Origin of the sequence: Actinoplanes lutulentus, assembly GCF_003259845.1 — a bacterium.
GTDB classification, from domain to species: Bacteria; Actinomycetota; Actinomycetes; order Mycobacteriales; family Micromonosporaceae; genus Actinoplanes; species Actinoplanes lutulentus.
Window position 1 is genome coordinate 229,086 of the sequence record NZ_QLMJ01000014.1, and the last position, 52,998, is coordinate 282,083.

At 68.9% G+C, this 52,998-nt stretch carries 48 protein-coding genes and 1 rRNA gene (1 of these 49 cut by a window edge); 28 read left to right on the top strand and 21 right to left on the bottom strand.

The window, feature by feature from the left end; genetic code table 11:
- On the bottom strand, positions 1–214 hold the 5' portion of the coding sequence (locus B0I29_RS27900) for a response regulator transcription factor (protein WP_245972778.1). The gene continues 254 nt to the left of window position 1, outside the view; only the first 214 of its 468 coding nucleotides appear in the window; it begins with the start codon at positions 212–214; its stop codon lies off the left edge, out of view.
- A gap of 173 nt (positions 215–387) precedes the next feature.
- Between B0I29_RS27900 and B0I29_RS27905 the strand changes: the two genes are divergently transcribed.
- Genes B0I29_RS27905 through B0I29_RS27915 form a run of 3 tightly spaced genes read left to right on the top strand, consistent with a single transcriptional unit; the run spans position 388 to position 2,968 of the window.
- Positions 388–651: a helix-turn-helix domain-containing protein gene (locus B0I29_RS27905; protein ID WP_111652061.1), complete on the top strand. Its 264-nt coding sequence runs from the start codon at positions 388–390 to the stop codon at positions 649–651.
- Positions 652–665: 14 nt separating this feature from the next.
- Positions 666–1,946: a type II toxin-antitoxin system HipA family toxin gene (locus B0I29_RS27910; RefSeq protein ID WP_220091412.1), complete on the top strand. Its 1,281-nt coding sequence runs from the start codon at positions 666–668 to the stop codon at positions 1,944–1,946.
- 5 nt (positions 1,947–1,951) lie between these two features.
- The gene (locus B0I29_RS27915; RefSeq protein ID WP_111652063.1) at positions 1,952–2,968 is read left to right on the top strand and encodes an NADPH:quinone reductase; all 1,017 of its coding nucleotides are present in this window, start codon (positions 1,952–1,954) and stop codon (positions 2,966–2,968) included.
- Here the strand turns inward: B0I29_RS27915 and B0I29_RS27920 are convergent.
- The 6 genes from B0I29_RS27920 to pseB are packed head-to-tail and all read right to left on the bottom strand — an operon-like array spanning position 2,946 to position 9,034.
- Positions 2,946–3,953 (bottom strand): PseG/SpsG family protein, encoded by a 1,008-nt coding sequence (locus B0I29_RS27920; protein WP_111652064.1) that lies wholly within the window; start codon positions 3,951–3,953, stop codon positions 2,946–2,948. The two genes, B0I29_RS27915 and B0I29_RS27920, sit on opposite strands and share 23 nt — an antisense overlap.
- Positions 3,950–4,675, bottom strand: a complete 726-nt coding sequence (locus B0I29_RS27925) for a cytidylyltransferase domain-containing protein (RefSeq protein ID WP_111652065.1) — start codon at positions 4,673–4,675, stop codon at positions 3,950–3,952. Before B0I29_RS27925 ends, B0I29_RS27920 begins: the two co-directional genes overlap by 4 nt.
- Positions 4,672–6,105, bottom strand: a complete 1,434-nt coding sequence (locus tag B0I29_RS27930; RefSeq protein WP_111652066.1) for a class I SAM-dependent methyltransferase — start codon at positions 6,103–6,105, stop codon at positions 4,672–4,674. The genes B0I29_RS27925 and B0I29_RS27930 overlap by 4 nt, the downstream gene beginning before the upstream one ends.
- Positions 6,102–6,932, bottom strand: a complete 831-nt coding sequence (locus B0I29_RS27935; protein ID WP_111652067.1) for a hypothetical protein — start codon at positions 6,930–6,932, stop codon at positions 6,102–6,104. The genes B0I29_RS27930 and B0I29_RS27935 overlap by 4 nt, the downstream gene beginning before the upstream one ends.
- A 3-nt stretch (positions 6,933–6,935) precedes the next feature.
- Positions 6,936–8,054 (bottom strand): DegT/DnrJ/EryC1/StrS family aminotransferase, encoded by a 1,119-nt coding sequence (locus B0I29_RS27940; RefSeq protein WP_111652068.1) that lies wholly within the window; start codon positions 8,052–8,054, stop codon positions 6,936–6,938.
- Complete coding sequence (gene pseB / locus B0I29_RS27945) at positions 8,054–9,034, bottom strand: UDP-N-acetylglucosamine 4,6-dehydratase (inverting) (protein ID WP_111652069.1); 981 nt, start codon at positions 9,032–9,034, stop codon at positions 8,054–8,056. Before pseB ends, B0I29_RS27940 begins: the two co-directional genes overlap by 1 nt.
- Positions 9,035–9,223: 189 nt before the next feature.
- Between pseB and B0I29_RS27950 the strand changes: the two genes are divergently transcribed.
- The 9 genes from B0I29_RS27950 (at position 9,224) to B0I29_RS27990 (ending at position 20,241) form a co-directional block, all read left to right on the top strand.
- Positions 9,224–9,466 carry an acyl carrier protein gene (locus tag B0I29_RS27950; protein WP_111652070.1) on the top strand — a complete coding sequence of 81 codons (243 nt, stop codon included), beginning with the start codon at positions 9,224–9,226 and terminating at the stop codon, positions 9,464–9,466.
- Positions 9,463–10,194: an SDR family NAD(P)-dependent oxidoreductase gene (locus B0I29_RS27955; RefSeq protein ID WP_111652071.1), complete on the top strand. Its 732-nt coding sequence runs from the start codon at positions 9,463–9,465 to the stop codon at positions 10,192–10,194. The genes B0I29_RS27950 and B0I29_RS27955 overlap by 4 nt, the downstream gene beginning before the upstream one ends.
- Entirely contained in the window at positions 10,191–11,414 is a 1,224-nt protein-coding gene (locus tag B0I29_RS27960; protein WP_111652072.1) for an AMP-binding protein, read from the top strand. The genes B0I29_RS27955 and B0I29_RS27960 overlap by 4 nt, the downstream gene beginning before the upstream one ends.
- Positions 11,411–12,445, top strand: coding sequence for a LuxE/PaaK family acyltransferase (locus tag B0I29_RS27965; protein ID WP_111652073.1), 1,035 nt, complete (start codon positions 11,411–11,413; stop codon positions 12,443–12,445). Before B0I29_RS27960 ends, B0I29_RS27965 begins: the two co-directional genes overlap by 4 nt.
- Positions 12,442–13,632, top strand: a complete 1,191-nt coding sequence (locus B0I29_RS27970) for an acyl-CoA reductase (protein ID WP_111652074.1) — start codon at positions 12,442–12,444, stop codon at positions 13,630–13,632. The genes B0I29_RS27965 and B0I29_RS27970 overlap by 4 nt, the downstream gene beginning before the upstream one ends.
- Positions 13,632–15,935: a hypothetical protein gene (locus B0I29_RS27975; protein WP_146616899.1), complete on the top strand. Its 2,304-nt coding sequence runs from the start codon at positions 13,632–13,634 to the stop codon at positions 15,933–15,935. The genes B0I29_RS27970 and B0I29_RS27975 overlap by 1 nt, the downstream gene beginning before the upstream one ends.
- Positions 15,936–16,012: 77 nt before the next feature.
- The gene (locus B0I29_RS27980; protein WP_245972779.1) at positions 16,013–17,317 is read left to right on the top strand and encodes a sensor histidine kinase; all 1,305 of its coding nucleotides are present in this window, start codon (positions 16,013–16,015) and stop codon (positions 17,315–17,317) included.
- 12 nt (positions 17,318–17,329) lie between these two features.
- On the top strand, positions 17,330–17,974 hold the full coding sequence (locus tag B0I29_RS27985) for a response regulator (RefSeq protein WP_111652076.1): 645 nt from the start codon (positions 17,330–17,332) through the stop codon (positions 17,972–17,974).
- 71 nt (positions 17,975–18,045) lie between these two features.
- A complete protein-coding gene (locus tag B0I29_RS27990) occupies positions 18,046–20,241 on the top strand; it encodes an MMPL family transporter (RefSeq protein WP_111652077.1) in 2,196 nt (731 codons plus the stop codon).
- Between the two features lie 672 nt (positions 20,242–20,913).
- Here the strand turns inward: B0I29_RS27990 and B0I29_RS27995 are convergent.
- On the bottom strand, positions 20,914–22,794 hold the full coding sequence (locus B0I29_RS27995) for a hypothetical protein (RefSeq protein WP_146616900.1): 1,881 nt from the start codon (positions 22,792–22,794) through the stop codon (positions 20,914–20,916).
- Complete coding sequence (locus B0I29_RS28000) at positions 22,794–23,696, bottom strand: hypothetical protein (RefSeq protein WP_245972780.1); 903 nt, start codon at positions 23,694–23,696, stop codon at positions 22,794–22,796. Before B0I29_RS28000 ends, B0I29_RS27995 begins: the two co-directional genes overlap by 1 nt.
- 415 nt (positions 23,697–24,111) lie before the next feature.
- On the opposite strand from B0I29_RS28000, the gene B0I29_RS28005 reads away from it, so the two are divergent.
- Complete coding sequence (locus B0I29_RS28005; protein ID WP_111652079.1) at positions 24,112–24,450, top strand: fluoride efflux transporter FluC; 339 nt, start codon at positions 24,112–24,114, stop codon at positions 24,448–24,450.
- Positions 24,447–24,788 carry a fluoride efflux transporter FluC gene (locus tag B0I29_RS28010; RefSeq protein WP_111652080.1) on the top strand — a complete coding sequence of 114 codons (342 nt, stop codon included), beginning with the start codon at positions 24,447–24,449 and terminating at the stop codon, positions 24,786–24,788. Before B0I29_RS28005 ends, B0I29_RS28010 begins: the two co-directional genes overlap by 4 nt.
- A gap of 549 nt (positions 24,789–25,337) precedes the next feature.
- Here the strand turns inward: B0I29_RS28010 and B0I29_RS28015 are convergent.
- From B0I29_RS28015 to B0I29_RS28045, 7 genes are all read right to left on the bottom strand, one after another.
- Positions 25,338–26,291, bottom strand: a complete 954-nt coding sequence (locus B0I29_RS28015; protein ID WP_111652081.1) for a hypothetical protein — start codon at positions 26,289–26,291, stop codon at positions 25,338–25,340.
- Positions 26,288–27,214, bottom strand: a complete 927-nt coding sequence (locus tag B0I29_RS28020) for a hypothetical protein (RefSeq protein WP_111652082.1) — start codon at positions 27,212–27,214, stop codon at positions 26,288–26,290. Before B0I29_RS28020 ends, B0I29_RS28015 begins: the two co-directional genes overlap by 4 nt.
- Positions 27,211–28,764 (bottom strand): hypothetical protein, encoded by a 1,554-nt coding sequence (locus tag B0I29_RS28025; protein ID WP_111652083.1) that lies wholly within the window; start codon positions 28,762–28,764, stop codon positions 27,211–27,213. The genes B0I29_RS28020 and B0I29_RS28025 overlap by 4 nt, the downstream gene beginning before the upstream one ends.
- 1 nt (position 28,765) lies before the next feature.
- Positions 28,766–29,782, bottom strand: a complete 1,017-nt coding sequence (gene pseI, locus B0I29_RS28030; protein WP_111652084.1) for a pseudaminic acid synthase — start codon at positions 29,780–29,782, stop codon at positions 28,766–28,768.
- Entirely contained in the window at positions 29,779–30,231 is a 453-nt protein-coding gene (locus tag B0I29_RS28035; protein ID WP_111652085.1) for a GNAT family N-acetyltransferase, read from the bottom strand. Before B0I29_RS28035 ends, pseI begins: the two co-directional genes overlap by 4 nt.
- Before the next feature lie 4 nt (positions 30,232–30,235).
- Positions 30,236–31,297, bottom strand: a complete 1,062-nt coding sequence (locus B0I29_RS28040) for a glycosyltransferase family 2 protein (RefSeq protein ID WP_111652086.1) — start codon at positions 31,295–31,297, stop codon at positions 30,236–30,238.
- A 111-nt stretch (positions 31,298–31,408) separates the two neighbouring features.
- Entirely contained in the window at positions 31,409–33,706 is a 2,298-nt protein-coding gene (locus B0I29_RS28045; protein ID WP_111652087.1) for a putative bifunctional diguanylate cyclase/phosphodiesterase, read from the bottom strand.
- A gap of 101 nt (positions 33,707–33,807) precedes the next feature.
- Between B0I29_RS28045 and B0I29_RS28050 the strand changes: the two genes are divergently transcribed.
- Positions 33,808–35,376 (top strand): APC family permease, encoded by a 1,569-nt coding sequence (locus tag B0I29_RS28050; RefSeq protein WP_245972781.1) that lies wholly within the window; start codon positions 33,808–33,810, stop codon positions 35,374–35,376.
- Here B0I29_RS28050 and B0I29_RS28055 read toward each other — a convergent pair.
- Both B0I29_RS28055 and B0I29_RS28060 read right to left on the bottom strand, forming a co-directional pair.
- Positions 35,348–35,848 (bottom strand): hypothetical protein, encoded by a 501-nt coding sequence (locus B0I29_RS28055; RefSeq protein WP_245972782.1) that lies wholly within the window; start codon positions 35,846–35,848, stop codon positions 35,348–35,350. The two genes, B0I29_RS28050 and B0I29_RS28055, sit on opposite strands and share 29 nt — an antisense overlap.
- A gap of 86 nt (positions 35,849–35,934) precedes the next feature.
- Positions 35,935–36,498: a TetR/AcrR family transcriptional regulator gene (locus tag B0I29_RS28060; protein ID WP_111652090.1), complete on the bottom strand. Its 564-nt coding sequence runs from the start codon at positions 36,496–36,498 to the stop codon at positions 35,935–35,937.
- A gap of 76 nt (positions 36,499–36,574) precedes the next feature.
- On the opposite strand from B0I29_RS28060, the gene B0I29_RS28065 reads away from it, so the two are divergent.
- From B0I29_RS28065 to B0I29_RS28090, 7 genes are all read left to right on the top strand, one after another.
- A complete protein-coding gene (locus B0I29_RS28065) occupies positions 36,575–37,798 on the top strand; it encodes an MFS transporter (protein ID WP_111652091.1) in 1,224 nt (407 codons plus the stop codon).
- Between the two features lie 84 nt (positions 37,799–37,882).
- Positions 37,883–39,466 (top strand): alpha/beta hydrolase, encoded by a 1,584-nt coding sequence (locus B0I29_RS28070; RefSeq protein WP_111652092.1) that lies wholly within the window; start codon positions 37,883–37,885, stop codon positions 39,464–39,466.
- A gap of 190 nt (positions 39,467–39,656) precedes the next feature.
- Positions 39,657–40,244: a TMEM165/GDT1 family protein gene (locus tag B0I29_RS28075; protein ID WP_111652093.1), complete on the top strand. Its 588-nt coding sequence runs from the start codon at positions 39,657–39,659 to the stop codon at positions 40,242–40,244.
- An 11-nt stretch (positions 40,245–40,255) separates the two neighbouring features.
- Positions 40,256–41,461, top strand: a complete 1,206-nt coding sequence (locus B0I29_RS28080) for a tetratricopeptide repeat protein (protein WP_111652094.1) — start codon at positions 40,256–40,258, stop codon at positions 41,459–41,461.
- Positions 41,462–41,542: 81 nt separating this feature from the next.
- A complete protein-coding gene (locus B0I29_RS28085) occupies positions 41,543–42,235 on the top strand; it encodes a tetratricopeptide repeat protein (protein WP_111652095.1) in 693 nt (230 codons plus the stop codon).
- A 19-nt stretch (positions 42,236–42,254) separates the two neighbouring features.
- On the top strand, positions 42,255–42,413 hold the full coding sequence (locus B0I29_RS45920; protein ID WP_181558001.1) for a RidA family protein: 159 nt from the start codon (positions 42,255–42,257) through the stop codon (positions 42,411–42,413).
- 50 nt (positions 42,414–42,463) lie between these two features.
- The gene (locus tag B0I29_RS28090; RefSeq protein ID WP_111652096.1) at positions 42,464–43,201 is read left to right on the top strand and encodes a LamG-like jellyroll fold domain-containing protein; all 738 of its coding nucleotides are present in this window, start codon (positions 42,464–42,466) and stop codon (positions 43,199–43,201) included.
- Here the strand turns inward: B0I29_RS28090 and B0I29_RS28095 are convergent.
- Positions 43,188–44,384 (bottom strand): glycoside hydrolase family 18 protein, encoded by a 1,197-nt coding sequence (locus tag B0I29_RS28095; RefSeq protein ID WP_111652097.1) that lies wholly within the window; start codon positions 44,382–44,384, stop codon positions 43,188–43,190. The genes B0I29_RS28090 and B0I29_RS28095 overlap by 14 nt on opposite strands.
- Positions 44,385–44,512: 128 nt before the next feature.
- Between B0I29_RS28095 and B0I29_RS28100 the strand changes: the two genes are divergently transcribed.
- Both B0I29_RS28100 and B0I29_RS28105 read left to right on the top strand, forming a co-directional pair.
- Positions 44,513–46,591 carry an alkaline phosphatase family protein gene (locus tag B0I29_RS28100; RefSeq protein WP_245972783.1) on the top strand — a complete coding sequence of 693 codons (2,079 nt, stop codon included), beginning with the start codon at positions 44,513–44,515 and terminating at the stop codon, positions 46,589–46,591.
- Positions 46,592–46,597: 6 nt separating this feature from the next.
- Positions 46,598–47,725, top strand: a complete 1,128-nt coding sequence (locus B0I29_RS28105) for an NHL repeat-containing protein (RefSeq protein WP_111652098.1) — start codon at positions 46,598–46,600, stop codon at positions 47,723–47,725.
- Here the strand turns inward: B0I29_RS28105 and B0I29_RS28110 are convergent.
- Positions 47,694–48,524 (bottom strand): SDR family NAD(P)-dependent oxidoreductase, encoded by an 831-nt coding sequence (locus B0I29_RS28110; RefSeq protein WP_111652099.1) that lies wholly within the window; start codon positions 48,522–48,524, stop codon positions 47,694–47,696. The two genes, B0I29_RS28105 and B0I29_RS28110, sit on opposite strands and share 32 nt — an antisense overlap.
- Before the next feature lie 135 nt (positions 48,525–48,659).
- Here B0I29_RS28110 and B0I29_RS45305 point away from each other — a divergent pair, with 135 nt between their 5' ends.
- Positions 48,660–49,886 (top strand): hypothetical protein, encoded by a 1,227-nt coding sequence (locus B0I29_RS45305; RefSeq protein ID WP_146616901.1) that lies wholly within the window; start codon positions 48,660–48,662, stop codon positions 49,884–49,886.
- Positions 49,887–49,978: 92 nt separating this feature from the next.
- On the opposite strand, the gene B0I29_RS28125 is transcribed toward B0I29_RS45305, so the two are convergent.
- Positions 49,979–50,644, bottom strand: a complete 666-nt coding sequence (locus B0I29_RS28125; RefSeq protein WP_111652102.1) for a DedA family protein — start codon at positions 50,642–50,644, stop codon at positions 49,979–49,981.
- Positions 50,645–51,022: 378 nt separating this feature from the next.
- On the opposite strand from B0I29_RS28125, the gene B0I29_RS28130 reads away from it, so the two are divergent.
- The 3 genes from B0I29_RS28130 to B0I29_RS28140 all read left to right on the top strand — a co-directional run.
- On the top strand, positions 51,023–51,835 hold the full coding sequence (locus B0I29_RS28130; RefSeq protein ID WP_111652103.1) for an RNA polymerase sigma factor SigF: 813 nt from the start codon (positions 51,023–51,025) through the stop codon (positions 51,833–51,835).
- Between the two features lie 107 nt (positions 51,836–51,942).
- A complete protein-coding gene (locus B0I29_RS28135; protein WP_245972784.1) occupies positions 51,943–52,410 on the top strand; it encodes an ATP-binding protein in 468 nt (155 codons plus the stop codon).
- 524 nt (positions 52,411–52,934) lie between these two features.
- Positions 52,935–52,998: ribosomal RNA gene (locus tag B0I29_RS28140) — 16S ribosomal RNA — on the top strand; the annotation flags it as partial.

Consider the following 52,998-nt stretch of genomic DNA (forward strand, 5'->3'; position numbering starts at 1 on the left):
ATTCGGTACGCGGATCGTCGCGGATCCGCCGGCACAGCTCGACGCCGGACTCGCCGGGCATCCGCACGTCGGTCAGGACGGCGTCGATGCCACCGCCGCACAGAATGGCGAACGCCTCGGCGGCGTTCTCGGCGGCCACCACCTCGTACCCGAGGCGGTGAAGTGCGAGCGTGAGCAACTCCCGATGATCGGCCTCGTCATCTGTGATCAACACGGTGGGCACGGGTGGGACCTCCGGGACGCCTGATTGACCTTGCACCTGATGTTCGGCAGCCCCACCGATCCGCTGAGCCTCAATTTCTTGTGCACGCTCGTGCGCATTTCTGCAATGTGCACGTACGTGCACCAGAGTTAAGATGGGAGCGTACGTGCGCAAGGAGGCGCGGAATGCGAATTTCCCATGCTCGTGACCTTGGTATCTACGTGCGGGAGCAGCGCCGGGCGGCCGGATTGAGCCAGGACGAGCTGGCGACGAGGGCGGGCGTGAGCCGGCGCTGGTTGTCGGCTTTCGAGGGCGGCAAGCCGTCCGCCGAGGTGGGCTTGGTGTTCCACGTGATCGTCGCCCTTGGCATGTTCGTCGACGTGAGCCCGGAGCCACCCCGCGAACTGGACTTGGACGAGTACCTGAAGCGTTTCGACGGTCCCCAGTGAGCAGCCAACTGACCGTGCTCCTGGCCGGCCGGGTTGCGGGAACGCTCGATCAGCAAACCGGTGGACGACTTCGCCTCCGGTACGACGACGACTATCAGCGGTCGCCCGGCCCGCTGCCGATTTCGCTGTCGATGCCGCTGGCACAAGCGGTCCATGAGGGTCCCGTCGTCCGGAACTTCTGCCAAGGTCTGCTGCCGGACAACGAAGCAGTGCTGGAACGGTGGGGGCGGGAATTCGGCGTCTCGGCTGGTAACCCCTTCGCTCTCCTTCGCCACGTGGGAGAGGACTGTGCCGGAGCCGTTCAGTTCGTTCCCGCCGAGCGGGTCGGCAGCCTGCTCAGGGACGAGGGATCTGTCACTCCTCTCAGCGAAGGCGATGTCGCCGATCGGCTGCGAATCCTGCGCCGTGATCCGGCGGCGTGGCATCTCGCCGGGACCGGCCAATTCAGTCTCGCCGGCGCGCAGGCCAAGACCGCGGTGCACTTCGACGCGAGGACCGGTCAATGGGGCGATCCGACAGGTGCTGTGCCGACCACGCACATCATCAAGCCGGCCATTTCCGGGTTCGATGAGCATGATCTCAACGAGCATCTTTGCCTAGCCGCGGCGGACGCGGCCGGGTTGAGGGCTGCTCGGTCCCGGATCGTCGGGTTCGGCGACGAGCGCGCGGTCGTCGTCGAGCGATTCGATCGATTTCCGGGACCGAACGGGACATCGGTGCGGATCCACCAGGAAGACGTGTGTCAGGCGTTGGGTGCTTCGCCGACGATGAAATATCAGGCTGAGGGCGGGCCGTCGCCTGAGCAGATCATCGCGTTGATCCGTGGGTCGGTGGTTCCCGAGCCGGTCGCGGCGATGGAGGTGTGGCGGTTCGTCGACGCGTTGGCGTTCAACTGGCTTGTTGCGGGCACGGATGCTCACGCCAAGAACTACTCACTGCTGGTGCTTCCCGGCCAGATTCGTCTTGCGCCTCTCTACGATCTCGCCAGCAGCCTGCCGTACGACGACATGTACGTGCCTCGTCTGCGCCTCGCCATGCGGATCGGATCCGATTACCGGGTCGCTGCTCTGTCGCGCCGGCACTGGGTCGCCTTTGCCGAGGAAAACGGGCTGCCGGTGCGGCCCACGATCGAACGGGTCGCGGCGCTTGCGGGCCGGCTGCCGGAGGCGTTCCGGGCGGTTGCCTCCTCCTCGGCGGTTGCCGGGCTGGGGTCGGCTCTGCCGGGGATTCTGGTGGAGCGGGTGGCCCGGCACACCGAGCTTTGCCGGGAGGGGCTGGTTCGCGAAATAGAGTGAGGGATATGCGTGCTGCCGTTTTTCTCCAGCCCGGTCCCGCCGCCTCTGTTCTGACGATCGTCGATCGAGATCTGCCGCACGTCGGGGTCGGTGAGGTACGCGTCCGCGTGGTTCTCTCCGCCGTGAATCCGACCGACACCGGGACCAGGGCCGGCCGGGGTGTGCCGGACGGCATCTCGCCACCGCGGGTTCCGAACCAGGACGGCGCCGGGGTGGTGGACGCGCTCGGTGACGGTGTGACCGATCTTGAGCCGGGTGACCGGGTCTGGGTGTGGGACGCCGGGTACGGCCGGGAGAACGGCACCGCCCAGGAATACCTGGTTCTGCCCCGCCACCAGGTCGTCCGGATGAACGACGACGTGCCGTTCGAGATCGGCGCGGCCCTGGGCATCCCGGCGCTCACCGCGCACCGCTGCCTGACCCTGGCCAGCGACGGCCCGGAAAGGCTCGCCCCGGACGCCCTCGCCGGCAAGACCGTGCTGGTGGCCGGTGGCGCTGGAGCGGTCGGCAACGCGGCGATCCAGCTCGCGAAGTGGGCCGGTGCCACCGTGCTGACCACGGTCAGCTCGAAGGAGAAAGCGGAGCTGGCGATCGCGGCCGGCGCCGACGTGGTGATCAACTACCGGGAAGAGGACGTCAAGGCCCGGATCCGCGAGCTCAGCGCGACCGGCCCGCACATCGTCGTCGAGGTGAACACCGACAACCTCGACCTCGATCTTGACGTGATCGCTCCGGGCGGCAACATCGCGATCTACGTGGGCGGCACGGTCAGCGTGCCGAGTTTCAAGGCGATGCTGAAAAACGTCAGCCTCGACTTCGTGCTCACCTACACGACGTCGCCGCAGGAGAAGGAGAACGCGGTCGCGGCAGTCTCCGAAGCGGTCGGCGACGGCGCCTTCACGGTTGGTGAGGACGCCGGTCTGCCGATCATCCGGTTCCCGCTGGAACGGATCGCCGAGGCCCACGAGGCGGTCGAGAACCACGTCGTGGGCAAGGTCGTCATCGAGGTGACGCAGCCCTAGCCAGTAGGGCGTCCGCCACCCTGGAAACGCCGAGGCCATCGACCGCGGACCATCCCCGGGCAGCGACAGCAGTGCGCGCTTCCGGGGAAAGAAGCAGGTCACGCAGCACATCGACGGACGAGGGCCCGAGCGAGCCGAGACGACCGAGCCCTGCGGCGTAACCACGGGCGACCGTCCGTTCGTACCCCTGAATTTGATTGTCGACCACCCAGATCAGGGCCGCGGCGCGGCCCAGGCAGAGCAGTTCCCACGTCGAGGTTCCGCTCGCGCTGATCACCAGGTCGGCGCCGACGAGCAGTTTCGGCAGGTGGTCGGTGGGTCCGATGATCTCGAAACGCTGCCCCGGCCCGGCCTCGACCGCGAGCAACTCGTCGCGCAGGCTCTCATCAGCGGCGATCACGGTCGCGTCAAAACCCACCGCGGTCTCGGTGAGCAGTCGCGCCACCTGCGGCGCCGCGCGGTAAGCGTCGGTCCCTCCGAAAAAGGCCAAGATCTTTGGGGTACGCGTAAAGCCCTGCACCGGCGCCGTAAGAGGCCGAAGCTCGCGAACAGCCGAGCGGAGCAGCGCGTAATCGAGCCCGGCCAGCCGCACGTCCCCGTCGTGCAGGACCGCGTCGAGGTTCTGGTCGACGTAGATGTCGGCGGACTGACCCCGCAGGTCACCGTCCACGATGGCCAGCACCGGAACACCGGCCGACCGCACCGCGGCACTCTGCTGAGGCGGCAACGTGTACGAATCCACCACCAGAGCCGCCAGCTCGAGCCGCTCGACCGCCGCGACCAACCCGACGGTGTCGTACGGCGCCGGATGCCACGGCAGCCCTCGCTGTTCGAGCTGGGACTCGGCCCAGGCCACCCCGCCCAGATCGCTGAGGAAGTGCACGTCGGCACCGCGCGCGGTCAGCTCCTCGGCAAGGGCCACACACCGCACGAGATGCCCCACCCCGGTACGCGGCCCGGCGTCACACCGGATCCCGATATTCACGCCTGGTCCAGCTCCTTCTGCCGCACGTGAGCGTTGAGCGCTGCCAGCTCCGGCTGCTCGTCGAGCCAGGCGGCCACGGCCCGGATCGCGACCGGCTCGTCGCCGAAGTGGTCGATCACCGATTCGATCAGCTTCCAGTCGTCCTCGGTGTCGAGCGTAAGGCGCAGGTACGACAGATCCGGCTGAGCCGTCAGCCCGATCACGTCAAAGTCCGCCGGGTGCGAGTAGATGTACGACGTCACATGCGTCCGGTGATGGTCGTACGCCAGCTTGTCGATCTCCTTGAGCACGCTGGCCCGGACCACCTCGACGTCCAGCCCGCGCGGCAGGGTGCGGGTGATCGAGGTGGTCAGGTAGTCGACGCCGGACGCCTCGAAGACCCGGGCGGCCCGCCTGACCAGGTGCGGGTCGAGCAGCGGGCAGTCCGCGGTGAACCGGAGCACGGTGTCCGGGGAGCGGGTCTCGAGCACACCGAGGAACCGGGTGAGCACGTCGTCGACCGGTCCGCGGTGGCAGGCCACGCCGATCCGCTCGCACTCGGCGACCACGGCGTCGTCGTCGGGTTCGATGGTGGTCGCGACGACCAGGTCGTCGAGGATGCCGCTCTCCCGAGCCGCGTGCACGACCCGGTCGAGGACGCTGCGCCCGCCGAGGCGGCGCAGCACCTTGCCGGGGAGCCGGGTGGAGCCCATCCGGGCCTGAATGATGCCGAGGGTGGTCATGACTGTCCTTTGCGGAGGGAGTTCCGGGCTTTGCGCGCGAGGCCGAGTCCGGCTTTGGCGGCGCGGAAGCCGAGCGAGCCGCTGAACGCGGCGATCTGGACCTTGGCGCGGCCGAGTTCGGCGTCCCGCTTCTCGAGTTCGGCCTCGAAGAAGCGGCTCCGTGCCTCGGCGTCGGCGAGCTGTCGGCGTAGGGCTTCGACCTGCTGTTCCCGCTCGCGGCGGGAGTCGGTGCCCGAAGGAGGGACAACGGCGGGCGTCGAGGAGAGACCGGCCGCCCCGGCGAGGACTTCGAGCAGCCGGGCCACATCGGTGACGGCCGGCCAGGGGTGGTCGTACCCGCCGGTGAACAGGGTGTTCGCGAACCGGGCGAGCGCGTCGGGCTGTTCCGGACGGTTCGGGTCGAGCACTGTGTAACGCTCGCCGTCGACGAGTACGTTCGCGGCGCCGGCCTTCGGCGCGGCTGTCATCCACCCGGTCAGCAGCCGTCGAAGAGCGGGCAGGTCGTGGCCGAGAGCCGCGGTGAGCAGCAACTCCTCCAGCAGCCGCCCGGTCGGGAGAAGATGTCCGGACCCTTCGACGATCGCGCCACCGCTGAGATGGCTGACCGGCGGGATCGGGACGGCGTTCGCCGGGCGGGTGGCGAGCTGGGCGACGGCGATCCAGGCCGGCGCCAGCTCGGCGCCGAGTCCGCGACGAACTGCCGCGGAGGCCAGGCGGCGCGGGTCACTCAGGACCGTTTTCTCTTGGTACGCGTCCGCGACCGCCGCCGAGGCGAGAGCGGCGAGCGCGTCCAGTGGTCCGTAACGCAGGGTCTCCGGGGTGACCAGCAACGTGGGTTCGGTCTGCGACGGCCAAGCGGCGGCGACCCCGGAGACCTGCATTCCTTCGGCGCCGAGCGCGGCGGCGAGCCGGTCCGCGCGGCCCGGTGTCGTGCCGAACTCGCCAAGCGGCCGCCAGTCGGTGGTGCCCGGCGTGGTGGGTGTGCCGGTGTCGACGAGACGGTGCACGCCGAGTTCGTTCTCCACGGTCAGCAGCAGGGTGCCGCCGGGGCGCAGGGCACGCTTCAGGGCGCGGACCGACTCGGTCCAGTCGAGCTGCGGGCCTTCGGGGGAGCAGAGCCGGCCGGTGCCGTCGAGAGCGACCACGGCGTCGAACTGATCCCCGCCGGTCAGCTTCGCGAGCGAGCCGCAGAGGACGGTGATGCCCAAGCCCTGCTCGGCGAGTGCTTCGGCGTCCGGCTGGGAACGGACCAGGCAGGTGACGGTGCGGCCGTCGGCGAGCGCTTCGAGCAGCGCGATGTCGTGCGGGCCGGCCACCAGGATCGCGGCGCCGGCTGGGAGCTTGGTGATCAGGTGCCGGTAGAGGAGCCCTCCGGCCGGTGGGTGCTCCTCGGCGTACTCCGGCATCTCGCCGCCGATCATCCGGATCATGCCGGCACCAGCTTCCGGTCGGCGTTGGTCCAGCCCAGGGTGGCTTTCAACTCGGCAGGGGAGGCCAGGAAGCCCCCGCCGAGCTCGGCCATCGCGGTGGCCCGTGCGGCCGCCAGCTCCGGGTGCGCGCCGTGCAGCTCGGGCCACTCCCGCCGGATGCGTTCGGCGGTCGCCAGGTCTTCCTTGGCGAGACGCATCGGGTTGCCGTAGACAGCGGGCTCACACCCGGCCGCCACCCCGTAGAAGATCGCGCTGCTCAGCCGGTTGGAGGCCACCCGGCGGTGCGCGCGCAGCTCGGCCAGCTGTTTGTGCAGGAACCTGGTGTCGGTCTGGGTTCGCATGTAACCCCGGTAACCGTGGCAGATCACCCGGCCGGCCCGTTCGTAGGACGCCCGGATCCGGGCGTCCTGGTACTCGTGCCAGTACAGGCAGAACGTGATCGGCCCGTCCTCGGTCGACACGATCTCGTCGATCAGCCGCCGATGGTCACCGTCGACGTGCTGTCCCTCCCAGCCGTGGAACGGGTACCAGATGGTCCCTTCCCGTTGCGGTTCCTCTTCAGGCAGTTCAGAGGAGAGCAGATAGAGGAAGGGCGAGCCGATCACCGTGGCGAGCGGACGGCCCATCGAGACGGCCCGGCGCCGGGTGCGCTCGGACCACACGAAGATCGGCCGGCCGGGCGCGTACGGCGTACCGGCGCCCAGCCCGTCCACCACGTTCCAGCCGTGCTGCAGGTACCCGTCGATCCGAGGAGGATCGGCCGGGTCGACACCGCAGTACTCGGCGAGCACGTGGGCGTGACCGTAGAAGTGATTACCGTGGTGCACCCGCTAGCTCCCGAGGATGCCGCGCAGCGTTTCGACCACACGGTCCTGGTCGGCGTCGCTGAGGTCGGCGAAGAGGGGCAGGGAGAGCTCCTCGGCGTAGAAGGCCTCCGCGACCGGGCACATGCCCCGCCGGTAACCGAGGTCTTCGAAGACCGGGTGCCAGTAAACCGGGATGTAGTTCACCTGCACACCGATGCCGGCCGCGCGCAGCCGATCGAAAACCTCGCGGCGCCGGCCGTCGAGGATCCGCACCGGATAGAGGTGCCGCATCGGGTCGGTGTCCGGCCGCTGGGCCGGAAGGCGCAGGCCGGGCACGTCGGCGAGCAGTTCGTCGTAACGCGCCGAGAGGTACGCGCGACGCGCCTTGAACTCCCCGAGTCGGCGCAACTGGGCGCTGCCGAGCGCGCAGAGCACATCCGGCAGGCGGTAGTTCAGGCCGAACTCGGGAACTTCGTACCACCAGGCGCCCTCGTCGGCGTGGCGGAGACCTTCCCGGACCACTCCCACAGTGCGGAAGGATTTCAGGCGCTTGATCAACTCCGGCCGGGTCGATGCGACCGCGCCGCCCTCACCGGTGGTGAAGTTCTTGGTCGGGAAGAACGAGAACGTGGTGAGGTCGGCGAGGGTGCCGACCGGCCGTCCCTTGTAGGTGGATCCGATCGAGTGCGCGGCGTCGCCGACCAGCAGCGCGCCGCTGCTCTCGCCGAGTTTGCGCAGCCGGTCGTAATCGGCCGGAACGCCGGCGTAGTCGACAGCGGCGATCACCTTGGTGCGCTCGGTGAGAGCTGCCTCCACGGCTGCCGGGTCGAGGTTCGCGGTGTCCTCCTCGACGTCGGCGAAGATCACCTTGGCGCCGAGCATCGCCGCGCCGGACGCCGTGGCGACGAACGTCATCGGCGTCGTGATCACCTCGTCGCCACTGGTCACCCCGGCTGCCGCGTACGCCGCGTGCAGCGCCGTGGTGCCGTTGGTGACAGTGACGCAGGGCGCTCCGGCGACCTTCTCCAGGTCGGCTTCGAACTCGGCGACGCGCGGCCCGGTGGTCAGCCAGTCGCTGCCCAGCGCCGCGACGACCGCCTCGACATCGGCGTCGTCGATCGACTGTCTTCCGTAGGGCAGCATCAGTTCTCCGCGAGCAGGGCGCGCATGTCGTCGACCGAGAGCCAGAGGTCGTTGTTGTCGGACCGGTAGTTGAAGCCGTCCGGAACGAGCTCGCCACCCTCGGGCGACTCGTAACCCCAGCTCGCGGCGACCGGCTGGACCACGTAACGGTCCGCGAAGCGCAGCGTGCGACGGCTGTCGTCGGCGGCGATCATCTCTTCGTGCAGCTTCTCGCCGGGACGCATGCCCATCTCGTGGGTGGGTGCGTCCGGCGCGACGGCCTCGACCAGGTCGAGGATGCGCATGCTCGGGATCCGCGGGACGTAGAGCTCGCCGCCGCGCATCACGTCGAACGAGTCGACGACGAACTTCACCGCCTGGTCCAGGCTGATCCAGAAGCGGGTCATCCGCTTGTCGGTGATCGGCAGGCTCTTGCCCTCGGCGGCGAGCTTGCGGAAGAACGGGACGACCGAGCCGCGGCTGCCCATCACGTTGCCGTACCGGACCACGGCGAGCCGGGTCGGGTGGGTGGCGGCGTAGTGGTTGCCCGCGATCACGATCTTGTCGGCGGCCAGTTTGGTGGCGCCGTACAGGTTGATCGGGCTCGACGCCTTGTCGGTGGAGAGCGCGACGAGCTTCTTCACCTCGGCGTTGATGGCGGCGTCGATCACGTTCTGGGTGCCGTTGATGTTGGTGGCGACGAACTCAGAGGGGTTGTACTCCGCGGTGTCGACCTGCTTCAGCGCCGCCGCGTGCACGACGTAGTCGATGCCGTGCATGGCCCGGGCCAGACGGTCCCGGTCACGGATGTCGCCGATGAAGAACCGCAGGCGCGGGTCGTCGCCGAACATCTGGCGGACCTCGTACTGCTTCAGCTCGTCGCGGGAGAACACCACGATGCGAGCCGGGTCGAGGTTGGTCAGCGCGTACTGCAGGAAGGCCTTGCCGAACGAACCGGTTGAGCCGGTGACAAGGATCGAGGAGCCGGCGATTTCAGACACGTTTTTTCTCCGGGGGATTCAGCGATAGGCCGGTACGAGCCGGAAGCATAACCAGAGGATCCCGCATTTCCAGGCGCGCGGAAAAACGCCAATGCGAGTTCATTTTCAGTTAATCCGGGATTGGTCGCGACGTCCGGACTGCTGCGGGAAGGTAGGACTCCTCTAACCATCCCCCATTGGAGACAACCCGTGAGTGAGCTGCAGAGACTACGCGACGCGTTCCGCACCGCGCTTGATCTTCCGGCGGACGCGCCCGTGGACGACCTGCGCTACCAGGACAACGAGAAGTGGGATTCGCTCGCTCACATGTCGTTGGTCGCGGCGATCGAAGATGAATTCTCGGTAATGATTGACACCGACGATGTCATCAATATGTCCAGTTTTGATGAGGCAGTGCGAATCCTTGGTAAATACGGGGTTGACGTCAAGTGAGTGTCGCCCTGGTGACCGGGGCGTCGCGGGGCATCGGGCGGGCCACCGCGCACCGTCTCGCCGAGCAGGGTTACGACCTTGTTCTGCACGGGCACGGCGAAGCGGGAGTGGCCGAGGCGGCCGAGTCGCTGGCCGCCAAGTTCGGTGTCACCGCGGTGTCCGCCGCCGGTGACATCGCCGACCCGCAGACCAGCAAAGCCCTCGTGCGCCTGGCGTTCGAGACCTTCAAGCGCCTCGACGCGCTCGTGATCAACGCGGGTACGCACGCGGCCGGGATGCTCGGCATGACCAGCGACGCCACCATCGAACGGCTCTTCGCGGTGAACGCGGCCGGTGCCGCGTACACGTTGCAGAACGCGGTCCGCCTGCTGGCCCGCGCGCAGAACGCGTCGGTCGTGCTGACCGCCTCGATCACCGGCACGCACGGTGTCGCCGGCCAGGCGGTCTACGCGGCGTCGAAGGCCGCCGTGGTCGGCCTCACCAAGTCGGCGGCCAAGGAGCTCGGTCCCAAGGGCGTACGCGTCAACGCGGTGGCACCCGGCTTCATCGCCACCGACATGCTCGACACCCTGGACGAGGCCGGCCGCACCGAGCGGATCGCCGGCACCGCCCTCGGCCGGCTCGGCACCGCCGAGGACGTCGCCGACGTGATCACCTTCCTCCTCTCCGACCAGGCCCGCTTCGTCACCGGACAGGTGATCGGAGTGGACGGGGGACTGACGCTGTGAACCTGCTGCACCCGGACGCCCGCGTCATCGACGCCGTCACCGGAGAGTCGCTCACGCCTTCGTTGATCGACCGCTTCGGTGAAGAGCTGGCGGACCAGAAACTGGTCTTCCTGCCGATGCCGACGACGATCGAGGCGATCGCGAAATACCTGGCCGCGCTGCGCCTGCACAAGCCGGTCGTGCTGCTCGACCCGGACGCCGACCACGCCGAGCTGATCGCGCGGTACCAGGCCGACGAGGTGCACCCCGACCTGGCGCTGCTGCTCACCACGAGCGGCTCCACCGGCAATCCGAAACTGGTCCGGCTGTCCCGCTCGGCGGTGCTCGCCAACGCCGAGCAGGTCGCCGAGTCGCTCGGTGTGACCAGCGACGACGTGGCGATCACCACGCTGCCGCTGTTCTACTCGTACGGGCTGTCGGTGCTGCACTCGCATCTGCTGCGGGGCGCGACAGTGGTGCTGGAGCGGACCGGGCTGATGCAGCGGGACTTCTGGACGGCCGTCGACGCGTTCGAGGTCACGTCGCTGGCCTTCGTGCCGTACCAGTACGAGATGCTGCGGCGGCTTCGCTTCGATCCGGCCAAGCACCCGTCCGTGCGTACCCTCACCCAAGCCGGCGGCAGGCTGCGCGCCGAGCTGATCACCGAGTTCTCGCAGAAGATGGACGCCGCAGGCGGCCGGTTGTTCGTGATGTACGGACAGACCGAGGCCGCGCCGCGGATGGCCACGCTGCCGCCGGACCGGATCGCCGACAAGATCGGATCGGTCGGTCTCGCGATGCCCGGCGCGAGCTTCGCGATCGAGGACGACGAGGTCGTCTACCGCGGCCCCAACGTCATGATGGGGTACGCGGAAAGCGGCACCGACCTGGCCGCCGGCGACCAGCTCGGTGGGGTTCTCCGCACCGGTGACCTGGGCCGTCTCGACGACGAGGGCTTCCTCTTCATCACCGGCCGGCTCAAGCGGATGGGCAAGGTGTTCGGCGTCCGGATCAACCTGGACGACGTCGAGCGCAACTTCCCGATCACCGCGGTGGCCGGCGACGACAAGCTGCACGTCTTCGCCGAGGACATCTCGGCGGACGATGCCCGGGCGCTGCGCACCAAGATCGCCGAATGGCTCGGCACCCACTTCTCCGGTGTCGACGTGCGGTCGATCGAGGCGCTGCCGCTGCTGCCGAACGGCAAGACCGACTATCGGGCGCTGGAGGCGTCGTTGTGAGTGTCTTCACCCTGTCGCAGGCCGCCAAAGAGGAAGTCCTGCTGAAGGAGCTCTCCTCTCTTACCGCGCATCATCGGCTGAACTGCGAGCCCTATGACCGGATTCTCGCGGCCAGCGGTTACCAGGATGCGGCCTCGGTCGCTGACCTGCCGTGGCTCCCGGTCCGTCTCTTCAAGACTCTCGAGTTGAAGAGCATCCCGGACGACGAGGTCTTCAAAGTCTTGACCTCAAGTGGGACAACAGGCGACGTCAGCCGGATTTATCTGGACAAAGCTGCTGCCGCCGAACAGCAACGACGACTCGCCGCCACCGTGCAGACCATCCTCGGCCCCAAGCGCCTCCCGATGCTGCTCGTCGACACCAAGGCGATGCTGAAGGATCGGCGCTCCTTCAGCGCCCGTGGCGCCGGCGTGCTCGGCATGTCCACTTTCGGTCGTGACCACGTCTGGGCGCTTGATGGCGAAGGCCTCGTCGACCTGGACGCGATCCGCGGCTTCCTGGCCAAGCACGGCGACCAACCGTTCCTGATTTTCGGGTTCACCTTCCTGGTCTGGCTGCACCTGTACGAGGTCGCCCGGGACAACGGGCTCGACCTCAGCAACGGCATCCTGATCCACTCCGGTGGCTGGAAGAAGCTGATCGACCAGGCCGTCTCGCCCGACGAGTTCCGGGCCCGGCTGGCCGGAGTCGGGCTGACCAACGTGCACAACTACTACGGCATGGTCGAACAAATCGGCACGATCTTCCTGGAAGGGCCCTCAGGTGGCTCGCTGTACTGCCCGGACTTCGCGGACGTGGTGGTCCGTGACCCGGAGACCTGGGCGGAGCTTCCGCCCGGCAAACCGGGCCTACTGGAAGTGGTGAGCACGCTGCCGACCTCGTACCCGGGGCACGTGCTGCTCACCGAGGACCTCGGCGTGGTGCACGGCATCGACGACGGGGACTGGCCAGGCAAGCGTTTCTCGGTGCTCGGCCGGCTGCCGCGTGCCGAGGCCCGGGGTTGTTCGGACACGTATCGGAGTGCGGCGTGAGCGTCATCTTCAGGTTCGGCGCGGAGGGCGACCTCACCGCGCCCTCGGAGGACCGGCTGGCCGTCGGCGACCCCCGGGTCGTCGACTTCCTCGGCCGGCTCGCGCGCAAGCTGCTGGCGCCGGCGGTCGCCCGCAAGCACCCTGAGCTGGGTTCGCTCGGCTACTTCCTGCGCCCGGCCGAACTGCACCGGGCGGTGTCCCGGATGCAGCGGGACGACGCGTTGGTCTTCCCCCGGGGCAACGTCTTCCATCTGCCACCGGCCAACGTGGACACCATCTTCGTGTACTCGTGGGCGCTGTCGGCGCTGGCCGGCAACCACAACGTCGTGCGGATCTCCTCGCGGTCGGCGGGTGCTGCCGAGGTCATCCTCGAAGCGCTCAACGCGGTTGCCGCCGAGGCCGATCCGATCATCGCGCGTACCCAGCGGATGGTCACCTACGGTTACGACGACGCGATTACCGGCGCGCTCAGCAAGTGGTGTGACCTGCGGGTCATCTGGGGTGGTGACGCCGCGGTGAACACGATCCGCAAGCTGCCGCTGCGGCCCTCCGCACGGGACCTGACCTTCCCGGACCGCACGTCCTGGGCGATGCTGTCGACCGCCGGCTGGCGGGCCGCCGACCTGGTCGCGCGGCGCAACGCTGTGGTCGGGTTCGCCAACGACGCGTACTGGTTCGACCAGGCCGCCTGCTCCTCGCCGCGGACCGTGTTCCTGGTCGGTGGTGACGGTGACAGCGTGCGCGCCGAGTTCCTGTCGCTGCTGCTGGAAGTCGTCGACGCCCGCGGCTGGACGGTTGATCCGGCGATGGCGGTGGAGAAGCGGGTCAACGCGTACGAGCTGGCCGCGATCGGTGCGGCCGGGGCGCTGGACTTCCCGGACAACCGGGTGACCGCGCTGACCCTGACCGGGACGGATGCCGCACCCCGCCGGTGGATCGGCGCCGGCGCGTTCCCGTTCGCCGAGGCCGGGTCGCTGCTCGACCTGGTGCCGGCGATGAACCGGCAGGACCAGACCGTGAGCCACTTCGGGTTCACCCCGGCCGAGCTGCGGGAGTTCGGCACCGCGCTGGGCGGCCGTGGCGTGGACCGGATCGTGCCGTTCGGGCAGGCGCTGACGTTCGGTGCCATCTGGGACGGGTACGACCTGCCCAGCGAGTTCACCCGCCTGACGGTGCTCCAGCACTGATGACGACTCTGGTGGAACGGGCGCCCACGCCTGCTGTCGCGGCGAAGCCGGACCGGCGCCTCTGGGCGGCCGTGCCCTGGCTGCTGCCGGCGATCTCCGCGTTCTGGGTGCTGCACGTCAACGGCACCCCGGACAAACAGATCCTTCTGTACGCGGTCTACCTTCTGCTCGCGATCGTCGTACCGGGCACGCTGGTGTTCCGTGCGGCGTTCGGCAGCCGGGGAAACCTGCCCGAAGACCTCGGGCTCGGCGCGGCCACCGGTCTGCTGGTCCTGCTCGTCGGCTGGGCGCTCGGTGCCGCCACCGGCCTGCAGCAGCTGCTGCCCGGCTGGCCGGCCCTGGTCATCGTGCTCTTCCTGGCCGTGCCGGGACTGCGCCGGCACTGGCGCACCGGAGTCGGCGAGCCGCTGCCGATCGGCTGGTCCGCCGGGATGGCCGTGGTGCTGTTCCTGGTGACGCTCTGGGGTGCTGTGGTTTTCCGTACCACTCCGCTCCCGCCGTTCACCGTCGAGCTGTATCCGGATCTCTACTACCACCTCGCGCTCGTGCACGAGATGACTCGCACGATGCCGTTCCAGGTGCCGCAGCTGGCCGGCGAGGTGCTGCGCTACCACTACCTGTCGGACGCGGACATCGCGAGCGCCAGCATGATCACCGGAATCGCGCCGCACATGGTGTTCTTCCGGCTCTGGCTCCTGCCGATCGTGGCGATCGGGGTGATGGTCTTCGCGGCTCTCGCTCGGAGCGTCAGCGGCCGGTGGTGGACCGGTCCGGTCGCGGCCACGATCGGATTCGTCGGCCAGTCGGTGACCGTCGGCAACGTCGCCAGCCCGCCGGGCATCGGGCTTCCGATCACGCTGCTCAGCCCGTCGCAGACGTACGCAATGCCGTTGATCGGTCTTTTTGTTGTTGTTGCCGTTGACGCTCTGCGTGGTCGTTCGCTGCGCTGGGGCTGGGCGTTGCTGCCGCTGCTCGCGGTGGCCTGTGCCGGCAGCAAGGCGAGCGTCCTGCCGCCGCTCGCCGCCGGTCTGCTGCTGGCCGGCGTGGTCGCGCTGCTGTTCAAACGGAAGATCCCGTGGACCACCGTCGGTCTGCTCGCCGCTGTCGGTTTCGGCATGGCCGTCGGCCTGAAGCTCTTCGCCGGCGGCGGCGCCGGCACGCTGCAACCCCAGTTCCTCGCCACGCTGCGCTGGTTCCTGCCCTATCAAGAGATCATCGGTACGCCGAACGACGTGCAGTGGGGCGGTCTCGTCCCGGACGGTCTGGAGACGGCCGGCACCGCGGCCCGCTGGTTCGTGGCCTGGTCGCTGATCTGGTGGGTGCTGGTTCAGTCACCCCGGCTGGTCGGGCTGTTCCTGCCACCCGGCATGCGCTGGCACCGCCCGAAACAGTGGGCGGACGACCAGGTCCCGTGGCTGCTCGGCGGCATCGTCGTGGCCGGCGTCCTCGGGATGTGGCTGCTCTGGCACCCGTCGGCCAGCCAGATCTACTTCTTCAACGCGGTCCTTCCGATCTGCGGGGTGCTGACCGCGTGGGCGCTCGCCGATCGGGTCCGCGCCTGGTGGGTGCCGGTGGCCGGCGCGGTCGCCGGGGGGCTGTGGGAATTCTTCGCGCCCGAGGTGACCAAACCGACCGAAACGACCGCCGGTGCCTGGGCGTGGGCCATGGCCGTACCCATGCTGCGCACTGCCGCGCTTGTCGCGGTGGTCTCGCTGATCGCGGTCTTGATCTGGCGAAAGCGCGCGGCGCGAGCTCTGCCGGTCGCGATCATCGCCGCTATCGCCGCCGCGGGTGCGGTGAGCGCGGTGAGCCGGACCGTGGAGACGCTCGCCGAACCGCCGGTGATCAAGGCGAGGGACAACGTCGCGGTCACCGCCGCCGAGATGCGGGCCGCGCTCTGGCTTGAGGACAACGCCGGCGAGAACGACCTGGTCGCGACGAACGTGCACTGCATGCCGATGTCGAACAAGCAGTGCAACGCCCGGGCGTTCTGGGTCGCCGGCCTCGGTGGGCATCGCACTCTCGTGGAGAGCTGGGCGTACACCGACCGGACCGTCGCGGCGAACGGTGTGAACGACCTGAAGTACTTCTTCCAGCCGGCGCCCGACCCCGAAGTCTTCGCCCTGAACCAGCGGGTCTTCGCCAAGGGCGACCCGGCCGACGTGGCGAGGCTGCGTGACGAGTACGGCGTACGCTGGCTTTTCGCCGACGCCCGGGCGAGCAAGGTGGCGATCACCGCGCTGAAGGCGTCTGCCCAGGTCGTGCACCAGCGCGAATCGGTGGTCATCTACCGGATCGACTGATGGTCGGGTTATCCCTACCGTAGATCGGCCGGTCCGCAGGATCGGATGAGGTGGCGTCGATGCCTAACGTCAACGGCATGACAACGACCTATGCCGGCGCCACCGCCGAACCCGCTCCGGCCCGGCGGTACCTGCGCCAGCTGGGCATCGACACGCAGTACGTTCTGCTGGGCTTTCCGCTCGGGTTGATCACGCTGGTCCTCTGCATGACCGGCTTCTTTCTCGGCATCGGCATGGTGATCATCTGGGTCGGCCTGCCGGTCCTGGTGGCCACGTTGCTGATGTCCCGGGGCTTCGCCGTTCTCGAACGCGCCCGCATCGGCCCGGTGCTGGGCCGTTCGATGACGCATCCGGTTTATCGCTCCGCCGCCGGCAGTGGGTGGATGCGCCGCTCGATCGCCCCGCTCGCCGACGGGCAGGCCTGGCTCGATCTGGTGCACGGGATGTTCCGGTTCATCCCCAACACGATCGGCTTCGTCTTCGTCATCACCTGGTGGGCCATCGCGCTCGGCGGTCTCACGTACCCACTCTGGGACTGGTCGCTGCCGCACCCCGAGGCGAACTACGAACTGCCGGAGATTCTTGGGTTCGACGACACCGCAGGCACCCGGATCCTGTTCTACGTCGTGATCGGCCTGATCTTCACGGCGACGCTGTACCCGGTGGTCCGTGCGGCCGCGCTGCTCGAAGCGGCGTTCGGATACAGCCTGCTCAACGGGGTCGACCGGCTCCGCCAGCAGGTCGCCGAGGCGAACGCCGCCCGTGATGTGGCGCAGGAGCAGCGGGCCGCCGCGGTCTCCGCCGAAGCGGTCGCGCTGCGCAAGCTGGAACGCGACATCCACGACGGCCCGCAGCAGCGGCTGGTCCGGCTCGCGATGGACCTGGGCCGCGCCGAGCAGCAGTTCGGCACCGACCCGGAAGCCGCCCGCGCCACCGTCGCCGAAGCCCTTGCCCAGACCCGGGAAACCCTGGACGAGCTGCGTGCACTCTCTCGTGGCATCGCCCCGCCGATCCTGGTCGACCGCGGGCTGCGTGCGGCGCTGACCGCCCTGGCCGGTCGCTGCACGATCCCGGTTGACCTGGACGCGCCACCGATCGAACGGCTCGACCCGGCCATCGAGTCGACGGCGTACTTCGTGGTCGCCGAAGCACTCACCAACGTCGCGAAGCACAGCCACGCCAGCGAGGTGCAGGTCATCGTGCAGCGCAACGCGACCGGCCTGCTCGTCACGGTCGCCGATGACGGGGTGGGCGGCGCCAGCCTCGCGAAGGGGCACGGCCTGGCCGGTCTCGACGACCGGGTACGCGCGGCCGGCGGAGTCCTGGCCGTGGTGAGCGCCGCAGGCGAAGGCACGCGGCTCACGGCGGCGCTGCCCATCTGAAACCATGACCGCATGCGCGTAGTAATCGCCGACGATGCGGTCCTGCTCCGAGAAGGCCTGGTACGGCTCGTCGAAGAGAACGGCCACACCGTGGTGGCGGCCGTCGGCGACGGGCCGTCCCTCGTGGCGGCGGTCAAGGAACACCGTCCGGACGTCTCCATCGTGGACGTCCGGATGCCGCCGTCCCACACCGACGAAGGGCTGCGTGCCGCTGTCGAGGCCCGCGCGGCGATCCCCGGAAGCCCGATTCTGGTGCTCTCCCAATATGTCGAGGTCTCGTACGCCGACGACCTCCTGGCCGACCGCCGCGGTGCGGTCGGCTATCTGTTGAAGGACCGGGTGGCGCTGGTCGCCGACTTCCTGGACGCGCTGGCCCGGGTCGCCGACGGCGGCACCGTGCTCGACCCCGAAGTGGTCGGCCAGCTGCTGGTCCGGCGCCGCCGGGACGACCCGCTGCGCAGCCTCACCCCGCGTGAGCGTGAGGTGCTCGGCGCGATGGCCGAGGGCCTGTCGAACGCCGCGATCGCCCGCAAGATGGTGGTCACCGACGGGGCCGTGGAGAAGCACGTGCGCAACATCTTCACGAAACTCGGCCTGCATCAGGATGAGGAACAGCACCGGCGGGTGCTGGCGGTGCTGACCTACCTGCAGACGTAGGGCTAGCACTACCGTGGACCGGGGTGTCCGCCGGATCGATCGGATCCGCTGTCTTTCATAGCGTTCTCACCATGGAGAACAGGGAAAACGTCAAAGGCATCGCGCCGCGTATCGCGATGTGGAGCGCCCGTCATCGGGTGCTCGCGATCCTCGGATGGATCGCCTTCGTCGCCGCCACGGTGATGCTGAGTGCACAGGTGCCCACCGAGAACGCGAACTACGCGCTGGCCGGGCACGGCGAGTCCGGCAAGGCCGACCGGATCGTCGAGGAGGCCGGGTTCCCGCGCCTGCCGGCCGGCGAGATGGTCCTGGTCCAGAATCGGCCGGGCAGTGACCGGGTGACCGCTGCGGAGGAGGTCACCCGGTCGCTGAAGAAGACCCCCGGTGTCGGTGAGGTACAACCGGCCATCGAGTCGCCGGACGGCCGGTCGACACTGATCACTTTCGACCTCACCGGTGACCCCTCGACCGCCAGTGAGCGGGTCGGGCCGGCCCTCGACGCGGTTGCCGCGGTGCAGGCCGCGCACCCGGATCTCTACGTCGCCCAGGCCGGTGACGCCAGCGGGGACAAGCTGATCGGCGACGAGCTCGACGCGGGGCTGAACCGGCTCGGGATGCTCTCCATCCCGGTCACCCTCGGCATCCTGCTGATCGGCTTCGGCGCCGTGGTCGCCGCGCTGCTCCCGGTCGCGCTGGCGATCATGTCGGTGGTCGCCGCGATCGGCCTCATGGCGGTTGCCAGCCGGTTCGCACCCGCCGTCGACGAGACCACCCACGTGATGCTGCTGATCGGGCTCGCGGTCGGCGTCGACTACTGCCTCTTCTACATCCGCCGGGAACGCGACGAGCGGCGTAAGGGCGCCGACCCGCACCGGGCACTGGTGATCGCGGCGCAGACGTCCGGACGGTCGATCTGGGTCTCCGGGCTCACCGTGATCGTGGCGATGGCCGGCATGTTCTTCACCCAGGACGTCACGTTCGTCAGCTTCGCCGTCGGCACGATCCTGGTGGTCGCGACCGCCGTGCTCGGCTCGCTCACGGTCCTGCCGGCCATGCTGTCGGCGCTCGGCGACCGGGTCGATGCCATCAAGATCCCCGGCCTGTACCGCCGGAACAGCCAGGGCCGGTTCTGGAACGGGCTGCTCAAGGTCGTACTCGCAAAGCCGTTGATCTCTGCTCTTGTCGCTGTGGCGGCGCTTGGTGTGATCGCGGCGCCGGCGCTGGACCTGAAGACCAAGGGGCAGCGGATTCAGGACGTGGCGCCGGATTCGCCAGTGGTGCAGGCTTTCCTGGCGATCGGTGAGGCGTTCCCGAGCAAGACGACGCCGGCCCGGATCGTGGTGTCGGGGACGTCGGTCTCGACGCCTCAGTTTGCTGCGGCGCTTTCAGATTTCCGAAATGTCGCCCAAAACAGCGGTGGCAAACTGGTCGAACCGATCGACGTGGACATCAACCCGGCCGGCAACGTCGCCGTCGTCGCGGTCGGCCTGACCGGCAAGGAGGAGGACGCGGCCTCGGTCGACGCGCTGAACCTGCTGCGTTCCACGGTTGTCCCGGAGACGTTCGGTCAGGTGCCGGGTGCGACCGCGCTGGTCACCGGCAACACCGCGTCCAGCATCGATTACAGCGAGCGGCTCGCGGACAGCCTGCCGTGGATCTTCACCTTCGTCCTCGGGCTGGCGTTCATCCTGCTGCTGGTCTCGTTCCGCTCGGTCGTCGTAGCGCTCACCGGCGTCCTGCTGAACCTGCTGTCGGTCGCTGCCGCGTACGGCATGCTGGTCTTCGTCTTCCAGGACGGCCACTTCGAGAAGCCACTCGACTTCGTCGCCGCCGGCGCCATCACCAACTGGATGCCACTCTTCCTCTTCGTGATCCTTTTCGGACTCTCGATGGACTACCACGTCTTCGTCGTCAGCCGGATCCGCGAGGGTGCCGATCGGGGCCTGCCGATCCGCGAGGCCGTCCGCGAAGGCATCGGCCAGACCGCCGGCGTCATCACCAGCGCCGCAGTGGTGATGGTCGCGGTGTTCTCCCTCTTCGCGACACTTCCGCTGATCGCGACAAAGGAGCTGGGCGTAGGCCTGGCAGCGGCCGTCCTCCTCGACGCAACCTTGATCCGGGCGGTCCTGCTCCCGGCCGTGATGACCATGCTCGGCCGCGCGAACTGGTGGCTGCCCCGCGGCCTCCGCTGGCTCCCCGAGATCGCCCACGAGCCCCCGGCCGCGCCGCCGGCGCAGCCTGCCCGAGAGCTGACCCCCATCGGCTGAGCCAGTCACCCCGCTAACGCTCCCCCTTGGGTACGCCCAAAGCCGCTGGCCAGCCACGCAATCTGGCTGGCCAGCAGCTTTGGGCCACGGCTTGTGTGTCGATTTGCGGCCTCGCAGCTGGACTGAGCGACATCGGCCTACGGCTGGCTCGTGCTTATGGTCGCTATTTCGGCCTGCACGCGACCGTGAGCGCAAGCCGGCCGTGACTTGGCTTGCGCTTGTGGTCGTGTTTTCGGCTCCTGCACGACCGTTAGCGCAAGCCGGCACGGGGCGGCTTGCTCGGGCTGCGCCTTGCTGCGGCGAGCCGTTGGTTGAGGCGAGCCGTCGGTTGAGGCGAGCCGTTGGTCGGGGCGAGCCGTCGTTCAGGCCTGGAATGGCGGGGCTGAAACGTGACTGTTCTACGGCTCGGCGCCGGGAGCCGTCGTTCAGGCGTGGAATGGCGGGGTTGTTACGTGGCTCGGCTACGGCTGAGCCTCTCGGTGCGACGCTGCGGCCACGCTGTTGAGCAGAGCCTGGGCATCCTCGCCGCCCGACATAAGAGCCCCGGCGAGTCCGTGAGTGCTGGGGGTGTTGGCGGTGACCCGCCGCCGGGGGTGGCGGCGGGTCACCGCCGGGGGGAGTTCCGCAGGTGTCGAGGGGCCGCGTGAGCCTGGCGTTGGGCGTACGAAAGGGTCAGTCTGTTTCTGGGGAGCCTTTTGCCTTTTGGGCTTTGCGCCAGCGGCGGGCGGCTGCGGCTGCTGCGCGGCGTTGGCGGCGGCGTTGGCGGGCGGCTCGGAGGTCGCGGCTGATCAGGCGGTATGCGGTTCGGGAGACGGTGAGGAATTTGCCGGCCCAGGAGGCGCGGTAGATCTGGATCTCCCAGTCCATCTTGCTCAGCCAGCGGTCGCGGGACGCGATGATGTCCTCGGTCCACTCGGTCATGTGGAGCAGGTGGCTGGTCTGGTATCGCTGGCGCCAGAGGGCTTCGGTGAGCTCGCGATATCCGACGACGTCGACCGGGACCGTGCCGGGCTGTACCGAGAGCAGGTTCAGCTTGTGGTCGTGCTGTTCGGCGGGGCGCAGGCCAAGCTCGGCGGAGTCGATCGAGACCTGGAGGTCTACGGCGGTACGGAGTTCCGGTTCGGTGACGCCTCGGCCTGCCATGCCGAGCAGGATCGTGGTGAGGTCCATGGCGCTGGACGTGATCGGCCACGGGTGCGGGCGGGCGCCGGTGATCAGGCGGACCGCGAACTGCCAGAGGGACCTGACCAGGGCGGTTTCGACCGGTACCGGGCCGGTGGGCTCCCAGCGGACCGCGAGGACGACCGGGCCGTCCCGGGTGATCAGTACGTCGGAGACGTCGGCGACCGCTACCGGGCCGTGCAGGAAGCCGTCGCGGGCCTGTTCGCGGACCCAGCTGTCGAACTGCATGATCTCCTGGCGGAGGCGGCGCACGTCGTTGGCGGCGCAGAGTTCCAGCAGCCGATCTTCGAGCAGGTAACCGTCGGCCGCGGCGACCGAGGGGACGCCGGTGCGGCGCAGGCCGGCGCGTTCGAGGGGTTCCTCGATCGGTACGAGAAGTTCCGGCTCACTGTCGACATTGACGCCATAGGTGAAGGTGCCATGCACATCACCGACAATTACGTCATGCGGTATAAATCCGGACTTGTCGGCGGCGGAGGCGATCACCAGCCACCCGCCGGCTACCGCGTCCTCGGCACCCGCCCGCAGAGCCCGCGCCGCCAGCTTGCGTGGATCACTGAGCACCGGCCGGCCACGATATGAGGACGTAAAAGCCTGCGCGACAACACTCCCGAGCCAAGGCCGGAGCGTCGACGTGGTGTCCCCAAGGACCCGCTCACCGAGCAGAACCGCAGGCTCAGCCGGATCGGGGAACGCCGCATACGAAGCGTCGATCACCAACCCGCCGTCGGCGAGCCGGGCAACAAGCTCGGCACGTGACGACGGCCGTCCGGCGTCCAGCTCGTCGCTGGGGTACCAGTCAGCGTCGGAGCCGTACCGCCCCTCCGGCCCGAGTGCGACAGTGTGGTGCACGCCGAAGTGGTTGTCGTGCATCAGCAGCAGTACGCCGTCCGCGCCGACCGCGAGCGAGAGCCGGTCCAGCATCGAGCCGACCGGCAGCTGGTCACCTTCGGCCGAGTTCAGCCGGGTGACGCCGTCGGCGGCCACGACCAGGTCGTACTGGTCCGGCGCGAGTTTTCCGAGCGCGCCCGCGAGCACGGTGACCGACGGGTGAGCCGCGGCGGACTCCTCGGCGTCCGGCAGCGAACGCAGCAGCCAGGTCACCTCGGCGCCGGTGCTGACCAGTTCGTTGATCAGCTGGTCCGAGTGCGGGCCGGCGACCAGGACGGTACGCCCGGGTCCGGCCAGCGTGCCGAACAGATAGCGGAACAGTCCGCCGGAGGGCAGCGTGGCCTTCCGATCCGTCCAGGCGAACATCTCGCCGCCGATGCGGTGCAGGTTGTCCAGGGGCGGGGCGGCGACAGCCTCAGCCAGGTCAACCGGATCAGCCGCGACAAGGGCGGGTACGAGAGCGACCGGACGTTCCGGCATCACGCGTGCCTCTCCGTGGCGCGGGGACGCCACTTGATGTCGGCGAGGGCGGAGGTTTCTCCTCGCCATTCGTCGTCCTGATTTTCAAAACGCCAGCCGAGCAGGGCACGAAGCTCAGCGGGGGAAGCCAGCTCGTCGGCGCCCAGCTGCTGCCGGGCGAGGCGGTGACAGGCTTCGTAGTCGGTCTGTTCGCCGTACAGCTCCGGCCACTGCCGGTGCAGCCGGGGCTCGCCGCCGAACATCGGGTCGGCGTTGTCGAGCACCATCGGGTCGCCGTAGACGGCAACCTCACGGCCGGCCAGTGCGGCGTACCAGATGGCGCTGCACAGCCGGTTGGAGATGACCCGCTTGTGCCGGCGGATCTCGTTGAGCTGGCCCATCAGGAAGTCGCGGTTGTGGTCGCGCCACCAGAAGCCGCGGTATCCGTGGCAGATCACCCGGAAGCCGGCCTTCTGATAGAGGCGGCGGACCGAACGCATCTTGTACTCGTTCCAGTACAGGCATGCGGTGATCGGCCCGGTCTCGACGGCTTTGACCTCGTCGATGAGCCGCTGGTGGTCACCGATGATCTGCTGCCCCTCCCAGCCGTGGAAGGGGTAGAAGATGGTGCCCTCGCCTTCGTTACCTTCGGGCTCGGGTTCCATCTCCAGCAGATAGGCGAAGGGCGCGCCGACGACGACCACGTCGCGGCGTCCCTGTGACCAGGAACGGCGGCGGGTCTCTTCGGACCAGACCAGCACCCGGCTGCCGCTGACGTACGGCGTACCCGGTGCGAGCCCGTCCCCGATGTTCCAGCCGTGCTGGAGATATCCCCTTATGCGCGGCGGATGCAGCGGGTCGGGGAGCTGGCAGTATCGGGCGAGGATGTGCGCGTGCCCGTAGTGATAATTGGCGTGATGCATTCCTTTTCCCGTCCCCCGTACGTTGCCGGTCCATTGCCACGGCGCTTCGGACGAGCGATGGTCGATCAACGTGCGAAGCCGCACGCTATCAGCCCTCAAGGTGTCCGATTCATCGCAATTGACGGTTGAATCCGACCGGTTTGGCGCGATTTCTCGCCGCCGTTCACGCCTTGTCAGGCAGCAGTCGACCGGCACGTCACCGCTGACACACCGGCTCGACGCCCAGAATTCAAATGAACTGTCCGGAGGCCGTTCTGCAGGCCTTTTCGACGGCCCGCTCACGGTGTCTTCAAGATCCTCGCCTACAGTGGACATTCGTAGCGCCGGGACCGGACGAATGGTCCCTCGCGCCCGGATACCGGCCGGGGAGGACGCCGCCACGTCCCCCCGGCCGCCTGGGCTAACGTGATCACCGATGGATCTCGTGCGCGTTGCAGCGGTGGCGACGGGAGGCGTTTTAGGCGCACTGACCCGCTTCGCCATTTCGTCCGCTTGGTCCGGTTCGCACTGGGCAACGTGGCTCATCAACGTGACCGGCTGCTTTCTGATCGGGGTTCTCTACACCCTGATCGACCGAAAAATCGTCAGATTGTTCCTGGGCACCGGCTTCCTCGGCGGCTACACGACGTTCTCCACAGCCGCGGTCGACACCCTGCACGCCGGATTGCCGTACCTGGCAGCCACCCTGATCGGCTCCCTGCTGGCAGTCTGGGCAGGCAGCAGCCTTACTGGGATTGTCGCGAAGCGCTCATGACATTCCTGATGGTCGCCCTCGGCGCCGCGATCGGCGCACCCCTGCGCTACCTCGCCGGCCAGCTCTTCCCCGAGCCCTGGGGCACACTCACCGTCAACGTCGTGGGATCGCTGATCCTGGGAGTAGTGCTCGGCCTGCCACTGTCACCGTCGCTGACAGCGCTCCTCGGCACCGGCTTCTGCGGCGCGCTCACCACGTACTCCACCTTCAGCTGGGAAACCCTCGCCATGGCCCGCCGAGGCGAACGCGCGGCAGCCCTCCGCTACGTCACCCTCAGCGTCTCACTAGGCCTGGGTGCAGCCTGGCTAGCCCAAACCCTCACCCATTGGTACGCGTAACCAAAGCCGGACAAACGCACCAATCCCGCCCTCGAAGTCCGAGCCACCTGACGACCCCGGCCCGGCGCGCCCCGCCGCCGGCCCCGGCGCTACTCACGGTCGCGGGGGCAGGGCGTGTTCCCTGAGCTGGCTGGCGGTCCCGGCTTGTGATGGCGGTCGTCCGCAGGCGCGGCTTGTGCTCGTGGTCGTTCGCAGGCCCGTTCTGCGACCACAAGCACAAGCCGAGCCGGGCGCTGGCCGAGCTCAAGATCCTGTCCGGCTGGTCGTCACGGTTGCCGTAGGCCTCGCCGCCGTGGGCGCGAGCCGTAGCTCAGATAGGTCATCGCGGCAGATGACCTATCTGAGCTACGGCTCGTCCAGTGGCTGGCTTCTCCGGTGTGTGTCGAGTTGGGGCGCATATCGAACCCGAAGTCGACACGGCCAGGGTGGTTCGCGGGGTGCGTGTCGAGTTTGGGTGCGGATTGCACCTTTAGCCGACACACACGCGGTTGGCTCGTGCGATTTCGGCCCTGCGGCTCGGCCCTGCGGTTCGGGGTGGTACCTGGGCGTTTACGAAGTTATTGCGATGTTTTGGAGGGTTACGCCCTTGGCCTGTTCGATTAGGACTGGGGACCAGGAGTTGCCGGTTCCGGTGCCTTTCAGGCGGCAGTCCCGAACCACTGAATCCCGATATTTCAGGACCGTCACCCGGCCGTCGATCTCGCTGCGGCCCCAGCCGGCGATGCGTACCGCGTAAAGCGGCCCCGACCACTCCACATCCACATCAGCGATCTCGATCCGGGCGCCGATGTCGGGTGATGACACGAAGCGGTCCGTGTTGTCACCAGGTAGGAGCCGGAAACCCATCTCGACGTCAATCAGCGAGGCGCCGGATACCCGTACGTCGTGGACCGAGCTCAAATAGAAGCCCTCGATCGCCCCCGAAACCCGCAGGCCGGCCACGTCGAGGCGGTGCGGGTGAAAAGTCGGGCCCACCAGCGAAGCGACGTCGGCTCCGACGGCACCCCAGTGCACGGCCAGGCCGGTGAACCCGCCGAGCACTGTCACCTCCCGGATCACCACGTCGCTGACGGCGCCCATCACGCCGATCGCGTTGGCGGTGCGCAGGCTGCCGTGGTCGACCCGGATCCGGCGTACGTCCACACCGGTGATCCACGTGGGTTCGGCGGCGTACAGGTATTCGCCGATGGTGAGGCCGGTGCCGCGGTCGCCGCCGTGTTCGCCCGGGTCGGACGGGGCCGGCTGGAGCCCGAGGTCGCTGATCGAGACGTCGGAGCCGAGTACGTGCAGAACGGGCGCACCGGTGCGTTCGGTGGCGACCAGCCAGGTGTCGGTCTCCGAGGCGCCGCGTACGGTCCAGCCGCCCGGTACCCGCAGCCCGTCGGCGATCTCGTGCCGTCCGGGCGGCAGTTCCAGCTTGCCGGCCGGAGAGCCAGAAAGCAGATCTTGGAGCATCCGGTGGTTCGAGATCGGGTCGGTGCCGAGCACCGGGCGCAACGTCATTTCAGCCGCCAGGCGAGTGTCGGCTGCGCCTGGACCGCACCGAGAAGCACCGGCGTCTCGATCGGCCCCGGCAACCGGAGCTGGTCACCGGAAACCTCGATGTCGATCGGCGCACCGGTCATCACGTCAGCGGCCAGCACACCGGAGAGCGGCCCGGGCCGGGCCGGCATCGCGCGGTACGCGACCCGCCGTGCCGCACGAGCCACCTTGAACGCGGCACGAGCCGGCCGGCGGCGGGTGAAACGGTTACGCGGGGTCAGCGGCAACGGCGGAGCAGCCGGCACCACCTGCGTGGACAGTCGCTGCACCAACGCCGCGCCGGGCTGCAGAACGGCGAAGTCGCACCCGGTCGACCCGGTCGAGACGGTCGCCGGCGCGGAGACGGATGTGGTGTGCACCGCGATGCTGTTGAACCGCAGGCCCACCACCGGACGGGTGGAGAGCCGGCCCGTTGCCCAGGACGGCGGCGGCGTCTCGCCCAGCTCGACCATGAGCAGGCCGTCGCTGTCGAGTTCGCCTTCGGCCAGGTCGAACGAGAGGGTCGCCTCGGCGCTCGCCGCACCGCGCCAGCCCTGCCGGCGGGCCAGCACGACGCTGCCCCGGATCCGGCCCTGCGCGCGCAGCACGACCAGGCGGGGCAGTTCGGGAGTCGTCCGCGACGGGCGGACTCGGTCGGCCCACCAGCGCGTGCTGATCTCGTCGAGACCGATCGAGACGGTTACGCGTACCGGGCCGCCGGTGCCGGCGACCTTGACCGCGACCGCGCCGAAGTCCCCGGTGATCCGGCCGATGATGCCCCGGCCGCGGACCATCTGGTCGACGATCGTCAGCGACGGGTGCATGCCGCTGGTGAGCTCCATCGGGAGCGCGGCGGGGACCGACGGCTCGTCGAAGTCGGTACGGAACCAGGCCCCGACACTCATAGCGGTGTCCGGGTCAGCATCGGCTCGCGACGGGTCCACAGTCGTTCGACGGTTTCGAAGAGCGGGTCGGAGTCGCTCTCGATGTGCCGGAACGTCGCGCGTACCGCCTTGAGCAGGGTGTTCGCCGGCCAGACCTCCCACTGCGGCACATGTGGGGTGACCACGTCGGCGCCACTGCGGTAGAGCCAGAGCCAGAGCCGGGCCCGGCGTACCTGCTCCTCGGTGACGAGCGAGGCGCCGTCGTGCAGGGCCTTGATGTTCTCGTCGAGGGTCTTGAAGTACGCGTCGGTCGAGTCGACGACCGTCGACAGCCCGCAGGAGCTCCACTCCGACCATCCGGCCTGAATAACCGGGATTCCGTACGCCGGAAGCTCGTTGCTGACACTGCCCCGAACCGTGACACCCAGGTCGGTGAGGCTCCACAGCGCGTTCTTGCTGATCGCGGCGCTCGGCTTGAAGACCAGGTGACGGGAGGAACGGTGCTGCTTGGCGAGGTTGCCGAAGAAGCCGCTCGAGTCGTAGAGCGCCTGACTCGGGTGATCCAGGAAGAGCCATTGGGCGTCGTCGCGCGAAGCGGCCCAGGCAGCCGTGTCGGTGAACCAGTCGGCGAGGCTCGGGAAGAGTTCCCGGTTGGTGCCGAGCGCGTCCGAGACGGCGTGGTTGAAGACCGCGACGATCGGCTTGGCCGGGTCGAACCCGAACCGGGCCGCCGTGTGGGTACGCAGAACCGCCCGCTCAGCCGGGTTGTTCAGGTCGACCGAAGCGGCCGCTCCGCCCCGCCACCAGCTCGGCCGGCCCAGGTTCACCTTGGCTCGCCACGCGATCAGCTCGGTCGACCGGCGCAGCTCCTCGCGGCGCGGCCAGAGCTTCGTCTCGAACACCTCGCCGATCTGCCGGGTCAGCTCCTCACGGAACGTGCCGGTGTGCGTGTCGTGCTCGGGGAACAGCGCGTACGCCTTCAGGCAACCGGTCTGCTGGGTGTGCACGACCGGGACAGCGGCCCGGCGCGCCACCTCGACGGCGAGACCCCACTGGTCGTAGTCGACATGGCTGGTGACCAGCGCGAGGACGTTCCGCTGGAACTGTTCCTCGTAGAACGCGGCGAGCGCGTCCCCGTACCGCTGCCTCTCCGAAGGTGGCTGCTCCCGCAGCCGCGGCAGTTTCGCGAGTCGCGCGTCGGTCGCGGCCACGTAATCCGAGGTGTCAAAAGTGGGTTTGCGATCAGAACGACGGACCAGGTCCCAGACGTCGATCGTCTCGCTCGCGCCGTAGGCGTCAGCCAGCTCGCGCACGAGTGACACGTCGAAGCCCTGCCAGAGCGTCTTGTGCCAGGCGTCCTCGACGCCGGTGAAGACGACGAGCTTGGCCGGCCGGATCCGCCGGATCGCGTTCGCGACCGCAAGGTTGCGCAGGGTGACCCGCAGATCCTGGTGGAACGCCTCGACCAGGATGACGGCGTCGTCCTCGGCCGGTGACAGGTTCTTCTGCCAGAAGACTTCCGCTGCTGTGAGGAAGTGTTTCCACTCCTGCTTGTTAGCCGTCAGCCACACGTCAGACCAGATCCCAGGTGAGCGGTGTTCCCTTGGCGGCGTCCGACTGGAAGACGCGTCCGAGCACGGTGCCGATGGCGTCCGGTTCGAGGCCACCGGTCGGGCGGATGGAGCGGACGTTCTCCGCGGTGACCGGCTCGCCCGCGACCACGTCCTTGACGACGTAGAGCGAACGACGGAACCGCAGGCCTTCCTTCTCGGCGTCGGTCGGGCCGATGCTGGTGGTGCCGAGCGACTGCCAGGCCCGTTCCGATTCCACCACGAGGGCGGCGAGTTCGGCGGGTTCGAGGGAGAACGCCGAGTCCACGCCGCCGTCGGACCGGCTCAGCGTGACGTGCTTCTCGATCAGGACGGCGCCGAATGCGACAGCCGCGATCGGTACGCCGATGCCAAGCGTGTGGTCGCTCAGTCCGATCGGCAGCTGAAGCGCCTCGGCCAGCACCGGGATGCGCCGCAGGTTGGTGAACTCCGGCGGAGTGGGGTACGAGGCCGTGCAGCTCAGCACCGTGATGTCGGTGGCGCCGGCGCCCTTGGCCGCGTCGACAGCGGAGGTGATCTCCCGGAGGTTCGCCATGCCGGTGGAGATGATGATCGGCTTGCCGGTGGAGGCGGCGAGGCGGATCAGCGGCAGGTCGGTGATCTCCGAGGATGCGATCTTGTACATCGGCGCGTCCAGCTTCTCCAGCAGGTCGACCGCGGTCGGGTCGAACGGGCTGGAGAAGGCCGCGATCCCACGCTCACGGGCGCGGTCGAAGATCGGCCCGTGCCAGTCCCACGGGGTGTGCGCGCGGGTGTAGAGGTCGTAGAGGTACTCGCCACCCCAGAGCTCGTGCCCTTTCGACAGCTGGAACCGCGGGTGCTTCACATCCACGGTCAGGGTGTCCGCGGTGTACGTCTGGATCTTGATGGCGTCGGCCCCAGCGTCAGCGGCGGCATCTACCAGCTGCAATGCCCGGTCGAGCGAACCGTTGTGGTTGCCCGACATCTCCGCGACGATGTACGGCTTCGAATTGCTCATTTCGCTCTCTCTGTCCAGACGACCGTCTTCGGCACCCCGTCGACGATTCGTTCGTATCTGCGCGTCTCCCGGAAGCCGAAGCGCCGGTGCAGCGCGAGCACCTGCTTGTTCTCCGCGAGCGTTTCGCCACCCAGGGTTGTGAGGCCCAGGGTGCCGAACGCGTACTCGACGGCTTCCTTTTCCAGGCGCATCCAGGCCGGAAGAAGGCGGGACCCGAGCCCCTCGACGTCGAGGTAGAACGACCAGGTGGTCCCGTTGAAGATCACTACTCCGGCGGGCACGTCGTTGTCGTCGACGTAGATCAGGACGTTGCCGCTGCGGGCCGCCCACCAGGCGGCGTGCTCGGCGGGCTGAATCTCGTGGGTGGTGAGGCTGACCGCTCGCACCGATGGGTGGTTGCGCCAGCCCAGCACGAGGTCACGGTCGGAGTCACGGGCGGGACGTAGCACGCCGTCAACGTAGGGATGTGGTTTGGACCCGCTGTGGCGCGGAGGGGAGGTCCTGGGAAACCACAGGTGTCCGTTCGGTGGATCGGCGCCGCAGACCCGCTACGCGGTAACCCGTACGCAGTGCGGAGTACATCGCGTAGCTGTTGATCGCGACCAGCCGGTGCTTGATCCCGGGGGTCCCGACCGGTGGCTGATAGCCCTCGGGGCGGTGCCGGCGGTAGAGCCCGGCGATCCTCCGGAAGAACTGGCGGCGGCGGCGCGGGTGCACCCGGGAGTCGTTACCGGCGACCACCAGCAGGTGACTGATCATCAAGGTGAACAACCGGATTCGCAGGGCCTGGTCGACGCCGGTCGCATCGAGCCACGCGTACAGCCGGTCCCACTGCTCGAAGGCCTCGAAGTGCCGCTCGCTGCGGGTGGCGGTGATCGCACCGAACCGGCCGACCCGGTAGTGGTAACAGACCCGGTCGAGGACCTCGACACGCTCGGCGGCGAGCAGCACCGGGTTGCTGAACGGGACGTCCTCGTACCACCCGGCGGGGAAGCGCAGGTCGTGCTTGGTGAGGAAGTCGCGCCGCATGATCCGGTTCCACGCGGTGTGCTGCACGGCGAGCAGCCGGTCCAGGGTGACGGTCCCGCGCAGCATCGGCGAGCTCGCGTCCGTCTGGAGGCGCCCGTTCTCGTGAACTCGCAGGTGGTCGATGAGCAGCACGTCAGGCTCGGTCTCGCGGAGCTTGTCCAGCACCGCCCGGATCGAGCCGGAGGGCAGCCAGTCGTCGCTGTCCACGAACCACACGTACTTGCCGCGCGCCTCGACCAGGCCGGCGTTGCGGGCCAGACCGAGGCCCACGTTGCTGGTGAGGTGAACAACGCGCAGGTCACCGTGGCGTGTGGCGTACCCGTCCAGCATCAGTCCGCACGAGTCGGGCGAGGCGTCGTCGACAGCGATCACCTCGACCTGCGCGTTTTCCTCGGCCGTCAGGCCGGCGCGGATCGACTCCAGACACTGGTACAGGTAGCCCTCGACCGCGTAGACCGGGACTACGACGGTCAGCAGAACGTCCATGCGGCCAAATTTCGACCCCGGACGTGAAGGGCAGGGTAACCAGACCTTTCGGGGATCTACGTCACAGGCAATTCTGGCGGTCCAAACGGGTAACAGCCGTTACCCGCCGCGCTATCCACCTTGTTGTCCGCCTTGTTGTCCGCCGAACAACAGGTCCTGCATCGCGTCGGCGGTAAGGGGCTCGGCGAAGAAGTAGCCCTGACCGAGTTCGCAGTTGCCGTCGGTGAGCTCACTGAGCTGTTCGGCGTCCTCGATGCCCTCGGCGATCGTGGAGAGTTGCAGCGCCTGGCCCAGCTGGATGATCCCGTGGGTGAGCGCCGCCGCGGCCGGCACGTCGCCGACATCGTCGACGAACGACTTGTCGATCTTGATGATGTCCACCGGGAAACGCCGCAGGTACGCGAGCGACGAGTACCCGGTGCCGAAGTCGTCGATCGCCAGCCGCACACCGAGCGCCTTGATCGCGTGCAGCCGGTTCAGCGTCTCCGGCCGGTGGTCCACGATCAGCGACTCGGTCAGCTCGATCACCAGGCAGTGCGGCGGCAGGCCGCTCTCGTCGAGCGCCGACTGCACCACGTCCGGCAGGTCGGCGCGCTCCAGCTGGACCGCCGAGAGATTCACGCTGACCGTCAGCGGTGCGGTGTCAGCGGGCCGGCGCGCGTTCCACCCGGATGCCTGGCGGCACGCCTCGCGCAGCACCCATTCGCCGATCGGCACGATCATGCCGGTCTCTTCGGCGAGCGGGATGAAGTCCAGCGGCGGGATCATCCCGCGCTCCGGGTGCAGCCAGCGGACCAGCGCCTCCAGGCCGGAGATCTCGCCGGTGCGCAGCCGCACGATCGGCTGGAACCGCAGCTGGAACTCGTGCCGCAGCACGGCCCGGCGCAGGTCGGCCTCCATCTCCAAGTGTTTCTGGAACGACGCCCGCATCTCCGGGTCGAAGACCGTGTACTGGTCCTTGCCCTGCTTCTTCGCCTCGAACATCGCCAGGTCGGCCCGGACCAGCAGCTCCTGGGCGTCCTGCTCGCCGGTCATTCCGTACGCGACGCCGACGCTGCACGTCACGAACGTCTCCCGGCCGTCGAGGTCGAACGGGTCCCGCATCGCCGCGACGATCCGCCGGGCGACGGGCACTGCCGCCTCCACGCCGGTGACGTCCGGCAGCAGCACGGCGAACTCGTCGCCGCCGAGCCGGGCCGCGGTGTCGTCGGTGCGCAGGCACTCCCGGATCCGGTCGGCGACCGCGGCCAGCAGCCGGTCGCCGGCATTCGGCCCGAGTGAGTCGTTGATGACCTTGAACCGGTCCAGGTCGATGAGGAGCGCCGCCGCGCCTCCGGCGCGAGACGTGACAAGAGCGTTTTCGGTACGCGTCATGAACAGCGAACGGCTCGCCATCCCGGTCAGCGCGTCGTGGAACGCGGCGTTCATCTCGCGCAGCGTCCGTGCGTCGGTGATCGCCAGACTGACGTGCTCGGCGAACGCCTTCAGGATGTCCTGGGACGCCTTGTCCCACTCGCGGATCCTGGTGTACGACCCGACGAACATCGCGCCGACGACCACGCCGTTCTCATGCACCGGCAGAGCCATCACGCTCTTGAGCTGGGCACGGACGATCTCGGGTACGGCAATCGGCGAGTTGGCGTAATCGTCGACAGCGATCAGCTCGTCGCCCATGATCGCGAGACCGGCGGCACCGAGCGCGGCGACCGGTACCCGCTGCATGCGGATCACGCCGTCCTCCGGCACCCCGTGCGAGGCGACCAGGCTGGTCTTGCTCTGGTCGTCGGCGTCGAGCACGGTGAGCCCGGCCATCTCGACGTCCATCAGCTCGGCGGCCGACTCGGTGATCATTTCGAGGAGCCGGGGGAGCGGCTCGCGCCGGGCGATCGCCCGTTGCACGGTGCTGAGCTCGTCGAAGAGGCGCTGGCGGCGCTGGAGCGAGTCGATCAGCCGGCCGTTCTCGGCCGCCTGCCGCCGCTCCGCCTCGACCAGCTGGAGTGCCTGAAGGCTCAGTTCGAGCACCTGCGCCATGCCGCGCAGCAGGCAGATCTCCTCGATCGTGAACGCGGCGGCCCGCCGGCCCAGCACCAGCGCGCCGGGGGAGAGGCCGCTGATCGGGGCATGGGCCACCGTGTACGAGTCGTCGCCGATCTCCAGCGTCACACGCCGGCCGGCGGCGATCTCGCCGATGGCGTACGCGGGGACGGCATCGGCGGGCAGCCCGACGACCGCAGCAACGCCCCCGTCGACCATCAGAACCGCGAGGTCGGCACCGAGTGCGCGAACCGCGCACTCCACGGCGGCGTGCTGCGCCGCGGCCTCGTCCGGCCGATCCGCCACGACGGTGAGGAACTCCGTCAGTTGCTCTGTCGCTAGCACGTGGTTGCAGTCGGCGACGGCGATGCCCACCTGAGGAAAAGTTGCGATTCACGTGCCAACCTGGTCACGAACGGTCAGTGAACGGCTACCCCCAGTTGCGTAGGTGGGGCTGGTGCGACTGAATGGAAGCCGTGGGCACGCCTGAGGATGATCCGCCGTACGCGCTGGCCTCCGGTCGCATCGGCGCGGCCTCCGTCTCCTTCTTCGGACTGGCCGCCGCGGCGCCGGCGGTCACCCTGATCACTCTGGTCCCGGTCGCCCTCGCGGCGGGCTCCGGCCCGCTCGTACCTCTCTCCTTCGTCGCGCTCGCCGTGGTGCTGCTGCTCTTCTGCGGCGGGTACGCGGCGATGGCCCGCCGATCGCCGAGCGCCGGTGCCGCGTACACACAGGTCGCTCGCGGTCTGGGCCGCCCCGCGGGCCTGACCACCGCCTGGCTCGCGGTGACCGGATACCAGGCGATCCAGTTCGGTCTGTACGCGCTGGCCGGCGCCGCCGCCACGCCGCTGGCGCAGAGCTGGACCGGTGTGACCGTTCCGTGGTGGGCCGGGGCGGCCGGGTGCTGGGCGCTGGTGGCGCTATTCGGCACCATGCGCATCGAGGTCGCCGCCGGTGTGATCGGCCTGCTCGCGGTCGCCGAGGCCGCGGTTCTCGTCGGGATGGGCGCGAGCAACCTGCTCCAGCCGTTCGGCGGGCGGATCACCCTGGACTCGATCCGCGTCGACGACCCCGGTCTGATCGACCGCCCGGTGCTCGGGCTGCTGCTCGCGGCCGGTGTGCTGGCGTTCGCGGGATTCGAGAGCACCGGCAACTACGCCGAGGAGTCGCTGCGGCCGAAGCGCAGCGCCGGCTTGGGCGGGTACGGGTCCGTGGTGCTCGTCGCGCTGCTGCTCGGCGGCCTCTCCTGGACGATGATCGTGGCGGCCGGACCGTCCCGGATCAGCGCGGTGGCCGACGCCCGCGGCGCTGAGCTGCTCTTCGACCTGGCCGACGAGCGGCTGCTGCCGTGGGCCGTGACGCTGGGCCGGCTGATCCTGATCACCAGCGTGCTGGCCGGCGTGCTGGCGCTGCATCACGCCATGGCGCGTTATCTGTACGCGATGGGCCGGGACGGCGTGCTGCCCGGTGTGCTGGCCGGCACCGGTCGGCGTACCGGTGCGCCGCGAGCCGCCTCGCTGACCCAGTCGCTGATCGCGGGGGCCGCGCTGGCCGGCGCTTACGTTGCCGGCGCCGATCCGGGGCCGGTGACCGCGCGCTGGATGATCCTCGGCGGCGCGCTCAGCATCCTGCTCCTGCTGCTCGCGACGTCACTGGCAGCGCTGCTGCACCTGAACCGGGTGCCGGGTGACGAGGGCGCCTGGACTCGTTTTATTTCGCCCCTTCTGTCCACTGTGTCCCTTGGGAGCCTCGTTTACCTGGCGTTTCGCGATCTGCCGCAGATCCTCGGGTTGCCGGCCGGCTATCCACTGGTCCGGGCGGTGCCGGCGGCGATCGCGGGGTGTGTCCTGCTGGGGCTCGTGCACGCGGCAGTGATCAGGTGGCGATGGCCGGTCCGTTACGCGGGGATCGGCCTGGGCGGAACCGCGGTGGTGGTGACCCCAGAAAAGGAAAAGGCTCCGGAGATCCGGATCCCTCAGCAACGGGATCCCGGCGTTCATCGCCCCGAACGGGCGGCTAACCGAAGAAGTCCTGGACCTGGGTAAGTGTCAGATAACCCTGGTGCTCCAGCTCGCGCGGGATGCTGGGCAGCGACTTCGCGGTGATCGGCACGTCGTCCGGGTTCGCCGGTGTCGCCGACGGCTCCGGGGTCGGCGGCAGATCGGGCAGCGCCATCGCCTCCCGGATCACCGCGAACATCGTCCGGATCTCGGTGGTGGCGCGGCGGGCCAGTTCCTCCGGGCCGGCGCCGGCCGGTGGCAGCTCACAGGTGAAGTTCGCCCGCAGCAGGTCGTCGACCCGGCGGATGTCGGCACTGGGCCGCAGGTGGTCGAGCCGGCCCTCGGTGACGATGCCGAGCTCGCAGCCGTCCAGACCGGAGACCTGCCACCACTGCTGCCAGCTCGGATCCGCGTCGAGGGTCTGCACCGCGTGCTGGAGGGCGACCAGGTAGTGCCACGGGGCCTGGCCGTCCCGAGTTGCCGTCCCCAGCCGTGGGTGGAGCCAGAACTCGTCCATGTTTCGCATGGTGACAGGCCATCCGGCCGGAGGGGGAAATTTCGGGCGCGCGCGTTCGAGTGGAGCTGAAATCAGTAGTCAAGTGGTCAGCTGTCCAGGAGGACCGCTGCCATCTGGCGTGCCAGTGCCGCCGCCTGGGGTCCTCCGTCGAGCCGCGCTCCGGCGTTCGAGCCGTCGTAAAGGATGACCAGCTGCGCGGCGAGCGCCTCCGGATCCCGGGCGCCCGCGTCCCGGGCCAGGTCGACGAAGAGCGCCCTGGTCCAGGCCCGGGTCGTGTCCGCTTCCTCCTGGACGACGCCGGACGGGTCGGACTCGGCGCTGGCGTTGTAGAACGCGCACCCCCGATATCCCGGCCGCGCGGCGGTCTCGGCGAGCAGGTCGAAGACGCCGAGCAGCCGGTCACGCGGATTGCCGAAACGCTCCAGGCCCGTCGTGATCCGGACGCGGCGCGCCTCGTGCCGGCGCTGGAGGTAGGCCCTGACCAGCTCGTCCTTGCTGCCGAACGTGCTGTAGAGGGAGGCCTTGGCCACGCCGGCGCGCTCGATCACGCGGTCGATGCCGACGACGTGCACACCCTCGGCATAAAAGAGTTCGTCGGCGGCGTCCAGCAGGCGATCGCGTGCCGACCTGCGAGGTGATGTGACGGACATGGTTTGACGATAACAGACAGGTCTGTCTAGTCTCAGGAAGTCGCTAGACAGACCTGTCTGTTCAACTGGGGGACCCGTGAGTCTGCTAACCGAAGCGAAACCCGAAATCAGGCAACGACCCGCCGCCTTTGCCGCGGTCGCCGCCATCCTGGTGACCTTCGCGGCGGCGGCCGCCGTGCCGTCCCCGCTGTACGTCGTTTACCAGCACCTCTGGGGCTTCTCCGCGGCGACGCTCACGGTGATCTTCGCGGTCTACGTCGCGGCCCTGATCCTTGCGCTACTGATGCTCGGCGCGCTCTCCGACCACGTCGGCCGCCGTCCGGTGCTGGCCGGTGCGGTCGTGCTGGAAGCGGTCGCTCTGCTCCTGTTCGTGCTGGCCGGTGACGTCACCACGCTGATCGCGGCCCGGATCGTGCAGGGTGTGGCGACCGGCGCGGCGCTGAGCACTCTCGGCGCCACGCTCATCGACCTGAACCCGCGGCACGCTCCCGGCCGAGCCGGCCTGGTCAGCGGCATCGCCCCGGTTGCCGGCCTCGGCGTCGGCGCGCTCGGCTCCGGTGTCCTGGTGGAGTACGCGCCCTTCCCGACCCACCTGGTCTACGCGTTACTACTGGCCGGAATGATCGCGGCCGGTGTCGCCGTCGCCCTGCTCCCGGAGACGGCCGCCGGTCGGCCGGGCGGTGTCGGGTCTCTCGTACCCAAGCTTGGTGTTCCGGCCCGGCTGCGGGCCGACCTGCTGGCGCTCGTCCCGATCATCGTGGCGAGCTGGGCGCTCGGCGGTCTCTATCTGTCGCTCGGTCCCTCGGTGGCCGCCGACACGTTCGGGCTGCACGACCACCTGGTCGGTGGCCTGGTGGTGACGCTGCTCTGCGGCGCCGGCGCGGTGACGTCGTTCCTGCTGCGTGCCGTGCCGACCGCGCGGGTGCTGACGATCGCCGGCACCGGCCTGGCGGTGGGCGGGGTGACAGCTGTCGGCGGCATGGTCGTCGGGGATCTCCGGCTGGCGGTGGCCGGCACGGTCCTGTCCGGCATCGGATTCGGTGCGGCGTCGCTCGCGGCGTTCGGCACCCTGGCCCGGATCGCCGCGCCGCACGAGCGCGGTGAGCTGATGGCGGTGGCGCTGGTGATCTCGTACGCCGCGTTCAGCCTGCCCGCGGTGGTCGCCGGCGTGGTGGCCGGACGGGTCGGGCTGCACGAGACGGCGCTGGGTTACGGCGGAGTGGTGGCGGCGCTGGGAGCGCTGGCCCTGGTGATCCAGGCGCGTCCCCTGGTGATTCAGGCGCGGTCGAAAAAGGCATAAAGACGCGACCGCCCGGCGTGGACTCCCACCCGATGTCCGATTCACCCCACACCATATGGGGTGAATCGGACACAAGGGGCAAACATGAGAAGATTCTGGGCGGCCGCCACCACGGTCGCGCTCTGCGCCACCGGCGCCATGGTGACGGGGGCACAAGCCGGGACGATCGGCGGCGGGCGCAACGCGGCGGCGATCACCTGGGGCCCCTGCACCGAAGCGGCGTTGAAGGCACAGGCTGCCGAGTGCGCGATGCTCGCCGTGCCGATGGACCACGACAAGCCGGCCGGCACCAAGATCCAGCTGGCCGTCTCCCGGATCAAGCACACCGTTCCGGAGGACAAGTACCAGGGCGTCATGCTGGTCAACCCGGGTGGACCGGGCGGTGCCGGGCAGGGCATGGCCACGCTGGGCGCGCACGTGCCGAAGGGCGCCGGGTCCGCGTACGACTGGATCGGCTTCGACCCGCGTGGGGTCGGCGCCAGCACGCCGAAGCTGACCTGTGTCAGTGACTACGCGGGGTACAACCGCCCGGCGTACGTGCCGTCGACGAAGGAGATCGAGAAGGCCTGGCATGCCAAGACCACGGCGTACGCGAAGGCCTGCGCCAAGTCCGGCGGTGAGCTGCTGAACCACATGCGCACCGAGGACGCGGTACGCGACATCGACGCGATCCGGGCCGCCCTGGCCGTCGAAAAGATCAACTTCTACGGCTTCTCGTACGGCACCTACCTGGGCCAGGTCTACGCGACCAAGTTCCCGGAGCGGGTACGCCGGATGGTCCTCGACGGCGTCGTCGACCCGACCCGGGTCTGGTACGACTCGAACCTCGACCAGGACATCGCCTTCGACAAAGCGATCAAGGTGTACTTCGCCTGGCTCGCCAAGTACGACGCGATCTACCACCTGGGCAAGACCGCGAAGGCCGTGGAGAAGCTGTACTACAAGCAGCTCGACGACCTGGCCAAGAAACCGGCCGGTGGGCTGATCGGCCCGGCCGAGTTCACCGACGTCTTCCTCCAGGCGGGTTATTACGTCTTCGGCTGGGAGGCGACCGCGCAGGCGTTCTCCGCGTGGGTGACCAAGAAGGACTCGGCGGCGCTGAAGCGGCTCTACGACGAGAAGAACCCGCAGGACGCCGGCGCGGACAACAGTTACGCGATCTACCTGGCCGTCCAGTGCACCGACAACAAGTGGCCGTCCGACTGGCGCCGCTGGAAGAAGGACAACTGGCGGGTGCACAAGAAGGCGCCGTTCGAGACCTGGGGCAACGCCTGGTACAACGCCCCGTGCCGGCACTGGCCCGCGAAGGCCGGCCACCCGGTGAAGGTGAACGGCGCGAAGTCGCCGCCGTTGCTGATGCTGAGCGAGACCCTGGACGCGGCCACGCCGTTCTCCGGCGCTCTCGAAGCACGACGCCGGTTCCCGACGTCCGCGCTGATCGAAGGGGTCGGCGGGACCACGCACGCCGGGTCGCTCTTCGGTAACCGGTGCATCGACGACACGATCGCGGACTACCTGGCGACGGGTGCGCTCCCGAAGCGGCTGAAGGCCGACCGCTCCGACAAGGAATGTGTGCCGGTCGCGCTGCCGACACCGAATGCGGCCCTGGGGAGGAACGTGACAAAGAACTATGACCGCCTTCGTCTGCAGGACCTGATCACCAGGTGAGCTATGCTCGACCCCGCGAAGGGGAGTAGCTCCCAATGACGCGGTCGACATACTGACGCTCCGGCGTCCGGCCGCGCGGCCTTTCTCTTGAAAGGCGAGCGAGACCTTCGGCCAGGCCGTTTCATTAAGAGCGGCCGGGTCGAGGTCGCCCGTCGCCCTTTCCCCGGTCGCCAGATACCGGGAGTTTCCTGTGGATGGTTTTCTCGTCGCGCTCGGCGTCAGCTTCGCCGTGATCTTCGTGGCCGAGCTGGGCGACAAGTCGCAGCTCATGGCGATGACGTTCGCCACCCGATTCAAGACAATGCCGGTCCTGATCGGCATCACGGTGGCGACCGCCGTCGTGCACCTCGTCTCCGTCGGCATCGGTTACGGCCTCGGCGCAGCCCTCCCGACCGGCTGGATCTCGCTGGTCGCCGGCATCGCGTTCCTCGCTTTCGGCGCGTGGACGCTGCGCGGTGACAAGCTCACCGACGACGAGAAGACCAAGGCGGAACGCTCCACCGGCTCGGCGATCTGGGCCGTCGGTGGAGCGTTCTTCCTGGCTGAGCTCGGTGACAAGACCATGCTCGCCACCATCACGCTCGCCACCCAGCACGGCTGGTTCGGCGTCTGGGTCGGCTCGACGGTCGGCATGGTCGCCGCTGACGCCCTTGCCATCCTGGTCGGCCGCTACCTCGGCAAGCACCTTCCGGAGAAGGTGATCAAATATGGCGCTGCCGCGCTCTTCGCTATCTTCGGCATCTGGTTGATCGCCGAGGGTGTGATCGAAGTCCGCTAGGAGGGCGTCGCGTGACCCGTTCCGTCGAGATGGCCCGGATCCAGCTGGTCCGCGGTGAGCCTCGCGCCGCCGCGGAGTTGCTGGGCCCGGTGCTCGCGTCGGAACCGGACGATGTCACCGCGCTGATCCTGATGACCCACGCGCAGCTCGCGCTCAAGAATCCCGAGCTCGCCGAAGAGGTGGCCCGGCGCGCGGTGCGCAACGCCCCTGAGTGGGCGGACGCGCTCGCCGCGCTCAGCCGGGTGCTCACCGCACTGGACCGGCACGACGAGGCGATCGCCACGGCGCGCGAAGCGGTGCTGCGCCAGCCGGAGAATCCGTACCGGCACAACCGGCTGGCCTGGGCCTTCCTGGAAGAGGGCCGGCATTCGGTGGAGGCCGAGCACGCGGCGCGCGAAGCGGTGCGGCTCGGACCGGACGAGGCCGACTTCCGGATCACGTACGCCATGGTGATGAAACAGCTCGACCTGCGGGACCGTGCTCGGCAGGCGCTGCGCGACGCGCTCGCCCTCGACCCGGACAACGCGGTCGCCCAGCACGAGCTGGCCGCGCTCGACGTGGTCCACCACCACCCGTTCGCGCTGGGCCGCCTTGCCCGAGGCGCATCCGGCCTGGTCGGGGCGTTGCGGGCGGATCCGGGACAGCAGGCGAGCCGGTTCCTGCTGGACGTCGCGTTGCGCCAGTTCCTGGTCTACACGGCGATTCTGCTGACGCTTCTCGCGTACCTGGGCTGGCGTTTCGCCTCCGCCTCGCCCGGTTCCGCGCGGGTGATCGCGGCCGCCGCGGCGCTCGCGCCGGCCGCGTACGCAGGTCTTTTCGTCGCCCGGCTCGACCCCGCGCTGCGTAGTTATCTGCGCAACCTGCTCACGTCCGGCCGGCAGCGGGTCGCGGTGATCGCCGCCGGCGTTGCCGTCGCGCTGCTGCTCTTCGCGATCGTGGCGCCGACCGGCTGGCTCTCCGCGCTGCTCGGCACGGCCGCCGCCACCGGGTTCGGCGTCCGCCTGCTGACCGCTCCGGCAGACCGGCCGGGCGAGGACGGCCGCGGCCTCTCCACCAACTCGCTCTGGCTGATCGTCGGCGTCTGCGCCGCGGCCACGGTGGGCCTCGCGATCACCGACGCGGCGGATCCCGCTTGGCGGCTTGCCGCCTTCCTGGCGGCGCCGGCTGCCGCCGTCGCCTGCCTGCTGGTCATCTTCCGGCGCCGCCGTACGCACTAAGGGCCTTTTGTCTCAGAAAAGGCCCGCGGTTGCCGAAGAAGACCGCGTGACCCCCAGCTACTCCGGCCCCGGAGCGACCCGATGACCGAGCTGGCCCGGACCTCGCCTTCCCTCGGCGTCCCGGCTCCAGACGCCCCGGCGCGTGCCTTCGCCGACCCGGCCGACATGGGTGTTGCCCGTGCCGCCGCGCTCTTCGAACAGATGCAGCCGGAGCAGGCCGCCGCCCAGCTCGAACCGATCCTGGCCGCCAACCCCACGTCGGTGTCCGGCTGGATCCTGATGGGCCGGGTCCGGCTGGCCCTCGACCAGATGGACACCGCTCTCGACGCCGCGAACAAGGCCATCGAGCTGGCACCCGAGGATCCGCGCCCGCTGGCCATCGCGAGCCGCGCGCTCACCCTGCTCGGACGCCATGACGAGGCGCTGTCGATGGCGTACCGGGCGATCGTCGTGGAACCGAAGAACCCGCTCTGGCACGACCGGGTGGCCTGGGCCCTGCTCGCCGCCGACCGGCAGACCGCCGACGCGGAACAGGCCGCCCGCACCGCGATCAGCCTGGACCCGAACGAGGCTCACTACTACTTCACTCACGGGATGGCCCTGGCCGCGCTGGGCCATGTGGATCAGGCCCGCCAGGCGCTGGCGACCTCGCTGCGGATCGAACCGGGCAACCCGGTCGCCAAGACCCGGCTGGACATCCTGAACGGCGCGGCCGAACCGGTCGTCGAGAAGAAGAAACGAAGCTGGAAGCTGTTCGGCCGCAAGGACGAGTGACGTCACTAGGCTCAGGCTCATGACGCAGCGACGTGCCATCTTCAGCGGCTCGGAGTACGAGGAGCGATTCGGATATGCCCGAGCCGTCCTCGACGGCGACCGGGTGCACGTCTCCGGAACGACCGGCTTCGACTATGTGAGAATCGAGATCGAGGCCGAGGCTCACCTCTCCAGCTGACTTGCCGAATTTTCGGGTGCGGCTAAAAGGGCACATCCGATAATCCGGTTATGCGATCATGCTTGTCCGCCGCACTGCTGGTCATCGTGACCGTCGCCGTTCCGGAGCCGGCCGTCGCCAGTTCCCCGGCACCTGACCAGCCGATAGAGCCGATCCCGGTGACCATCGCCCGGTACGACTTCAACGGGCTGCCCTCGTCGATCGTCGATGAGTCGGGCAACGGCCACAATCTGCGCGTGCTCTCCGTCGGCGGCGGCCAGGTACGCCCGGTCGTGCACGGCCCCGGCACCGCCCTGGCCTTCCCCGGCAAGTGCACCAGCCCCGTCTGCCCGCACGTGGCACTGCAGAGCACCACCTCGGCCGACCTGAACCCGGGAACCCGGGACATCTCGTTCGGCGCCGACGTCCTGCTCGCGCCCGGGCAGACCAGCCCCGGGCAGAACGTCCTGCAGAAGGGTTACTCGCGGGCCAACAGCCAGTACAAACTCCAGATCGACGGGACGGGCGGCCATCCCAGCTGCGTGCTGGTGGACGTGAGCCGGCCGACGATCCGGATCGCCCGCAGCGCCGTCGGCACGGCGGACGGCCTGTGGCACAGGCTGCGCTGCGAACGCACCGGCGACCAGCTGGAGATCTACGTCGACGACGTGCGGCACGGCTGGACCACGGTCCCCGCGACCCTGTCGGTCAGCAACGACCGCCCGCTGAGCATCGGGGCGAAGGGCGCGTACCGCGACAACGATCAGTTCAACGGCGTCCTCGACAACGTGTGGGTCAGGATCGGCTGAGCGCTTTCACCAGCGCGGCGTCCGGTGTGTCGCCGGACAGCTCCCAGGCGAACAACCCGCCGAGACCTTGCTGCTGGGCGAAGTCCACCTTCGAGGCGATCGTCTCCGGGGTGTCGTAGGACCACCACTGCGCACCGCATCGGGCGTACGCCTGGCCGCCCGCTGTCCCGGTCGGCGGGCAGCGGTCCGCCAGCACGTGGTAGTCCTCGATGCCTTTGCCGTACTTGCCAGGCGCCGGGCCGGTGGCCGTGGCACCCGGTTCGGCGGCGTCCACCCCGGTCCAGCCGCGGCCGTAGAAACCGACGCCGATCAGCAGTTTCGCCGCCGGCACCCCGAGGGCGATCAGCTCGGTCACGGTCGCCTCGGTGGTCGCCGCCGTGCGCGGGATTCCCGGGTACGGAGTAAGCGCCGAATGCGCCGCCGTCCGCAGATCCTTCGACCCGGAACTCGCGCCGAAGTAGTCGTACGTCATCGCTCCGAGCCAATCCGCGTACCGTGAGGCGCTTGCGTAATCGGTGACCCGCAGCTTTCCGACGTCGCCGGGCACCGCGGCGGTGATCAAGGCGGAGGCGCCGAAAGACGCGCGAAGCGCGGCGAGCGTGGCGGTGAGCGCACTCGGACCGCTGGTGTCGCAGACGACCCCGCACGCGTTCGGGTACTCCCAGTCGACGTCGATGCCGTCGAAGAGCCCGGCCCAGCGCGGGTCGCGGAGCAGGGCGCGGCAGGACTCGGCGAAGGCCTCCGGGTCGCGGGCCGCCGCGGTGAAACCGGCCGATCCGCTCCAGCCGCCGAACGACCAGAGCACCTTCAGATCCGGGTGGGTGGCCTTGAGTTTGCGCAGCTGGCCGAAGCTGCCCTTGAGCACGTCCGCCGGCGCGTCGGCGACGCCGTCCACACTGTCCGCCGCCGTGATCGGCTTGCGGTACGCGGCCCACTGATCACCGACCGAGCACTTGCCGCCGTCGACCTTGCCGAACGCGTACTTCAGATGGGTGAGACGACCGGCCGAGCCGCTGTCCTGGAGGTTCTTGACCCGGAATCCGCGACCGTAGACACCCCACTCGGTGAAATAGCCGGCCACGACCTGAGTACCGGGGGTGGGTGACGGCGACGGCTCTGGATCATCCGTGCAGGACGTGAGTAAAAGGAGCAGGACAACAAGGAACGCCGGGCGACCGCGCATCGGCCCGAACCTAGCCGCCACCCGCGGTCAGCCGCCCCTTATTCCCTCGAAAGGAGTAGGACGATCACGAACGTGTCCTTCGTGACGTCAGCAGGTCAGGAAAGCGTCGCTGTGCGATCGTCAAAGCCGTGGCACTGAGCCGGCATACCGACCCGGACCCGTACGCCCGAGGCTGGCGCACCGAGGTGCGCGACCTGATCGCCTGGCGACGCGTCCTCAAGCGGATGCGTGCCGTTCTGCGCAGCGCGGTGACCACGTTCGTGGTGCTCACGCTCACCCTCTGGCTGATGCCGGGTGTGGCGAGCACCGACCTGCTCGACATCCTCGGCCTGGTGGTGATGGTCGCCGTGGTCGGCGCGGTGCTGCGCCCGCTGCTGCTGCTCGGCATCACCGCGCTGGGCGGCTGGGGCGCGATGCTGCTAGGCGTGGTCGCGCAGGTCGCGGTCATGGTGATCGCCCTCGAACTGGATCCGGCCGAGCAGATCAGCGGTTTCCCGACGCTGGTCGCCGCCGCGATCCTGGCGGTCGTGGTGGCCGCCCTGCTGGACTGGATGGCGGACAGCGGCAGCGACGACACGTTCGTCCGGGAAGCGCGCCGGCTGATGCGCGGCGTTCGCCGCCGCGCCGCGCGCCGGTCCGGTGGACCACTGATCACTTTCCGCCGCCCGCGGCCGGGCGCCGAGCCGGGCCTGCTGATCGTGCAGCTGGACGGTGTCGCCGAGCCGGTGCTGCGCTGGGCGGTCCGGGCCGGCAATCTGCCCACCCTCGGGCACTGGCTGCGGACCGGCAGCCACTCGATGCGCGGCTGGCACACCGGCCTGCCGTCGACCACCCCGGCTTCGCAGGCCGGCATCCTGCACGGCGCGACCCGGCAGATCCCCGGCTTCCGCTGGTTCGAGAAGGAGACCGGCAAGCTGATGGTCTCCAACCGCCCGCGTGACGCGGCGATCATCGAGAAACGGCTCAGCGACGGCCGTGGCCTGCTCCGCGACGGCGGGGTGAGCATCAGCAACGCGTTCAGCGGCGACGCGGCGACGAACCTGCTGACGGTCAGCCACGCGGCACTGCCCGGCCGGTCCGCTCGGGGCTGGGCCGCGTTCATGGCGTCCCCGTACGGCTTCACTCGCGCGCTCGTGCTCGGTGTGGCCGAGGTCTTCACCGAGCTGCACCAGGCCCGCTTGCAGCGGCGACGCAACCTTCAGCCCCGGGTCAGCCGGTCCGGCGCGTTCCTCGCCCTGCGGCCGGCGTCGATGCTGCTGCGCGACGTCAACGTCTCCCTGATGGCCGAGCAGATGGCCCGCGGTGTGCCGGCGATCTACTGCGACCTGGTCGATTACGACGAGGTGGCGCACCACGCCGGACCGGCCCGCCCAGAGTCGATGCGCCAGCTGGAGAGCCTGGACCGGATGCTCGGCGTGCTGGAACGCCTCGCACCGGAGGCGGCCCGCCACTATCACCTGGTGGTTCTCTCCGATCACGGGCAGAGCCAGGGCGCCACGTTCCGCCAGCGGTACGGCGAAACGCTCGACGAAGTGGTCGACCGGCTGGCCGGGGCCGACGAAGCGGCCGGCCCGCAGATGCCGGCCGAGGAGGAGGGCAAGGTCGAGCCGGAGAGCACGCCGACGCCGTCCGCGCCGCTGCTCGTGGTCTCCTCCGGCAACCTGTCGCTGATCTACCTGACGAAGGTCCCGCACCGGCTCAACCGGGCGGCGATCGATCACGCGTACCCACGGCTGGTCGACGGGCTGGCGGCGCACCCGGGCGTCGGCCTGGTCGTGGCGCAGACCGACGAGGGGCCGGTCGCGTACGGAACGGACGGCTCACACCGCCTGCGCGACGGGATGATCACCGGGGCCGACCCGCTGCTGCCGTACGGCCCGGCGGCCTGCCACGACCTGCTGCGGCATCAGAGCTCGGTGCACCTCGGCGACCTCGTGGTGATCAGCTCGGTGGACCCGGTCACGCACGAGGTGGCGGCGTTCGAGGAGCTGGTCGGTTCGCACGGCGGCCTCGGCGGATGGCAGACCGACGCGGTGCTGGTGCACCCGGCCGGCTGGCCGATCGCCCGTGAGCTGGACGGGCCGGACGCGATTCACCGGCAGCTCGTCGAATGGCTGGAGATGCTGGGCCTGCGAAAAGAGCCTTTATATGCCGAGGATCTCGATCCGGCGGGAACGGCGCGACTTTCCCCCAGTCGAGATGGTTAGAGCAATGTGCGTTTTCTTGCTGCTCTGTTCCTCGCGCTGACTCCGGCCCCGCCCCCGGCCGACATCGCCCGCCCGGCACCTACTTTCAACGGTACGGTCCACGCGGTCGCGTACCGGGGTGACACGGTCTATGTCGGAGGCTCGTTCACGAAGGCGACGTGGGAGGGGCGCACCTATCCACGGCAGCGGCTGGCGGCTTTCGACTCGCGTACCGGCAAGCTGATGAAGTGGGCGCCGGACACCGACGGCGTGGTGCACGCGCTCGCCACCACCGCCGACGGGGTGTTCGCCGCCGGCGACTTCCACCGGGTCGCCGGGGTCAAACGGGACGCGATCGCCCACTTCAGCGGGGTCAGCGGCACCCTGGCGCCGTTCAGCCACGAGGTCGACGGGACTCCGTACACGCTGACCACCGGTCACGGGCGCCTCTATCTCGGCGGCAGCTTCTCCTCGGTCGACGGCGAGCCGCGCCGGAACCTCGCCGCGTTCGACCTGAAGACCGGCCGGGTCGACCCGCGCTGGGCGGCGAAGGCCGACGACCGCGTGCACACCCTCGCCGTCAGTGGCCAGCAGGTCTTCCTCGGCGGAGCGTTCCACAAGGTCAACGACGTGAGCAGCACGCTGCGGCTGGCCGCGGTCAGCAGCAGCAACGGAACTCTGGACCGGTATTTCCGGCCGAAGGTGACCGCCGAGGTGAACGCGCTCGCGGTGGACAGCGGCGGGGTCTACGTGGCGACCGGCGGGCAGGGTGGGCGGGCGGTCGCGTACACCCTCGACGGCTCGCTGCGCTGGCAGCGCGTCTTCGACGGCGACGCCGTGGCGATCACCAGGCACAAGGGCGTGACCTATGTTGGCGGCCATTTCGACAAGGCCTGCCTCACCCCGCGCAACGGGCCTCGCGGCACCTGCCTGGACGGCGCCGAACCGCGGATCAAGCTCGCCGCGATCACCGGATCGGGCAAGCTGACCGACTGGGCGCCACAGGCGAACGGTGTCATCGGGGTGCGTGTCCTCGGCGTCGACGAACGAGCGAACGCCATCGACGCGGGCGGCGACTTCACCACGGTGGGTGGATCATCAAGACCGCATTTCGCCCGGTTCTCTACTGAAACCGGCGTGCGACGAGCTCACTGACTTTCCAGTACCGCGCGGGCGCGATCCGGGCCAGCCAGTCACCGGCCCGCGCCTCCCGGGTGATCACCAGGCGTGGCCGGCGGGACTGGATGGCCGCCACGATCTGCCGGGCGGCCTCCTCCGGCGGCATGGTGAGCGCCGCCTCCGCGAACCGGCGAGCCTGCGCTGCCTGCTCACCCTCCGGATCCAGGCCGCTGACCCGGGCGTTCGCCGCGATCTGGGTGCGGATCCCGCCGGGATGCACCACGGTCACCCCGACGTCGCGCGGTTCCAGCTCGTGCCGGAGTGCTTCGGTGAAGCCGCGGACCGCGTACTTGCTTGTCGCGTACGCCACCTGCCCCGGCGGCGCGAGCAGCCCGAACAGGCTGGAGACATTGACGATGTGCGAACCCGGCCGCTCCAGCAACTGCGGCAGGAACGCCTTCGTCGTCCGGATCACCGCATGCAGGTTGATCTCCAGGAGCCACTCGACGTCTTCCAGGCTGTTCTGCTCGAACGTCCCGGTCAGCGTCACCCCCGCGTTGTTGATCAAAAGATCGGCGCGGCCATGGCGGCCCAAGACCGCCGCGGCCAGGTCCCGCCGGTCGCCCCCATCGCTCAGATCGATTTCGTACGTTGAAACGTCCGCTGCCCCAAGCTCGTGGGCGAGTTCCGCGACCCGCCCCAAACCTTGGACGTCCCGATCGACGAGTGCCAGGGCCGCCCGCCGTTTCGCCAGCTCGATCGCCAGCGCCCCGCCGATCCCACCGGCCGCCCCGGTGATCACGCAGGTACGCCCCGCGAAGGTGAACCGCTGCATGTCGTCTCTTTCGTCAGCTCTGATATCCGGTCTTTGTCAGCTCTGATATCCGGCGCCTAACGACCGCACAGGATCCGCATAGCCCGGCTGGTCAGTCTTTCTCCCGGTAGCGCCGCACACAACCGAGGAGCTCCGATGACCCAGCACGATCCGTACGCACCGGGCCGCCCGTCCGGGGCTCATCCCCGCTCGTCCGGGGCTAATCCCCAGACGTCCGCGGCTCATCCCCGCAACCCGCACGGCGAACCGGCGACCTGGCCGGCCGAGGTGCCCGACCCGAGTTCGGTACCTCTCGACTGGTCCCCGTCCGCACCCTCCGGCGAGCCGGGTGGCGCGCACGCCGCCTGGCCTGCTCCCCCGGCGGATCCAGGCGGCGCGCACGCTTCCTGGGAGCGCCCGAACCCGGGTGTTCCCGGCAGCGGCCGGGACTCGTGGGCGGCCGAAGGCGCTACTGCCCCCGGCGCTTGGCCGCCCGCGTCCCCGCCCGTCCCCTCAGCTCAGCCCACGGCGTCTCAGCCGGCCGCGTCTCAGCCCTTCTCTTCGCAGGCCGTTGATCCCGGAGCGGGCTGGAACGACAACACCTCCCTCTCCTGGACCCCGGCCGTCGACAATCGTCCGCAGAGCCCAGCCCCGCAGCCGTGGAACGACGAGGTGGCGGAATCCTGGAACAGCAGCACCTCGCAGTCCTGGTCAAGCCCTGCCGCTCAGCCGTGGAACGGAACCGTGCCCGACTCGGTCCCACCCTCCTGGAGCGGCGTCCCGGAGCAGCCCCAGCCCTGGAATGCGGCCGCCGAGCAACCGACCGCGGCGTGGAACGCGCCCCGGGAGGCCGCCGAACCGAGCACCACCTGGCGAACCCCGGCCCAGGCAGCACCGACCGCCTGGGTGAAGCAGGGCACCCACGCGCCGAACACCCCAGTGGAGATGCCCGCCGCGGCGCCGACCGGCTTCATCCCAGCGGTACCGGCCCAGGCAATGCCGGCCCAGCCGATGCCCGCCCCACCCACCGCGCCACCGGCACACGGTGACCCCTCGTTCCCCGGAGCAGGAGCACACGGTGGGCTTTCGACCTCGGCGCCTGAGCCGTGGGCTCCCGATCTCAGCGACGCCCGCGGCGGCAAGAAGAAGCCGAAGTTGGCCCTGGTCGCGGCCCTTGTGGCGGCCGCTCTCGGCGGTGCCGGTGTCGGCGCCGGTGTGACCGCTGCCCTGAGCGGGGACAGCAGCGCTTCCGTCCCGGCCGCGCCCGCTGGCGGTGCTCCCGGACAGCAGCAGAACGGACAGCAACAGAACGGGCAGCAGCAGAACGGGCAGGCCCCGGCGGACGGACAGGCGCCGACGACCGCGCCCTCGCAGGGGACGTAAAAAGAAAAACTTTGCTCGGGGGATAGGAAACGAGGGCGGTTCCCGCAGTGGGCGGCGGGGACTGCCCTCGTTTACGCGTACCCAAGAAGGTTTTAGGCCTGGCTCTCCTCGACGGAGCCGGCGGCGAGTCGCGCGCGCCGCTTGCGGATGTGGCGAACGTGCCAGAAGGCGTATCCGCCGATCGCGAGAACGAGAACCAGGATGACGGCCCAGGAGTACTTGTGGGCGTGCGCCATGATCTTGACGATGTGCACGCCGAGGAGGTGTGCCACCGTGCACCACCAGCCGACCCAGAGGGCCGCGCCGATCGCGTTGTAGAGAAGGAACGCCCGCCAGGGCATCTTGGTGATTCCGGCGATCACGCCGTTGAGCTGCCGGAGGCCGTCGATGAAGCGGGCCACCACGATGATCCGGTTGCCGCGCCGGGCGAAGAACTGTTCGGCGCGCTCAAGCCGTTCCGGGGTGACGAAGATGTATTTGCCCCAGCGGTGCACGGCCTTGCGCCCGCCGCGGAGGCCGATCCAGTAACCGATGTTGTCGCCGACCACGGCCGCGACGAACGAAATGATCGCGACGAGCCAGATGTTCATCCGGCCGGCGCCCGCGTAGATGGATGCCGCCACCATGATCGTCTGGCCCGGGGCTGGGACACCGAAGCTCTCCACGCCGATCACGCCGCCGATGGCCAGGTAGCCCCAGCGGTCCAGGATCGGGGCAACACTGTCCAGAAACCCGGGGAGATCGGCTGAAGGTGGCATCCGCTACACGGTAGCGCCACTGGGGAGCGTCACCACATGGACCTGTTCTCGAACCGATGTCGGACCTTTGGCGATCCGGGCCATGGTCGGCGGAATCACCCGGCGGAGTAGGGCCGCGATCTCGTTCGGTGGGTACTACTGATCAAGGTTGAGCCCTGGCGAACAGGCGTATATCCGATTCAGACCCTTTTCGTGCGGTAAATGACTCATACTTTCGGCTAGTCTTCTCTCGGCCTGTCAGTTAGAGTCTGCATAACCGAACGGCCAAGTGCGCTCGGATGGCGTTTAGAACCCGCCGTCTGATGGATATGGACCGCCTTTACCGACACCGGGCCTCACGAGGGCCGGCTCTCCGGAAGGGCCAGGGAGGACCACGACATGACCGTGACCGAGACGAAGACGGCGGTGGCGCCGTCGACCGCTGCCAGCGCCAAGGCCCCGGTGGACAGCGCGGCCGAACTGCTCAGTGCCTTCGCCGCCGTTCCCGCCGGACACCCGTCCCGCGCCCAGCTCCGTGACAAGGCGATTGAGGCCTGGCTGCCGCTCGCCCGTCACCTCGCGCACCGTTACTCGGGCCGCGGCGAGCCCACCGACGACCTGATCCAGACCGCGATGGTGGGCCTGATCAAGGCCGTGGACAAGTTCGACCCCGAGCGTGGGGTCGACTTCGCCGGCTACGCGATCCCCACCATCATCGGTGAGATCAAGCGGCACTTCCGGGACCGGACCTGGTCCGTGCGGGTGCCGCGCCGGCTGCAGGAACTGCGCCTGGCGATCACCGAGGCCAACAGCACCCTGACCCACTCGCTGGGCCGTTCCCCGACAGTGCCGGACATCGCGGTGCACCTGGGGATCAGCGAGGAAGACGTTCTGGAAGGACTGGAAGGCGCCCGCGCCTACAACGCCACCAGCCTCTCCACCCCGATCAGCGCCGACGGCAACACCGAGCTCGGTGACACGCTCGGCGGCGAGGACCACGAGTTCGAGATCGCCGAGACCCGGGTCTCCCTGGGCCCGGCGCTCGCGACCCTCGACGAGCGTGAGCAGAAGATCCTGACGCTCCGCTTCTACGGCAACCTCACCCAGTCGCAGATCGCCGACGAGATCGGGATCTCCCAGATGCACGTCTCGCGACTGCTCACCAAGGCGCTGACCAAGCTGCGCGGGCAGCTGTCCGCCGACACGATCTGAGTTTCTCGAATGGTGGCGCCGACCTGGATCTCCGGGTCGGCGCTGCTGTCTGTTTATGAGCTGGTCGTACCAGTGCGAATTTTGGCGCAGCGGGCAAGATGGACGGCATGACCGCGCTGCCCGCCTCGGTGCCTCCCGAAGGTGCCGCCGAGCTGGGCAGCTGGACGATCGAGGACTATCACGGGCTGCGGATCCTCCGGGTGGAGTTGCGCCGGGCTGTCGGTGAACTGGGTCTGGTCGGAGTTTCCGCTGGTCCCGCAGGTTCTGGTGGCCGGCCTTCGGCCGACGACGACGAAGATGACGTCGCCGAGCGAATCGCGGTGGTCGCGACCGAGCTCGCCACTAACGCTTTGCGACACGGTCGCCCTCCAGCTTCGGTACGCCTTTTACGGGTCACCGACCTCCTGATCGTGGACGTGTCGGATCAGGACCCGGACGGGGAGCCGCGGTTCGACCTGGAGCGCCCTCTCGGTCAGGGCGGACTCGGGCTGTTGCTCGCCCGCACCTTCGCCGTCGACGTCGGTTGGTACCGCGCTGGCGCCGGCAAACACGTCTGGGCCAGCTTCCCCGCATGAATTGATCTACGGTGCGTGATCGTTGATGTACCGAGAATGCAATTTCTGCTCAGATATCGACCCTGACCTCGCGCGCCACACCCTTCACGGATGGGGGAGGGGGCCGATTTGGAGGTGCGGGGAGGACCGGGTAAAGTTTTCCAAGCCGGCAGGGAAACGGGCGAGCAAGCAGGGCCGAAGTTGAGGCTCAGCGCAGCGGCCGTCCTGCCAAACCCCAGATTTGATCACGGCCCAGCGTCGTGTAATGTTCTGCGGGTTGCTCGAACGGAGTTTCGAACCGCTTAATTTCGCCGAAACGCGGATTTGACGGGGCGGAAAACGAGAGAGTAAAGTTGAACGAGTGCCCCGGGGAACGGGCCGCCGAAACGGTGGTTCTTTCGATGGTGTGCGGTTGTTCTTTGAGAACTCAACAGGGTGCTTGATAAGCCAGTGCCATTTATGGCATTACCCCGGCCTGTCCTTTTGGGATGGGTAGGGAAATTCCTTTGGCAACTTTTTGTTGCCGGGACGCTTTTCCAAAGATTTTGTTGGAGAGTTTGATCCTGGCTCAGGACGAACGCTGGCGGCGTGCTTAACACATGCAAGTCG

Bases quoted from the DNA above. Each gene is read 5' to 3' on its own strand.
- B0I29_RS27905 (WP_111652061.1), top strand. From the start codon at position 388: ATGCGAATTTCCCATGCTCGTGACCTTGGTATCTACGTGCGGGAGCAG.
- B0I29_RS27915 (WP_111652063.1), top strand. From the start codon at position 1,952: ATGCGTGCTGCCGTTTTTCTCCAGCCCGGTCCCGCCGCCTCTGTTCTG.
- B0I29_RS27925 (WP_111652065.1), bottom strand. From the start codon at position 4,675: ATGACCACCCTCGGCATCATTCAGGCCCGGATGGGCTCCACCCGGCTC.
- B0I29_RS27930 (WP_111652066.1), bottom strand. From the start codon at position 6,105: ATGATCCGGATGATCGGCGGCGAGATGCCGGAGTACGCCGAGGAGCAC.
- B0I29_RS27940 (WP_111652068.1), bottom strand. From the start codon at position 8,054: ATGCTGCCCTACGGAAGACAGTCGATCGACGACGCCGATGTCGAGGCG.
- B0I29_RS27975 (WP_146616899.1), top strand. From the start codon at position 13,632: ATGACGACTCTGGTGGAACGGGCGCCCACGCCTGCTGTCGCGGCGAAG.
- B0I29_RS27980 (WP_245972779.1), top strand. From the start codon at position 16,013: ATGACAACGACCTATGCCGGCGCCACCGCCGAACCCGCTCCGGCCCGG.
- B0I29_RS27985 (WP_111652076.1), top strand. From the start codon at position 17,330: ATGCGCGTAGTAATCGCCGACGATGCGGTCCTGCTCCGAGAAGGCCTG.
- B0I29_RS27990 (WP_111652077.1), top strand. From the start codon at position 18,046: ATGGAGAACAGGGAAAACGTCAAAGGCATCGCGCCGCGTATCGCGATG.
- B0I29_RS27995 (WP_146616900.1), bottom strand. From the start codon at position 22,794: ATGCCGGAACGTCCGGTCGCTCTCGTACCCGCCCTTGTCGCGGCTGAT.
- B0I29_RS28000 (WP_245972780.1), bottom strand. From the start codon at position 23,696: ATGCATCACGCCAATTATCACTACGGGCACGCGCACATCCTCGCCCGA.
- B0I29_RS28005 (WP_111652079.1), top strand. From the start codon at position 24,112: ATGGATCTCGTGCGCGTTGCAGCGGTGGCGACGGGAGGCGTTTTAGGC.
- B0I29_RS28010 (WP_111652080.1), top strand. From the start codon at position 24,447: ATGACATTCCTGATGGTCGCCCTCGGCGCCGCGATCGGCGCACCCCTG.
- B0I29_RS28015 (WP_111652081.1), bottom strand. From the start codon at position 26,291: ATGACGTTGCGCCCGGTGCTCGGCACCGACCCGATCTCGAACCACCGG.
- B0I29_RS28020 (WP_111652082.1), bottom strand. From the start codon at position 27,214: ATGAGTGTCGGGGCCTGGTTCCGTACCGACTTCGACGAGCCGTCGGTC.
- pseI (WP_111652084.1), bottom strand. From the start codon at position 29,782: ATGAGCAATTCGAAGCCGTACATCGTCGCGGAGATGTCGGGCAACCAC.
- B0I29_RS28040 (WP_111652086.1), bottom strand. From the start codon at position 31,297: ATGGACGTTCTGCTGACCGTCGTAGTCCCGGTCTACGCGGTCGAGGGC.
- B0I29_RS28055 (WP_245972782.1), bottom strand. From the start codon at position 35,848: ATGGACGAGTTCTGGCTCCACCCACGGCTGGGGACGGCAACTCGGGAC.
- B0I29_RS28060 (WP_111652090.1), bottom strand. From the start codon at position 36,498: ATGTCCGTCACATCACCTCGCAGGTCGGCACGCGATCGCCTGCTGGAC.
- B0I29_RS28070 (WP_111652092.1), top strand. From the start codon at position 37,883: ATGAGAAGATTCTGGGCGGCCGCCACCACGGTCGCGCTCTGCGCCACC.
- B0I29_RS28085 (WP_111652095.1), top strand. From the start codon at position 41,543: ATGACCGAGCTGGCCCGGACCTCGCCTTCCCTCGGCGTCCCGGCTCCA.
- B0I29_RS45920 (WP_181558001.1), top strand. From the start codon at position 42,255: ATGACGCAGCGACGTGCCATCTTCAGCGGCTCGGAGTACGAGGAGCGA.
- B0I29_RS28090 (WP_111652096.1), top strand. From the start codon at position 42,464: ATGCGATCATGCTTGTCCGCCGCACTGCTGGTCATCGTGACCGTCGCC.
- B0I29_RS28095 (WP_111652097.1), bottom strand. From the start codon at position 44,384: ATGCGCGGTCGCCCGGCGTTCCTTGTTGTCCTGCTCCTTTTACTCACG.
- B0I29_RS28110 (WP_111652099.1), bottom strand. From the start codon at position 48,524: ATGCAGCGGTTCACCTTCGCGGGGCGTACCTGCGTGATCACCGGGGCG.
- B0I29_RS45305 (WP_146616901.1), top strand. From the start codon at position 48,660: ATGACCCAGCACGATCCGTACGCACCGGGCCGCCCGTCCGGGGCTCAT.
- B0I29_RS28125 (WP_111652102.1), bottom strand. From the start codon at position 50,644: ATGCCACCTTCAGCCGATCTCCCCGGGTTTCTGGACAGTGTTGCCCCG.
- B0I29_RS28130 (WP_111652103.1), top strand. From the start codon at position 51,023: ATGACCGTGACCGAGACGAAGACGGCGGTGGCGCCGTCGACCGCTGCC.
- B0I29_RS28135 (WP_245972784.1), top strand. From the start codon at position 51,943: ATGACCGCGCTGCCCGCCTCGGTGCCTCCCGAAGGTGCCGCCGAGCTG.